The 55,370-nt window shown below is 61.9% G+C and carries 57 protein-coding genes and 1 pseudogene (1 of these 58 running past the window's edge); 38 read left to right on the top strand and 20 right to left on the bottom strand.

All coding sequences use genetic code 11. The features are described from left to right. The 7 genes from PHF15_RS06325 to PHF15_RS06295 all read left to right on the top strand — a co-directional run. Window positions 1-802, top strand: partial view of a peptidase U32 family protein gene (locus PHF15_RS06325; protein WP_300119846.1) — the 3' portion only. It extends 257 nt beyond the left edge of the window; only the last 802 of its 1,059 coding nucleotides appear in the window; its start codon lies beyond the left edge, outside the window; the stop codon is at window positions 800-802. A 2-nt stretch (window positions 803-804) separates the two neighbouring features. Then, entirely contained in the window at window positions 805-1,713 is a 909-nt protein-coding gene (locus PHF15_RS06320) for a U32 family peptidase (RefSeq protein ID WP_300119845.1), read from the top strand. Further along, window positions 1,710-2,207, top strand: a complete 498-nt coding sequence (locus tag PHF15_RS06315; protein ID WP_300119844.1) for an SCP2 sterol-binding domain-containing protein — start codon at window positions 1,710-1,712, stop codon at window positions 2,205-2,207. The genes PHF15_RS06320 and PHF15_RS06315 overlap by 4 nt, the downstream gene beginning before the upstream one ends. Next, entirely contained in the window at window positions 2,207-2,785 is a 579-nt protein-coding gene (locus PHF15_RS06310) for a UbiX family flavin prenyltransferase (protein WP_300119843.1), read from the top strand. Before PHF15_RS06315 ends, PHF15_RS06310 begins: the two co-directional genes overlap by 1 nt. A gap of 109 nt (window positions 2,786-2,894) precedes the next feature. Next, window positions 2,895-4,379 carry a 4-hydroxy-3-polyprenylbenzoate decarboxylase gene (gene ubiD / locus PHF15_RS06305; protein WP_300119841.1) on the top strand — a complete coding sequence of 495 codons (1,485 nt, stop codon included), beginning with the start codon at window positions 2,895-2,897 and terminating at the stop codon, window positions 4,377-4,379. Window positions 4,380-4,503: 124 nt separating this feature from the next. Further along, window positions 4,504-6,537, top strand: a complete 2,034-nt coding sequence (locus tag PHF15_RS06300) for a sensor domain-containing diguanylate cyclase (protein WP_300119840.1) — start codon at window positions 4,504-4,506, stop codon at window positions 6,535-6,537. Between the two features lie 58 nt (window positions 6,538-6,595). Then, window positions 6,596-7,390, top strand: a complete 795-nt coding sequence (locus tag PHF15_RS06295) for a hypothetical protein (protein ID WP_300119839.1) — start codon at window positions 6,596-6,598, stop codon at window positions 7,388-7,390. Window positions 7,391-7,423: 33 nt separating this feature from the next. On the opposite strand, the gene PHF15_RS06290 is transcribed toward PHF15_RS06295, so the two are convergent. After that, a complete protein-coding gene (locus PHF15_RS06290) occupies window positions 7,424-7,723 on the bottom strand; it encodes a hypothetical protein (protein WP_300119838.1) in 300 nt (99 codons plus the stop codon). Between the two features lie 115 nt (window positions 7,724-7,838). Beyond that, the gene (locus PHF15_RS06285) at window positions 7,839-8,471 is read right to left on the bottom strand and encodes a Maf family protein (RefSeq protein ID WP_300119837.1); all 633 of its coding nucleotides are present in this window, start codon (window positions 8,469-8,471) and stop codon (window positions 7,839-7,841) included. 210 nt (window positions 8,472-8,681) lie between these two features. Here PHF15_RS06285 and PHF15_RS06280 point away from each other — a divergent pair, with 210 nt between their 5' ends. After that, window positions 8,682-9,077 (top strand): hypothetical protein, encoded by a 396-nt coding sequence (locus tag PHF15_RS06280; RefSeq protein WP_300119836.1) that lies wholly within the window; start codon window positions 8,682-8,684, stop codon window positions 9,075-9,077. A gap of 70 nt (window positions 9,078-9,147) precedes the next feature. Next, on the top strand, window positions 9,148-9,804 hold the full coding sequence (locus PHF15_RS06275) for a DsbA family oxidoreductase (protein WP_300119834.1): 657 nt from the start codon (window positions 9,148-9,150) through the stop codon (window positions 9,802-9,804). Here PHF15_RS06275 and PHF15_RS06270 read toward each other — a convergent pair. After that, the gene (locus tag PHF15_RS06270; protein WP_300119833.1) at window positions 9,734-11,134 is read right to left on the bottom strand and encodes an AarF/ABC1/UbiB kinase family protein; all 1,401 of its coding nucleotides are present in this window, start codon (window positions 11,132-11,134) and stop codon (window positions 9,734-9,736) included. The genes PHF15_RS06275 and PHF15_RS06270 overlap by 71 nt on opposite strands. Before the next feature lie 260 nt (window positions 11,135-11,394). Between PHF15_RS06270 and PHF15_RS06265 the strand changes: the two genes are divergently transcribed. Beyond that, complete coding sequence (locus PHF15_RS06265; protein ID WP_300119832.1) at window positions 11,395-11,565, top strand: hypothetical protein; 171 nt, start codon at window positions 11,395-11,397, stop codon at window positions 11,563-11,565. 111 nt (window positions 11,566-11,676) lie between these two features. On the opposite strand, the gene PHF15_RS06260 is transcribed toward PHF15_RS06265, so the two are convergent. After that, on the bottom strand, window positions 11,677-13,071 hold the full coding sequence (locus tag PHF15_RS06260) for a heavy metal sensor histidine kinase (protein ID WP_300119831.1): 1,395 nt from the start codon (window positions 13,069-13,071) through the stop codon (window positions 11,677-11,679). Next, entirely contained in the window at window positions 13,068-13,754 is a 687-nt protein-coding gene (locus PHF15_RS06255; protein WP_300119830.1) for a heavy metal response regulator transcription factor, read from the bottom strand. The genes PHF15_RS06260 and PHF15_RS06255 overlap by 4 nt, the downstream gene beginning before the upstream one ends. A 135-nt stretch (window positions 13,755-13,889) precedes the next feature. Here PHF15_RS06255 and PHF15_RS06250 point away from each other — a divergent pair, with 135 nt between their 5' ends. Genes PHF15_RS06250 through PHF15_RS06225 form a run of 6 tightly spaced genes read left to right on the top strand, consistent with a single transcriptional unit; the run spans window position 13,890 to window position 21,271 of the window. Continuing rightward, on the top strand, window positions 13,890-14,237 hold the full coding sequence (locus tag PHF15_RS06250; protein ID WP_300119829.1) for a copper-binding protein: 348 nt from the start codon (window positions 13,890-13,892) through the stop codon (window positions 14,235-14,237). After that, window positions 14,221-14,652: a disulfide bond formation protein B gene (locus PHF15_RS06245; protein WP_300119828.1), complete on the top strand. Its 432-nt coding sequence runs from the start codon at window positions 14,221-14,223 to the stop codon at window positions 14,650-14,652. The genes PHF15_RS06250 and PHF15_RS06245 overlap by 17 nt, the downstream gene beginning before the upstream one ends. Next, entirely contained in the window at window positions 14,649-15,299 is a 651-nt protein-coding gene (locus PHF15_RS06240) for a thioredoxin domain-containing protein (RefSeq protein ID WP_300119827.1), read from the top strand. Before PHF15_RS06245 ends, PHF15_RS06240 begins: the two co-directional genes overlap by 4 nt. Window positions 15,300-15,306: 7 nt before the next feature. Beyond that, window positions 15,307-16,578: a TolC family protein gene (locus PHF15_RS06235; RefSeq protein ID WP_300119825.1), complete on the top strand. Its 1,272-nt coding sequence runs from the start codon at window positions 15,307-15,309 to the stop codon at window positions 16,576-16,578. Continuing rightward, entirely contained in the window at window positions 16,575-18,134 is a 1,560-nt protein-coding gene (locus PHF15_RS06230; protein ID WP_300119824.1) for an efflux RND transporter periplasmic adaptor subunit, read from the top strand. Before PHF15_RS06235 ends, PHF15_RS06230 begins: the two co-directional genes overlap by 4 nt. Before the next feature lie 2 nt (window positions 18,135-18,136). Next, on the top strand, window positions 18,137-21,271 hold the full coding sequence (locus PHF15_RS06225) for an efflux RND transporter permease subunit (RefSeq protein WP_300119823.1): 3,135 nt from the start codon (window positions 18,137-18,139) through the stop codon (window positions 21,269-21,271). A gap of 4 nt (window positions 21,272-21,275) precedes the next feature. Here PHF15_RS06225 and PHF15_RS06220 read toward each other — a convergent pair whose 3' ends face one another. Next, window positions 21,276-21,728 (bottom strand): DNA-deoxyinosine glycosylase, encoded by a 453-nt coding sequence (locus tag PHF15_RS06220; protein WP_300119963.1) that lies wholly within the window; start codon window positions 21,726-21,728, stop codon window positions 21,276-21,278. A gap of 304 nt (window positions 21,729-22,032) precedes the next feature. Between PHF15_RS06220 and PHF15_RS06215 the strand changes: the two genes are divergently transcribed. From PHF15_RS06215 to PHF15_RS06145, 15 genes and pseudogenes are all read left to right on the top strand, one after another. Continuing rightward, on the top strand, window positions 22,033-22,224 hold the full coding sequence (locus tag PHF15_RS06215; RefSeq protein WP_300119821.1) for a Flp family type IVb pilin: 192 nt from the start codon (window positions 22,033-22,035) through the stop codon (window positions 22,222-22,224). Between the two features lie 125 nt (window positions 22,225-22,349). Next, complete coding sequence (locus PHF15_RS06210; protein WP_300119819.1) at window positions 22,350-22,508, top strand: Flp family type IVb pilin; 159 nt, start codon at window positions 22,350-22,352, stop codon at window positions 22,506-22,508. Between the two features lie 74 nt (window positions 22,509-22,582). Continuing rightward, entirely contained in the window at window positions 22,583-23,188 is a 606-nt protein-coding gene (locus PHF15_RS06205; protein WP_300119818.1) for a prepilin peptidase, read from the top strand. Window positions 23,189-23,199: 11 nt separating this feature from the next. Next, window positions 23,200-24,528, top strand: coding sequence for a helix-turn-helix domain-containing protein (locus tag PHF15_RS06200; RefSeq protein ID WP_300119817.1), 1,329 nt, complete (start codon window positions 23,200-23,202; stop codon window positions 24,526-24,528). 1 nt (window position 24,529) lies between these two features. Beyond that, a complete protein-coding gene (gene cpaB / locus PHF15_RS06195; protein WP_300119816.1) occupies window positions 24,530-25,375 on the top strand; it encodes a Flp pilus assembly protein CpaB in 846 nt (281 codons plus the stop codon). Between the two features lie 10 nt (window positions 25,376-25,385). After that, window positions 25,386-26,939 carry a type II and III secretion system protein family protein gene (locus PHF15_RS06190; RefSeq protein ID WP_300119814.1) on the top strand — a complete coding sequence of 518 codons (1,554 nt, stop codon included), beginning with the start codon at window positions 25,386-25,388 and terminating at the stop codon, window positions 26,937-26,939. A gap of 11 nt (window positions 26,940-26,950) precedes the next feature. Next, window positions 26,951-27,250: a hypothetical protein gene (locus PHF15_RS06185; RefSeq protein WP_300119812.1), complete on the top strand. Its 300-nt coding sequence runs from the start codon at window positions 26,951-26,953 to the stop codon at window positions 27,248-27,250. Between the two features lie 29 nt (window positions 27,251-27,279). After that, window positions 27,280-28,725 (top strand): Tad domain-containing protein, encoded by a 1,446-nt coding sequence (locus PHF15_RS06180; RefSeq protein WP_300119810.1) that lies wholly within the window; start codon window positions 27,280-27,282, stop codon window positions 28,723-28,725. 26 nt (window positions 28,726-28,751) lie between these two features. After that, entirely contained in the window at window positions 28,752-29,225 is a 474-nt protein-coding gene (locus tag PHF15_RS06175; RefSeq protein WP_300119962.1) for a TadE/TadG family type IV pilus assembly protein, read from the top strand. Between the two features lie 44 nt (window positions 29,226-29,269). Further along, window positions 29,270-29,428: pseudogene (locus PHF15_RS16965) on the top strand (TadE/TadG family type IV pilus assembly protein); the annotation flags it as partial. 430 nt (window positions 29,429-29,858) lie between these two features. Next, window positions 29,859-31,031: an AAA family ATPase gene (locus PHF15_RS06165; protein ID WP_300119808.1), complete on the top strand. Its 1,173-nt coding sequence runs from the start codon at window positions 29,859-29,861 to the stop codon at window positions 31,029-31,031. Between the two features lie 18 nt (window positions 31,032-31,049). Beyond that, window positions 31,050-32,411 carry a CpaF family protein gene (locus tag PHF15_RS06160; RefSeq protein ID WP_300119807.1) on the top strand — a complete coding sequence of 454 codons (1,362 nt, stop codon included), beginning with the start codon at window positions 31,050-31,052 and terminating at the stop codon, window positions 32,409-32,411. A 4-nt stretch (window positions 32,412-32,415) separates the two neighbouring features. Continuing rightward, complete coding sequence (locus PHF15_RS06155) at window positions 32,416-33,390, top strand: type II secretion system F family protein (protein WP_300119806.1); 975 nt, start codon at window positions 32,416-32,418, stop codon at window positions 33,388-33,390. Between the two features lie 9 nt (window positions 33,391-33,399). Then, window positions 33,400-34,347 carry a type II secretion system F family protein gene (locus PHF15_RS06150; RefSeq protein ID WP_300119804.1) on the top strand — a complete coding sequence of 316 codons (948 nt, stop codon included), beginning with the start codon at window positions 33,400-33,402 and terminating at the stop codon, window positions 34,345-34,347. A 28-nt stretch (window positions 34,348-34,375) separates the two neighbouring features. Then, complete coding sequence (locus tag PHF15_RS06145) at window positions 34,376-35,410, top strand: LytR C-terminal domain-containing protein (RefSeq protein WP_300119802.1); 1,035 nt, start codon at window positions 34,376-34,378, stop codon at window positions 35,408-35,410. Between the two features lie 4 nt (window positions 35,411-35,414). Here the strand turns inward: PHF15_RS06145 and gcvA are convergent, their stop codons facing one another. Then, window positions 35,415-36,368 (bottom strand): transcriptional regulator GcvA, encoded by a 954-nt coding sequence (gcvA, locus tag PHF15_RS06140; protein ID WP_300119801.1) that lies wholly within the window; start codon window positions 36,366-36,368, stop codon window positions 35,415-35,417. Window positions 36,369-36,485: 117 nt separating this feature from the next. Between gcvA and PHF15_RS06135 the strand changes: the two genes are divergently transcribed. The 3 genes from PHF15_RS06135 to PHF15_RS06125 all read left to right on the top strand — a co-directional run bounded on the left by PHF15_RS06135 (window position 36,486) and on the right by PHF15_RS06125 (window position 37,652). Continuing rightward, window positions 36,486-36,671: an RSP_7527 family protein gene (locus PHF15_RS06135; RefSeq protein WP_300119799.1), complete on the top strand. Its 186-nt coding sequence runs from the start codon at window positions 36,486-36,488 to the stop codon at window positions 36,669-36,671. 26 nt (window positions 36,672-36,697) lie between these two features. Beyond that, window positions 36,698-36,886, top strand: coding sequence for a hypothetical protein (locus tag PHF15_RS06130; protein WP_300119797.1), 189 nt, complete (start codon window positions 36,698-36,700; stop codon window positions 36,884-36,886). Between the two features lie 265 nt (window positions 36,887-37,151). Further along, window positions 37,152-37,652: a hypothetical protein gene (locus PHF15_RS06125; RefSeq protein WP_300119795.1), complete on the top strand. Its 501-nt coding sequence runs from the start codon at window positions 37,152-37,154 to the stop codon at window positions 37,650-37,652. Here PHF15_RS06125 and PHF15_RS06120 read toward each other — a convergent pair. Both PHF15_RS06120 and PHF15_RS06115 read right to left on the bottom strand, forming a co-directional pair. After that, window positions 37,645-39,015, bottom strand: coding sequence for an ATP-binding protein (locus PHF15_RS06120; RefSeq protein WP_300119793.1), 1,371 nt, complete (start codon window positions 39,013-39,015; stop codon window positions 37,645-37,647). The two genes, PHF15_RS06125 and PHF15_RS06120, sit on opposite strands and share 8 nt — an antisense overlap. Then, window positions 39,012-39,755 (bottom strand): response regulator, encoded by a 744-nt coding sequence (locus PHF15_RS06115; protein WP_300119791.1) that lies wholly within the window; start codon window positions 39,753-39,755, stop codon window positions 39,012-39,014. The genes PHF15_RS06120 and PHF15_RS06115 overlap by 4 nt, the downstream gene beginning before the upstream one ends. A gap of 121 nt (window positions 39,756-39,876) precedes the next feature. Between PHF15_RS06115 and PHF15_RS06110 the strand changes: the two genes are divergently transcribed. From PHF15_RS06110 to PHF15_RS06100, 3 genes are read left to right on the top strand one after another with little or no spacing between them, the layout of a single operon-like run. Continuing rightward, window positions 39,877-40,281 (top strand): hypothetical protein, encoded by a 405-nt coding sequence (locus tag PHF15_RS06110; protein ID WP_300119789.1) that lies wholly within the window; start codon window positions 39,877-39,879, stop codon window positions 40,279-40,281. 50 nt (window positions 40,282-40,331) lie between these two features. Further along, entirely contained in the window at window positions 40,332-40,703 is a 372-nt protein-coding gene (locus tag PHF15_RS06105) for a hypothetical protein (protein ID WP_300119787.1), read from the top strand. Window positions 40,704-40,762: 59 nt separating this feature from the next. Beyond that, window positions 40,763-41,440, top strand: coding sequence for a DUF2202 domain-containing protein (locus tag PHF15_RS06100; protein WP_300119785.1), 678 nt, complete (start codon window positions 40,763-40,765; stop codon window positions 41,438-41,440). A gap of 76 nt (window positions 41,441-41,516) precedes the next feature. Here the strand turns inward: PHF15_RS06100 and PHF15_RS06095 are convergent, their stop codons facing one another. Beyond that, complete coding sequence (locus PHF15_RS06095; RefSeq protein ID WP_300119783.1) at window positions 41,517-41,978, bottom strand: glycine zipper 2TM domain-containing protein; 462 nt, start codon at window positions 41,976-41,978, stop codon at window positions 41,517-41,519. A gap of 193 nt (window positions 41,979-42,171) precedes the next feature. On the opposite strand from PHF15_RS06095, the gene PHF15_RS06090 reads away from it, so the two are divergent. Next, window positions 42,172-44,325, top strand: coding sequence for a bifunctional TVP38/TMEM64 family protein/FAD-dependent oxidoreductase (locus PHF15_RS06090; protein ID WP_300119781.1), 2,154 nt, complete (start codon window positions 42,172-42,174; stop codon window positions 44,323-44,325). A 20-nt stretch (window positions 44,326-44,345) separates the two neighbouring features. Here the strand turns inward: PHF15_RS06090 and PHF15_RS06085 are convergent, their stop codons facing one another. The 10 genes from PHF15_RS06085 to atpG form a co-directional block, all read right to left on the bottom strand. After that, window positions 44,346-44,984: an ATP-binding cassette domain-containing protein gene (locus tag PHF15_RS06085; RefSeq protein WP_300119779.1), complete on the bottom strand. Its 639-nt coding sequence runs from the start codon at window positions 44,982-44,984 to the stop codon at window positions 44,346-44,348. A 1-nt stretch (window position 44,985) separates the two neighbouring features. Further along, window positions 44,986-46,608, bottom strand: coding sequence for an ABC transporter permease subunit (locus PHF15_RS06080; RefSeq protein WP_300119777.1), 1,623 nt, complete (start codon window positions 46,606-46,608; stop codon window positions 44,986-44,988). Continuing rightward, window positions 46,581-47,756 carry an ABC transporter substrate-binding protein gene (locus tag PHF15_RS06075; RefSeq protein WP_300119775.1) on the bottom strand — a complete coding sequence of 392 codons (1,176 nt, stop codon included), beginning with the start codon at window positions 47,754-47,756 and terminating at the stop codon, window positions 46,581-46,583. The genes PHF15_RS06080 and PHF15_RS06075 overlap by 28 nt, the downstream gene beginning before the upstream one ends. A gap of 126 nt (window positions 47,757-47,882) precedes the next feature. Further along, the gene (locus tag PHF15_RS06070; protein ID WP_300119773.1) at window positions 47,883-48,104 is read right to left on the bottom strand and encodes a hypothetical protein; all 222 of its coding nucleotides are present in this window, start codon (window positions 48,102-48,104) and stop codon (window positions 47,883-47,885) included. Next, window positions 48,101-48,808, bottom strand: coding sequence for a response regulator transcription factor (locus PHF15_RS06065; RefSeq protein ID WP_300119771.1), 708 nt, complete (start codon window positions 48,806-48,808; stop codon window positions 48,101-48,103). The genes PHF15_RS06070 and PHF15_RS06065 overlap by 4 nt, the downstream gene beginning before the upstream one ends. Beyond that, window positions 48,805-50,220, bottom strand: a complete 1,416-nt coding sequence (locus PHF15_RS06060) for an HlyD family type I secretion periplasmic adaptor subunit (RefSeq protein ID WP_300119768.1) — start codon at window positions 50,218-50,220, stop codon at window positions 48,805-48,807. The genes PHF15_RS06065 and PHF15_RS06060 overlap by 4 nt, the downstream gene beginning before the upstream one ends. Next, entirely contained in the window at window positions 50,220-52,379 is a 2,160-nt protein-coding gene (locus PHF15_RS06055) for a type I secretion system permease/ATPase (protein WP_300119767.1), read from the bottom strand. Before PHF15_RS06055 ends, PHF15_RS06060 begins: the two co-directional genes overlap by 1 nt. 153 nt (window positions 52,380-52,532) lie before the next feature. Beyond that, on the bottom strand, window positions 52,533-52,949 hold the full coding sequence (locus PHF15_RS06050) for a F0F1 ATP synthase subunit epsilon (protein WP_300119765.1): 417 nt from the start codon (window positions 52,947-52,949) through the stop codon (window positions 52,533-52,535). Between the two features lie 51 nt (window positions 52,950-53,000). After that, on the bottom strand, window positions 53,001-54,428 hold the full coding sequence (gene atpD, locus PHF15_RS06045; protein ID WP_300119763.1) for a F0F1 ATP synthase subunit beta: 1,428 nt from the start codon (window positions 54,426-54,428) through the stop codon (window positions 53,001-53,003). 44 nt (window positions 54,429-54,472) lie between these two features. Further along, window positions 54,473-55,369, bottom strand: a complete 897-nt coding sequence (atpG, locus tag PHF15_RS06040; protein WP_300119761.1) for a F0F1 ATP synthase subunit gamma — start codon at window positions 55,367-55,369, stop codon at window positions 54,473-54,475. Window position 55,370 lies beyond the last annotated feature (1 nt).

Genomic DNA, 55,370 nt, shown 5'->3' with positions numbered 1-55,370 from the left:
CACCTACCCGCAGGCGGCCAAGGCCGAACTCTGGCAGCGCGCCGTCGACCGCGCCGCCCACAGCGGCGTCGACGCCGTGATCCTGGCCGACCCCGGCATGATGGCTTATGCCGTCAAACATCAGCCCCAATTGCGCCTGCATCTGTCGGTGCAGGGCTCGGCCACCAACTACGAGGCGCTGGACTTTTATTACCAGCACTTCGGCATTGCGCGCGCCGTGCTGCCACGCGTGCTTTCCATGACCCAGGTCGCCCAGGTGATCGACAAGACCCCGGTCGAGATCGAGGTGTTCGGCTTTGGCAGCCTGTGTGTGATGGTCGAAGGGCGGTGTGCGCTGTCAAGCTACGCCACCGGCGAGGCGCCCAACACCAACGGCGTCTGCTCACCACCCAAAGCGGTGCGCTGGGTCGAAACGCCGCAGGGCCGCGAGTCGCGCCTGAACGGCGTGCTGATCGACCGCTACGCGCCGGGCGAAAACGCCGGCTACCCGACGCTGTGCAAGGGCCGCTTTGACGTGGGTGATGAAAAAAACTACTACGCCATTGAGGAGCCGACCAGTCTGAACACGCTCTCGCTGCTACCCGACCTCATGAAAATCGGCGTGCGTGCCATCAAGATCGAAGGTCGCCAGCGCAGCCCGGCCTATGTGGCACAAGTGACCAAAGTCTGGCGCGCTGCCATCGACAGTTGCCGCGCCAACCCGCAGCACTACAACGCCAAACCTGCCTGGTTCAGCGACCTCGACAAGGTGGCGGAGGGCCAGCAACACACATTGGGCGCTTACCATCGCCCGTGGAAATGACCATGAAACTGTCTTTGGGGCCCATCCAATACTACTGGCCGCGCGACGAGGTGCTGGCTTTTTACGAAGCCGTGGCGCAGTCGCCGGTGGACATTGTTTATTTGGGCGAAGCCGTCTGTTCGCGCCGCCACGAGGTGCGCCTGGCCGACTGGTTCGACATTGCGGCGGTGCTGCGCGAGGCCGGCAAGGAGGTGGTGCTGTCGACCCAGGTGCTGATCGAATCGGGCGCCGATGTCACGGTGCTGCACAAAATTTGCGCCAACGGCACTTATCTGGTCGAAGCCAACGACATGGGCGCGGTGCATTGCCTGGAGGGCAAAGTGCCGTTTGTGGCCGGGCCGCATCTGAACATTTACAACCTGCCGACGCTGCAATGGATGGCGGCTCTGGGGCTGCACCGCTGGGTGATGCCGCTGGAAATGGGCAGGGACGACCTGACCTTGCTGCTGGCGGGTTGCCCGCCGGGTCTGCAAACCGAAGTCTTTGCCTACGGCCGCATGCCGCTGGCGTTTTCAGCGCGCTGCTTCACCGCGCGGCACTGCAATCTGCCCAAGGACGACTGCCAGTTCAAGTGCCTGGATCACCCCGACGGCCTGATGATGCGCACCCGCGAGAGCGAGGAATTTCTGGTGCTCAACGGCATCCAGACCCAATCGGCGCGCGTGCACAATCTGCTGCCCGAGCTGGCCGCCATGCGCAACATGGGCGTGGCGGTGGCGCGCGTCAGCCCGCAGTCGCAGCACACCCTGCGTATCATTGCGCTGTTCCAGGAAGTGATCCAGGGACGCATCGAGGCGGGTACGGCCAATGCAGAATTGCTGGACCTGATGCCTGAAAAACCGTGCAACGGCTACTGGTACGGCAAGCCCGGGCTGGAGCAAGTGGCACCCCCTGAAAGGACAACCGCATGACAAGCAAACCTCTGGTGATTCCCGCCCCGCTGGGTGTGATGCTGGGGCGTTTGCCGGCTTACCCCGGATCGCTGCTGTTTGTCACGGCCCTGAACCTGGCGCTGGCCAAACAGCTCAACGCCGACGTCACGCTAATGCTGGTCGGCAAGAAACTGCGCCTGCGCGTGACGGATGCACAGTGGGCCTTCGACTTTGAATGGTGCAACAACCGCTTTGCAGCCTGTCAGAACGCCGGGACCGCCGACCTCATCATCAGTGCCAGCGCGCATGATTTCGTCAGACTGGCGCGCCGCCAGGAAGACCCCGACACGCTGTTCTTCAACCGCCGCCTGGCCATGGAGGGTGATACCGAGCTCGGCCTGCTGGTGAAAAACACCATTGATGCCATCGAGCTGCCGGTGCTCAACATGGCGCAACTCCACCCGCGCCATGTGCTGGCGCAAGCGCGTGAACACCTCAAGGCGCGCCTGGGCAGCTTTCGGCCACGGACCTGATGACCAAACGCATCATCGTCGCCATTTCGGGTGCCAGCGGCGCGGTCTATGGCGTGCGGCTGTTGCAAATGCTGCGCGAACTGGACACGGTGCAAACGCATTTGACAGTGTCCGAAGCCGGCTGGCTCAACATCCAGCAGGAGCTGGAGTTCTCGCGCGCCGAGGTTGAAGCCCTGGCCGACGTGATCTACCCCGTGCAGGATGTCGGCGCAGCCATCGCCAGCGGCTCTTTCCGCTGCGACGGCATGGTCATCGCACCCTGTTCCATGCGCACGCTGGCAGTGGTGGCGCTGGGCCTGTCAGACAACCTGATCACGCGCGCCGCCGATGTCATGCTCAAGGAACGGCGCCGGCTGATTTTGATGGTGCGCGAAACGCCGCTGAACCTGGCTCACCTTCGCAACATGACGAGCGTGACCGAGATGGGTGGCGTCATCTTTCCGCCGGTGCCGGGCTTCTACCACCGTCCGCAGACGATTGAAGAGATGATCGGCCACACCCTGAGCCGGGTCGTTGACTTGTTGGGCCTGCCACAACCCGATGCACCGCGCTGGAACGGCCTCGACACAATGGTATGAAATCACCCTAAACACGCCACGGGAGCGAAAAAATGGCCTTCGTCGCGAGGGCGCGACGAAGGTCTTTGAATCCTCCCCAGAAATTTTGATTATTGAGAACTCAATCCCCATGGCCTACCGTGACCTGCGCGAATTCATCACCCAACTCGAAGACTTGGGCGAGCTCAAGCGTGTCAGCGCCGAAGTGTCACCGCACTTGGAGATGACCGCGCTATGCGACCGCACGCTGCGCGCTGGCGGCCCGGCCCTGCTGTTCGAGCACCCAACCGGCCACAGCATCCCGGTGCTGGGCAACCTGTTCGGCAGCACGCGCCGCGTCGCGCTAGGCATGGGCGTGAATGACGTGAGCGAGCTGCGCCAGTTCGGTCATGTGCTGGCCACACTCAAGGAGCCCGAAGCGCCCAAGGGGTTCAAGGAACTCATCGGCATGCGCGGCCTGGTCAAGACGCTGTGGAGCATGTCGCCCAAGGAACTCGGCAGCGCGCCTTGCCAGGAGGTGGTGCGCGAAGGTGCAGATGTGGATTTGGCCCGCCTGCCGATCCAGCACTGCTGGCCCGGCGACGTGGCGCCGCTCATCACCTGGGGCCTGGTGATCACGCAGGGGCCGCACAAGGCGCGGCAAAACCTGGGCATCTACCGCCAGCAGGTGATCGCACGCAACAAGGTCATCATGCGCTGGCTGCCGCACCGCGGCGGCGCGCTCGACTTTCGTGACCACGCCCAGAAGAACCCCGGACAGCCGTATCCGGTGTGTGTGGCGCTGGGCGCCGACCCGGCCACCATTCTGGGCGCGGTCACCCCGGTTCCAGACAGTTTGAGTGAATACCAGTTTGCTGGTTTGCTGCGCGGCAGCCGCACCGAACTGGTCAAGGCCCTGGGCAACGAGTTGCGCGTGCCGGCCTTTGCCGAAATTGTGCTGGAAGGCCACATCAACCCGGACGCGACCCACGCAAGCGGCTTCGAGCACGCGCTGGAAGGCCCGTTTGGCGACCACACCGGTTACTACAACGAGCAGGCCGAGTTTCCGGTCTTCACCATTGACCGCATCACCCAGCGCCGCGAGCCCATCTACCACTCGACCTACACCGGCAAACCACCTGATGAGCCCGCCATGCTGGCGCTGGCGCTGAACGAATTATTTGTGCCGCTGCTGCAGCGCCAGTACCCCGAGATCACCGACTTTTACCTGCCAGCCGAAGGCTGCAGCTACCGCATGGCGGTGGTGCAAATCAAGAAAGCCTACCCCGGCCACGCCCGCCGCGTCATGTTCGGTATCTGGAGTTTTTTGCGCCAGTTCATGTACACCAAGTTCATCGTGGTCGTGGACGACGACGTCAACCCGCGCGACTGGAAAGAGGTGATCTGGGCCATCACCACCCGCGTTGATCCCACGCGCGACACACTACTGGCTGACAACACCCCCATCGACTACCTTGACTTTGCCTCACCGGTCAGCGGCCTGGGCAGCAAAATGGGCATCGATGCCACCAACAAGTGGCCCGGCGAGACCAGCCGCGAATGGGGCAGACCTTTGAGCATGAGTGCAGAGGTCACGGCACGGATGGAGCAGGTTTGGCAGAAGCTGGGCTTGTAAGCAAACAGCCGTGCCAGAACTGGCCTCTGCATCGCGGATGGATTTGCCAGATCGTTGACCGACATGTTTGATTGCCTCGAACTAGGCTATATTCGCCCATGATGAATCATCACTCGTCATCGACTTGATAAAAACAACTTCAGACAACGCGACGGACCATGCTGCTGTCGCGGCCGAAAACGACTTCAGGCTGTTGCGCCACTTCGCCACGGTCAGCCTTGTCGCCTTTGTGGTGGTTGCGGTGTTGCTTGGCTATGTTTTTCGCATGCTGTCGGTGGATGCCCTGATCAACGGCTACCAAAGCGAACACATCAACCACGCCAGGATCCTTTCCAACGAGTTGTGGGATGCGCACTTTGGGCCCCTGGTGCAGTCGGTGGCCGACCTACCCGCAGAGCAACTGGCGCGAGCGACGCAGATTCCGGCGCTGCACCAGAAAGTCATCAAGCTGCTGGAAGGCACCCGGATTTACAAGATCAAGGTCTATGACTTACAGGGCCGGACGATGTATTCCACCGATCTTGAACAGATTGGCGAGGACAAGAGTGATAACGCGGGTGTGCTTGGCGGCTTGCGCGGCTTGAACAGTTCCGAACTGGTGCATCAGAATCAGCTCAGCTCCTTCGAGGGCGAGTTGCAGGATCGCGACGTCATCGAGAGCTATATCCCGCGCTACGACCCGCTGACTGGCAAGGTGAGCGGCGTATTTGAAATCTACCGCGACGCCACCACGGTGCTGGCGCAGGTCGGCCAACGGCAGTGGCTGCTGGTGGCGGCCGTGGTCGCGCTGCTGGCGATGCTCTATCTGGCGGTCTTCATCATTGTCAAAAGGGCGCAGGACAAGATCATTGCGCAGCATCAGGAGCGCCAAATAGACCAGCAGGCGCTGGCCTTGAGCGAGGAGCGCTGGAAGTTTGCCCTTGAAGGCGCCGGAGATGGCGTGTGGGATCGAAACCTGCAGACCGGCGAAGTGGTGTTTTCCAGGCGTTTCATGGAGATCCATGGCTTTGCGGCCCATGAGCCGGAGCACCAGGCCGAGGCGTGGCAGGCGCGCATCCATCCTGACGACCTGGCGCGCATCGAAGCCGACCGGCTTGCCTATTTAGCCGGAGACAAGGCGACCTATGCCAACGAACGGCGCATGCAATCCAGGGATGGCCGCTGGAAATGGATCCTCTCGCGCGGCATGGTGGTGAGCCGTGATGCACAAGGCAATCCATTGCGCATGATCGGCACGCACACCGACATTACCGAGCGTCACGAGCGCGAAGAAGCTCTGCGCCTGGCCTCCACCGTCATCCTGACCATGGACGAAGCCACGCTCGTGACCAACCAGCACAACGTAATCCTGTCTGTCAATCCGGCCTTTACCGTGATTACCGGCTACTCACCCAGTGAAGCCATTGGCCGCGACCCCAAGCTGCTGGCGTCCGGCACCCATTCCGCAATGTTCTACCAGGCCATGTGGGAACAGCTTGCCAGCAGCGGCCACTGGCACGGCGAAATCTGCAACCGGCGCAAGAACGGCGAGCTCTACATCGAATGGCTCTCCATCAAGCAAGTCCGAGACGCGCAGGGCGCGCCCAGCCATTATGTCGCGGTGTTTTCCGATATTTCCGAACGCAAGGCGAGTGAAGCACGCATGCAGCAACTGGCGCACTTCGATGTGCTCACCGGCTTGCCCAATCGCGCCCTGTTTGGCGACCGCCTGCGACAAGCCATCGCCAAGGCCCGGCGCGACAAGACACGCCTGGCCCTGATGTTCATTGACATTGACAAATTCAAGCCGGTCAATGACGGGCTGGGTCATCATGTGGGCGACCTGCTGCTCAAGGAGGTGGCGCAGCGCTTGGCGGACTGCGTGCGGCGTGAGTCGGACACGGTGGCGCGCATCGGCGGCGATGAGTTCGTGGTGATGCTGCCGGAAATGGCGACGGTGCAATCGGCCACGCTGGTGGCTCAAAAGATCCTGGCCGCATTGAGCCGTCCCTTTGACATCGTCGCGCAGCAGATCCATATTTCAGCGAGCATCGGCATTGCCTTTTCCCCCGAGCATGGCGCCGACGAACATGCACTGCTCCAGAATGCCGATGCGGCCATGTACCAGGCCAAAAACAATGGCCGGAATCAGCTGTATGTGGCGCCAATGCCGTCCTGACCCACTTCCGGTGTTTCGAACAATGCGCCGTTTTTCCCAACCAACCAAGGTTCCATGAATGTCCCTATTTAACAAACTCTGGCTGACGCTGGCCAGTCTCGGCTGCCTGAGCCTGCCAGCGACGGCGCTTGAGCAAGACGCTGCCTCGCTGGCACTGGTGGACAAGGTGGTGCAGGCTTACGGCGGCGCATCGCAAATCGAGCGGCTGGTTTCCCTGAACGCCGACGGCCTCATCAACGCGATCGTCCGCAATGCCTCCGGCACCTACAAGCGCTGGTTCCAGCGGCCCCGCATGTTGCGGGTCGAGACCGTTTACCCCGCAGCGACCGAAACCCGCGTGCTCAATGGCGAACTGGCCTGGCGGATTACCGGCGGCAATCTGATGGCGGGCGTCGAGGGGCCGGGCCGCCTGGCAATGATTTACCAATACAAGCAACTTGATCTGCCGTACGGCTTGCTCAAGGGGCGTTACAACCTGCGCCACGCGGGCAGCGAAACCATTGGCAACCAGGCGACCGAAGTAATGGATCTCCGGGACGATGAGGGACCGAACATCCGGGTCAACGTCGACACTGCAACCCACTTGATCGTGAAAGTGACCGGTCAAATCGAATTTGCCGGGCAGACCATGGTACTGGCGGCCGAGTTTTCTGATTTCAGACCGGTTGACGGAATGCCGCTGCCATTTCACATCAACAACTATGCGGGCGGCATGGCCATCAGTGAAACGCTGATCACGCGCTACGCGATCAACCCGCCTGTGGATGCAACGCTGTTCGTTCCTCGGGTCAAAGGCCGTGAGGCGGCCATGTCAGAAAGTGCCAACGCGCCGGTAGCCGTGGCGCGCAACTGAGCAACGCAAGCCGCTACTGCCCGGCCGGCGGGGTCATGACACCCATTTGGTCGTGTCATCCATCCCGAATCGTTTGACATCACCCAGCATGACTTCGCGCAGGTCCTGGAGATTCATCAGGACGACGAACGGAAAACCATGCCGTCCGCCGCGAGTGTCTTCGATGAGCGAATCAAAGTACGCGCGCAGCTTGAGTTTGTTGTTCTTGAATTCAAAGAGTGTGTTGGCAATGCGAGGGAAGGCAGTCACCAATGCCTGCGGGTACTTCAAACCCGCCAGCGAGCGGAAGTACGCGTCCGCATCGGCTTTCAATTGAGCTTGTTCGTCGGCCAAGGCAATCTCCTGGTGTTAATCCCGTCGCAGCCAACGCAGTGCTTAAAGCGGCAATGGGCTTCGTCGGGCCGCTCCAGTATAAGTGTCACTGCACCCCGATTTGCATGGGCGGGCCTCACGGCGTGGGGTAATCAAAGCGTTGCAACAGTTCGACCGTCTCAGCCAGCGGCAGCCCCATCACGCCGGAGTAACTACCGGCCAGATATTCAATGAATGCGCCGGCCTGCCCCTGAATCCCATAGGCACCCGCCTTGTCGGCATATTCGCGGCTAAGCAGATAACGCTGGATACGGTCTTCGCTGAGCTTGACAAACCGCACCGTCGAAACCGACAGCGCCATTTCAGTGCGGTTACCCAGAGCCACGGCCACGGCGCTAAATACCTGATGGTCGCGGCCGGACAACTGGCGCAGCATGTCGGCCGCCTGCTCGGTGCTGTCCGGTTTGCCAAAAATCTTGCCGTCCAGCGCCACGGTGGTGTCGGCGGCCAGCACCGGAAAAGGCGGCAGGTTGCGCAGGCGCAACGACTCCGAACCGACGCGGGCTTTCTCCAGGCAGATGCGCCGCACATAAGGCTCTGCCGCTTCACCGTCCAGCGGCGTCTCGTCCACATCCACACTGCGGCGCGGATCACAGCGCAACAGCAGCATCTCGAAATTGATGCCGATCTGCTTGAGCAATTCACGACGACGCGGACTTTGCGAACACAAATAAATTCGGTGCTGGAGGATGCCCATGTAAAGACCCATTCATGTCCTCTGACGAGCGCGATGAGCCCGATTGGGCAGAGGATTTTTGTCGAAAATAAGCGGCGATTGTGCACCAAGCTCCGTGCGCAAGCGCACATACATGGTTGCGTTCCGGTCTTAGTCTATGGCTTTGCGAGTGACACAACAAGCCCGCCGACATGGCATCGCCGATGCTGTCAAACGCGGGCTCAACACCAGGAAAGCTTGATCATGACCATCTCCATCGCTCCATTGCGTTCTCTCAGTTTGCTGACGCTGGCCATTCTGGCCTGTACATTCAGCGCGTCGGCAGCCCCGGCCAACGCGTCCACCGAGGCGCAGACACGCTACCGTCAGGATATGGCCGTGTGCAACAGCGGCCAGTCCAATCAGGACCGCGCCACCTGCCGCCGCGAGGCAGGCAGCGCCCTGGCCGAAGCCCGACGCGGCGCCTTGAACGATGCGCCTGGTCAATACCAGTTGAACGCGCTACAGCGCTGCAGCGTGCATAAGGGCGCTGAGCGCAGCGCTTGCGAAGCGCGCATGAGCGCCACCGGCAGTGTCGAAGGCAGTGTTGAAGCTGGCGGCATCCTGCGCCAAAGCGTGACGATCACACCGGCCCAATAAGCCAGGCTGGCACGGTTTTAGGGCTTGCCGGACAATGTGGCTTGTTTCGTCACTACCCCAAAACCACGCCATGACCCCGATGCTCAAAATCGATTTTGTCTCCGACATCTCCTGTCCCTGGTGCGCCATCGGCCTGGCCGCACTGGAGCAGGCGCTGGCCAATTTGCAGGACGAGGTAGCGGTGCACATCCATGTGCAGCCATTCGAGCTGAATCCGCAGATGCCCGCTGGCGGCCAGGACATTGCGGAGCACCTGACGCAAAAATATGGCTCGACACCAGCGCAGCAGGAGCAGATTCGCGACACCATCCGCCAGCGTGGCGCCGAGGTCGGTTTTGCCTTCAACCCGGGCGGGCGCGGCCGCATTTACAACACCTTTGCCGCGCACCGCCTGCTGCACTGGGCGGGTCTTGAATCGTCAGACCAGCAACTGGCCCTGAAAAAGGCCTTGCTGCTGGCCTGCCACCGCGACGGTCAGGTGATGGAAGCGTCAGAGGTGTTGCTGGCGGCGGTGGCCCAGGCCGGACTCAATGTGGCGCGCGCCAGCGAGATTCTGGCCGGCGACGAATTTACCGCCGAGGTGCGCGAGGCGCAGGTGTTCTACACCAGCCAGGGCATTCACTCGGTACCGGCGGTCATCATCAACGACCGCCATCTCATCTCGGGTGGCCAGCCCGCGGCGGTCTTTGAGCAGGCGCTGCGCCAGATTGCTGCGCAGCCGTCCTGAGGTCGCCCGCAGACAGCGCCTCGAGCGCCAGCTGCTGCACGTTCACACGGGCCTTGAGGCGCGCTGCCAGCAAATACAGGCCGCCCAGCTTGCGATGCAAAAACAGCGTGTCGACGGGCGGAATGTGCCAGAAATCCCGGTCCAGCCCCAGCGCCATGCCGGCATCACGCAAACGCTGCGCCATGTCGGTCGTGCCAAAGTCGAAATCGCCCGGCTCGCGCAGCGGTTGCAGCGCCATCTCGAACATGTCGAGCACGGCGGCTTGATGGTGGGGCTGGGTGCGGGCATCGAAATAACCAATGGCCAGCCCGGCCTGCGTCATGGCGTCGCGGTCGCCGGCCATGGCGGCGACCATCATGGCGCGGTAGCCCTCGCCAAAGCCGGTCGCAAAAGCCCGCGTGGCGCCAAAGTCGAGCAGAACCAGTTGCCGGGTTGCCGGGTCGTAGCCGTAATTGGCAAAGTTGGGGTCGGTCTGCATGAGGTCAAACTCGAACAACTCCCGAAACAGCAAGCTGACCAACAGGCGCACGATGCGGTCGCGCTCGGCTTGCGGCGCAGCCACCATCGACTCCACCGGCACGCCGCCGACAAAGGACATGGCCAGCACGTTGCGGGTGCTCAGGTCGGCGTGATGGGCGGGCACGACAAACTCGGGCGCATCGGCCAGCAGCGCGGCAAAGCGCTGCAGATGCTCGCCCTCGGCCAGGTAGTCGGCTTCCTCGCGCAACTGGCGTTTGGCCTCGGTCAGCAGCGGCGCGATGTCGAGCGCTTTCGGAATCAGCCCCGACAAGCGCAGCAGTGACGCCACGTTGTTGACGTCGCTGCTGATGCTTCGGCGCACGCCGGGGTACTGGATCTTGATGGCCAGATCACGCCCGTCTTTGGTTTGGGCGCGGTGCACCTGGCCAATCGATGCGGCAGCGATCGGGGTAAAGGGAAATGTCTCGAAGCGCTGTTGCCAGCCGGCGCCCCAATTGGCGCCGAGCACCGCCTGCACCTGGCGCTGCGGCATGGGCTGGGCGTCGGAGCGCAAGCGCCCCAGAATGGCGGCCAGTTCGGGCGGCAGCAAGTCGCCGGCGTCCATCGAGACCAACTGCCCCAGTTTCATCGCCGCGCCGCGCATGTGCGCGAGTTGCTGGGTGATTTTGCGGAGGTTGGTGGGTGTCAGCAGCAACTCGTTCAAACTTGGGCGCTTGCCCTGGGCGAACTGGCGTACGCCTTCCATCAGCATGTTGCCCGCCACACCCGTGGCCATTTGCCCCAGGCGTGCCAGTCGCCCCAGGCGGCTGCTGGGCACGGGTGAACTGCGTGGGTCAGGGGATGTTTTCAAGGCGAGTGGGTCAAAGGGCAAGGGCAAGCATTAAGGCACAACAGGGGAAGCCTTGTAGTTCAACAGGCATTGCCCCGAGGCTGTTACTGCGCAAACTCCGTCATTGCGTACAAAGTGAAGCCATCCCTGACTTCTGAAGACATGGATCGCCACGCTTCGCTCGCGATGACGAAGTTCTAATACCTTGACACCGTGCCGGCAAGGTTTTCGGTGAAGAACAACAATGCACCATCTTTTCACGCCAACAAGGGTCTTCAGCCATGCGCCAGCAGCAACGTTTTGTCCAGTCCACGCAATGGCTGCGCCCGGTAACCCGCTGGGCCACCCGCTTTTCCCTGAACGCGCCCCGATGGCTGCCGTCGCCGCTGCGCCATGCCCCGCTGCGCCTGACCTCGCTGGTGCTCAAAGCCTATCACCAGGCGCTACGCTGATGGGCACTTTGCGGGTCATGCCACTCGCGAAGCGACGTGCTCTGACCCCAACTCTTTGCGCACTTTGCGGGTCAGACCACTCGCGAAGCGACGTGCTCTGACCCCAACTGACTAAGTACGCGGCAAGAACATCGTGAAGGTGGTCACGCCGGCCGCTGAAGTCGCCCGGATCGTGCCGCCATGCGCCTGCACGATCGACTGGGTGATGGCCAACCCCAGGCCAGTGCCCTCCGAGCTTCGCTGACGCGCCGGATCGACCCGGAAAAAGCGGTCGAAGACGCGCTCCAGATGCTCGGGTGCTATTCGCTCGCCATGGTCGGACACGCTGACCTGCACGTTCTCATCGAAAGTTTGCAGACTGACCGACACCACGCTGCCCGGGTCGGCATGGCGCAGCGCATTCGACAGCAGATTGGCCAGTGCACGGCGCAGCATCAGCCGGTCGGCGCTAAGTTCGCAATCGCCTGTCAGGCTCAGCGCCACATTTTTTTCCTCCGCGACCGCATCAAAATAGTCGAACAGGGCGCGCACTTCATCGGCCATGCGCAGCCGTTCACGCTGCGGCTCCTCCAGGCCGTTATCCGATTTCGCCAGCAGCAACATGTCGGAGATCATGCGGGCCATGCGCTCGAATTCTTCGGCGTTGGATTCAAGAATTCGGCGGTAATCGTCGGCGCTGCGCGCGCGCGTCAGCGTGACCTGCGTTTGCGTCAGCAGGTTGCTCACCGGGGTGCGCAGCTCATGCGCGATGTCGGATGAAAAGTCAGTGAGCCGTTGAAACGCGTCCTGCAGGCGCGCCAGCATGTCGTTGAGCGACTGCGCCAGCTCGGCCAGTTCGCGCGGGATGGTCTGCACCGGCAGGCGCTGGTCCAGCTGCTGTGCCGTCACAGCCTGGGCCTGCGCCCGCATGGCGCGCAGCGGCGCCAGCCCGCGGCGCACGGCCACCCAGCCCAGCACACCGGTGAGCAGTGCCGCGCCGGCCACGAACAGCCACAGGGTTTGCAAAAATGACTGCATGAAGGCCTGATGGTGGACGATATCGGTGGCCACCGCCACGAAGACGCGCAGCGGCTGACCCGTTGCATCCAGCACCGCCGTGGGCAGGCGCGCGGCCAGGCCGCGGTAGGTTTGCCCGTCCAGCTGCCACAGCGCCGGCCGCTCGGGCGCGTTGGCGGCTTGCTGCATGACCAGCGCGGGATCGAAGCCGGCATGGCCGGTGGCAAAGATGACTGCTTCGTCAGCGTCGATCACCATCACCTCCATGCCGTGGTGCCCGACCAGGGAATAGGCCAGCTGGTGGGTGAATTCGGTCAGGCCGTCGTGCGAGCTCACCCGTTGCAGCGCTTGCCGGGTCAGCTCCATCTTGCCCGACAGCACTTCCAGGTCGAGGTCCTCGAAGTGCTGCTCCACCGCGCGGGCAATGACCCAACCCAGTATCAGCAGCACGGCAGATGCGGCCAGCACGAACATCAGCGTGAGACGCTGCGTGAGAGAAATCCGGTTCAAGGTGCGCAATTTGAGTCTTCCAACACGTAGCCCATGCCGCGCACGGTGCGAATCAGTTTAGGCTCGAAAGCGTCATCGACCTTGGCGCGCAAGCGGCGCATGGCGACCTCGATCACGTTGGTGTCACTGTCAAAGTTCATGTCCCACACCTGCGAGGCGATCAGCGAGCGCGGCAGCACCTCGCCCTGGCGCCGCAGCAGCAACTCCAGCAGGGCGAATTCCTTGGCCGTGAGGTCGATGCGCTGGCCGGCACGAATCACGCGGCGACGCATCAGGTCCAGCTCGAGGTCGGCCGCGCGCAGGAACTCGGCCGCGCTGGCCTTGGCGCCACGGCGCAACAGGGTGCGCACGCGCGCCAGCAGTTCGGAAAAGGCAAAGGGTTTGACCAGATAGTCGTCGGCGCCCAGCTCCAGCCCCTTGACGCGGTCCTCCACCTGATCGCGCGCGCTCAGGAACAGCACCGGCATGTCTTTGCCCGCGCGCCGGATGCCCGCCAGGATGCCCCAGCCGTCCAGTCCGGGCAGCATGACGTCCAGAATGGCCAGGTCGTAGGCCTCCGTCAGCGCCAGATGCAGGCCGTCGCTGCCGTTGCGCGCCAGGTCCGCCACAAAACCGGCCTCGGTCATGCCCTGCTTCAGGTAGTCGCCCGTTTTGGGTTCGTCTTCAACCACAAGAATTCTCATGGCCGCGATTCTGCACTGCCCGGCCGCCTTGCGCGCTCAGATAACAAAAATGTCATCTGGCGGTCAGCTTTTTGTCGAGTCCGCTCGGGCACACTCCGGGCCTCACTCTCCCCCATTCACTTAAGGATCAGCCCGATGAGAATGTTGTCGCCCCGCGCCTTGATCGCCTTCACCCTGGCACTGGCTGCCCCCGCCATGGCCCAGATCGACCACAGCATGCATGCCATGCCCATGGCCAAGCCCGCCACCGTTGCCGCCAATGCGGACATGGGCGACGGCCTGGTCAAGAAAGTGGACAAAACCAAAGGCACGGTCACGCTGGCGCACGGCGCACTGCCCAACGGCATGCCGCCCATGACCATGGCCTACAAGGTCAAGGACACCGCCTGGCTCGACCAACTCAAGGCGGGTCAAAAGATCCGCTTTGCCACCGACCCCAAGGACGGCGGCATGACCGTGCTGCGTTATGAGTCGGTCAAGTAAAACCTCGCCCTGGACGCTGGTCTTTGGCGCCTGGCTCGTCGCCGCCCTGGCCACGCTGGGCGCCCTGTTCATGAGCGAAGTCATGGGCTTTGCGCCTTGCGTGCTGTGCTGGTGGCAGCGCATCTTCATGTTTCCGCTGGTATTGATTCTGGCGCTCGGCCTGTTTCCGTTCGACCCCAAGATGCTGCGCTATGCGATGCCTTTGGCGGCCATCGGGTTGCTGGTGGCCGGTTTTCATGTGCTGCTCACCATGGGCATCATTCCTGAAGCTTTGGAGCCGTGCCGTCAGGGCATCCCCTGCAAAACGATTCAAGTCGAATGGTTCGGATTCCTGACGATTCCCCTGCTCTCCTTGCTGGCCTTTTTAATCCTCAACGGCTTGCTGCTGGCAGCCTATCGGAGTTCTTCCAAATGAAACAAAAAAATCTCTTTATCGCGGTGGCGGCCTTGCTGGTGCTGGCGTTTGCCGGTGGCGCCTATTTTTACAAGCAACAGCAAGCTGAAGCAGCGGCGCAATTGGCCAAACAGAACATGGCCGCCTTGGTGCGCGCCGACGCCCCCAGCTTTGGCAACCCCAATGCCCCGGTGCACATCGTCGAATTTTTTGACCCGGCCTGCGGCACCTGCCGCGAGTTTTATCCGCTGGTCAAGGCCATGATGACGGCGCACCCGGACAAGATTCGCCTGAGCCTGCGCTACGCACCGTTTCACCCAGGCTCGGAGTCGGTGGTGAAAGTGCTGGAAGCCGCGCGCAAGCAGGACAAGTTCGAACCCGCGTTGCAAGCGTTATTTGCCGCACAAGACGCCTGGGTGATCAACCACAGCTCGCACGTCGAACTGATCGGGCCGGTGCTGGAGCCACTGCAACTGGACATGGCGCGCCTGCAAAACGACGCCAATGCGCCCGAGGTGGCCGCCATGGTGGCGCGTGATCTGGCCGACGCCAAGATCATGAACGTGACCATGACGCCAGAATACTTCGTCAACGGCAAACCGCTGCCCAGCTTCGGCTTTGAGCAGTTGAGGGCGCTGGTGGACGAAGCGCTGGCCAACGCCAAATAGGCCAATCATGAACCACCACTTATCGACCACGGCGCTCGCAGCGCTGCTGGTCTTGGGAGCCGCTGCGCCCGCAGGGGCGCAAGAAGCCCTGCCCGGTGCCACGGTTGCGAGCCTGCTGGCGCTGGCCAAGACGCGTAATCCGGACTACGCCAGCATGCGCCACGAGGCCCAGGCCGCCCGTGAACGCGTGGTGATGGCGGGCGCCTTGATGGACCCCAGGTTCCGCATCGAGTGGATGGACATCACCCAAGGCGGCGCACAGTCTCCGACGCTGTGGCCCAGCGACACGGGCAGCACCAAATACACCTTCATGCAAGACCTGCCGTGGTGGGGCAAGCGCGATTTGAAACGCGACATTGCCGCGCAAGAGGCGCAGGCCGTTGAGGGCAAGGCGCAAGGCAGCTGGGCAGAACTGGCCGCCAGAGTCAGGACCACACACGCGCAGCGCTACTTTCTTCATCGCACCAGGAAACTCACGCAAGAGCTGCTGGACTTGACGAACCAGCTCGCCAACGTGGCGCAGGTTCGCTACGCGGGTGGTTTGTCCGTGCAGCAGGAAGCCATCCGGGCGCAACTGGAACAAACCGCCATGCAAACCGAGTTGGTGGCGCTCGATGGCGAGTTGCGCCAGGCCGACGCGCGGCTCAATGCCTTGCTGGCGCGGCCGTCCAACGCGCCCCTGGCCACGCCTGAAACCCTGCCGCTGGTGCCGGTCGCGGCCAGCTTGCAGACCGATGCGCTGATGACACGGGTGCACCAGCGCAACCCGCAGCTTTTCTCTGAAGCCGCACGCATCAAGTCGGCCGAGCTTGGGCGCGAGCTGAGCCTGAAAAACCGCTACCCCGACTTCACGCTGTCGATCACGCCGACACAAATGCAGAGCCGCATTACCGAGTGGAGCCTGATGCTGGAGGTCAACATTCCGCTGCAACAGGATTCACGGCGCGCCCAGGAGCGTGAGGCGCTGGCCATGCTGGAGGCGGCGCAAGCGCGCCACGAGGCGGTCGCCAATCAGGTGTTGGCCGATCTGTCGGAAAACCTCGCAGGCATCGAAGCGGCGCAGCGCACCGAACAGCTCGCCAAATCCAGTCTGCTGCCGCAAGCCGAGCTGAGCTTTCAGGCCGCGCTGGCCGCTTACGAAAACGGCAAGCTCGACTTTGCCACCCTGCTCGACGCCCAGCGCCAGGTGCGCCAGGCCAAACAGAGCCAACTCAAGGCCCAGTTGGACGCCCAGATGAGGCTGGCCGAGATTGAAAAACTCACAGGAGATTCGTTATGAAAACCGGCACAGGCTGGATGATTGGCGCGGTGCTGGTTGCACTGGCCGGCTCAGGCGGTTATTACGCCGGCACGCGTGGCCATGGCGTCAGTGCGCCGGGCTCGTCTGGCGTGCCTGCGGCAGCCCCGTCAGGCACAGGCGATGCAGCCGCCAAGCCCGGGAAGAAACTCCTCTACTACCGCAACCCGATGGGCTTGCCCGACACCTCGCCCACGCCCAAGAAAGATCCGATGGGCATGGACTACATCCCGGTCTATGCCGGCGGTGCCGATGAAGAAGACGCCCCGGCCAACCAGGTGAAGATCAGCACCGACAAGGTGCAAAAGCTCGGCGTGCGCACCGAGGCGGCACAACTGCGCAGTCTCGACAAACTGGTGCGCGCCTCGGGCCGCATCGAGCCTGACGAGCGCCGCGTGTATGCCATCTCGCCCAAGTTCGAAGGCTATGTGGAGCGGCTGCACGTCAACGTGACCGGCCAGGCCGTCGGCAAGGGCCAGGCCCTGTTCGAGGTTTACAGCCCCGAGCTGGTGTCGGCACAGCGCGAATACGCGATTGCCGTGCAGGGCGTGGGTAGTCTGAAAGACGCGGGTGGCCAGGCGCAGGCGGGCATGCAGCAGCTCGCCGCGGCCAGCTTGGCGCGGCTGCGCAACTGGGATATTTCCGAGGCACAGATCAAGGCACTGACCGAAACCGGTACCACCACCCGCACGCTCACCTTCCGCTCGCCCGTGAGCGGCATCGTGATGGACAAGAAGGCGCTGCAAGGCATGCGCTTCATGCCGGGCGAGGCGCTGTACCAGATTGCGGATTTGTCGGCGGTATGGGTACTTGCCGATGTCTTCGAGCAGGACATCGGACTCGTCAAGAACGGGGCCAAAGCCACGGTGAGCATCAACGCCTACCCCGACAAAGCCTTCAGCGGCCGGGTCACTTATGTCTATCCCACGCTCAACCCGGCCACCCGGACCGTGCCGGTGCGCGTGGAGCTGGCCAACCCCGGCGGACTGCTCAAGCCCGGCATGTTCGCCCAGGTGGAATTGCCGGTCGCGTCCAAGGGCCAGGTGGTTACCGTGCCGGTGTCGGCGGTGATCGACAGCGGCACGCGCCAGGTGGTGCTGGTCGAAAAAGCGGCAGGCCGCTTTGAGCCGCGCGAGGTCCGCTTGGGCGCGCGCAGCGACACTTATATTGAAGTGCTCGACGGCGTGGCTGACGGCGAACCCGTGGTGGTGGCCGCCAACTTCTTGATTGATGCCGAGAGCAACCTTAAAGCCGCGCTGGGCAGCTTTGCGCCAGCACCGCAAGCTGACGCGCCAGTGGTTGCGACCAACTCCGTGGGTCACCAGGCCAGCGGTACCGTGGACAGCGTTGACCTGAAAGAAGGCACCATCAGCATAAGCCACGGTCCGGTCGCCAGCCTCAAATGGCCGGCCATGACGATGGAGTTCAAGGCCGCCAATCCGGCCTTGCTGCAAGCGCTCAAGCCGGGCGCCAAGGTGGACTTCGAGTTTGTCGAGCGCCAGCCCGGCGAATGGGTCATCACCAGCGTCAAGAAGTAACCATGCTCGCCAACATCATCGACTGGTCGGGCCGCAACCGCTTTCTGGTGCTGCTGGCCACGCTGTTCATCGTCGTGGGCGGCATCTTTGCCGTGCTGCGCACGCCCATCGACGCGCTGCCCGATTTGTCTGACGTGCAGGTCATCGTCTATACCGACTACCCCGGCCAGGCGCCGCAGGTGGTGGAAGACCAGGTCACCTACCCGCTGACGACTGCCATGCTGTCGGTGCCCAAATCCAAGGTGGTGCGCGGCTTTTCGTTTTTTGGCGCCTCCTTCGTTTACATCATCTTTGAAGACGGCACCGACATCTACTGGGCGCGCTCACGCGTGCTGGAGTATTTGAACTTTGCCGCTGGGCGCATGCCCAAGGGCATCACGCCGCAGATCGGGCCGGACGCCACGGGCGTGGGCTGGGTCTATCAATACGCGCTGCTGGCCAAGGACAAAACCCTCGCCGAGCTGCGCAGCATTCAGGACTGGTATGTGCGCTACCAGTTGACCAAGGCGCACGGCGTGGCCGAGGTGGCTTCGGTGGGTGGCTTTGTGCAAACCTACCAGGTGACGGTGGACCCGGTCAAGCTGCGCGCCTACAACATCCCGCTGATGAAGGTGGCGCAGGTGATCCGCGACTCCAACCGCGACGTCGGCGGGCGCGCGGTGGAAATGGCCGAGACCGAGTACATGGTGCGCGGCAAAGGCTATTTGCGCGGCAAGTCCGACATCGAGCTGCTGGTGGTCAAGGCCGACAAGGGCACGCCGGTGCTGATCCGCGACATTGCCCGCGTGGAGCTGACGCCCGACGAGCGCCGCGGCATCACCGAACTCAATGGCGAAGGCGAAGTGGTCTCGGGCATCGTGATGTCGCGCTACGGCCAGAACGCGCTGGAGGTCATTGCCAATATCAAGGACAAGATCGCCGAAATCGGCCCCGGCTTGCCCGCAGGCGTGAGCGTGCAAACGGTGTATGACCGCTCCGAACTCATCAACCGCGCCATTGACACCCTGAAACGCACGCTGCTGGAAGAGTCGCTGATCGTGGCTGCCGTGTGCATCATCTTTCTGATGCATGTGCGCAGCGCCTTGGTGGCCATCCTGATGCTGCCGGTCGGGATTCTGATGGCTTTCATTGCCATGCGCCTGCTGGGCATGAGCTCCAACCTGATGAGCCTGGGCGGCATCGCCATTGCCATCGGTGCCATGATCGACGCGGCGATCGTGATGATCGAGAACGCCCACAAGCACCTGGAGCGCCTGCCTGAGGAGCACGGCACACAACAGCGTTTCGATGCCATGCTGGCAGCATGCAAAGAAGTCGGTCCGGCGCTGTTTTTCTCGCTGTTGATCATCACCGTGTCGTTCCTGCCGGTGTTCGCGCTGGAGGGGCAAGAGGGTCGGCTGTTCTCACCGCTGGCCTACACCAAGACCTTTTCCATGGCGAGCGCCGCCATCCTGTCGGTCACGCTGGTGCCGGTGCTGATGCTGCTGTTCATCCGCGGCAAGATCATGCCGGAGTCGAAGAACCCGGTGAACCGCTTTCTGATCTGGGTCTATCGGCCCATCATCGCGGCAGTGATGCGCTGGAAAAAGGTGACGATCCTGCTGGCACTGCTGGCACTGGGCGCGTCGTATTACCCAGCCTCCAGATTGGGCTCCGAATTCATGCCCACACTCAACGAAGGCTCACTGCTCTACATGCCCGCGTCGCTGCCCGGCATGTCGATCACCAAGGCCGCCGAGCTGTTGCAAACGCAAAACAAGATCATCAAGAGCTTTCCCGAAGTGTCGTCCGTCTGGGGCAAGGCCGGGCGCGCCAACACCGCCACCGACCCGGCCCCGACCGAGATGTTCGAGACCGTGATCAACCTCAAGCCCGAATCCGAGTGGCGCGCCGGCCTGACCATCGACGCGCTGATTGCCGAGATGGACAAGGCGCTGCAGTTTCCCGGCGTGGCCAATAGTTGGACCATGCCGATCAAGGCGCGCATCGACATGCTGTCCACCGGCATCCGCACGCCGATTGGCATCAAGGTGTTCGGCAATAACCTCGATGAGATGGAGAAGCTGGCCAAGCAGATCGAGGCCGTGGTCAAAGCCGTTCCCGGCACCAGCAGCGCCTTTGCCGAACGCATCACCGGCGGCTTTTACCTCAACATCGAACCCGACCGGGAGCAACTGGCGCGCTACGGGCTGGCGGTGGGCGACCTGCTCGACGTGGTGGGCAGCGCCCTGGGTGGCGAAATGGTCACCACCACCGTGGAGGGCCGTGAGCGCTTCGGCGTGACCGTGCGTTATCCGCGCGAGCTCCGGGGTGCCCCGCAGCAAATTGCCCGCGACGTGCTGGTGCCCACCATGGAGGGCGCGATGATCCCGCTGGGCCAAATCGCCAAGGTCGTGGTGGCCAAGGGCGCGCCCGGCATCCGCACCGAAAACGCGCTGCTGTCAGCCTACATTTATGTCGATATTCGCGACCGCGACATTGGCCGCTATGTGGCCGACGCGAAAAAAGCAGTCGCCACACAAGTGACTTTCCCGAGCGGCTATTACGTCACCTGGAGCGGCCAGTTCGAGTACATGGAGCGCGCCATCGAAAAGATGAAAGTCGTCATCCCGGTCACGCTGCTGAGCATCTTTTTGCTGCTGTACCTGAACTTCCGGCGCATCACCGAAACACTGATCGTCATGCTCTCAGTGCCGTTTGCCCTGGTGGGTGGCGTGTGGCTGATGTGGTGGCTTGGTTACAACTTGTCAGTGGCGGTGGCGGTTGGCTTCATTGCGCTGGCCGGTGTGGCGGCCGAGACCGGCGTGATCATGCTGATTTACCTGGACCATGCGTGGGAGGCCATCAAGCTGAAGTGCCGCTCAGACGGCCGCGAGCCAGGCGTGGCTGATCTGTACGCGGCGGTGATGGAGGGCGCGGTTGAACGTGTGCGCCCCAAGATGATGACCGTGGTGGCCATCATGGCCGGCCTGCTGCCCATCATGTGGGGCACCGGCACGGGCTCCGAAGTGATGAGCCGCATCGCGGCGCCGATGGTCGGCGGCATGATTTCATCCACCGTGCTGACACTGGCGGTGATTCCGGCGATTTATGCGCTGGTCAAGCAGTGGCGGCTGACGAGGGGAAAGGAGGGGTAGCCAGTCACAGTAGACCGGCCAGCCCCACCGCCTCGCGCCAAGCCACCAGTTTGCGCTCGAAAGACCAACTGGCATTGGCCGGACTGGTGGAGGGCAGGCGATGCACCGGCAGGCCCAGCGTGCGGGTCAAGCGCGCATGCCGAAAACTCTCGCCGCCGTTGTGCGCAATCAGCCGCAGTTCGGGACAGCGGCGCAGCAAACCAGCCAGGTCGTTGTCCTGCGGCTGGCGGATGGCACTGTCCAGGCTGCCTTGGCGCTCGCAAGACGCATACACATCCCACAGGCCCAATCCCTTGTCCAGCAGCCAGTCACATCGCTGGGCGTAACTGTCGGCACCGGGCAGCGGGCTGGCAGGCCAAAGCGCTTGCAGGAGCCGCCAGAAGGAATTTTGCGGATGGGCGTAATACTGCCGGCGCACCAGCGACGTGGCACTGGGAAAGCTGCCCAGCACCAACATCCGGGTATGGCCATTCACCAAAGCTGGCAAACCTTGCAGGCGTGTGGGCGCGTTCACAACGGGCGCTGATGCTTTTTTCCTGCAAAACAGGGCCTTTTGATCGTGAACAGTCGATTCCATGTAACGAATTGTAGAAACCCATGCGAATTATCAATTCTGATTTTCTCAGGATGCCAAAAATAGCCCTGCGAGTTCGAAGGAGTGCAATTCCTGATGGGAAATTTCTACAAGGGTGCAGCGGACTCTCAAAGTGTTTGACCGCTCATGGTGAGTGGCCAATGTTCAACTTAACAGGAGTGTCATCATGGAAAAATTTGTACTTGCCACCCGCCGCTTCATGCGTGACGAGGGGGGCGTGACGGCGATTGAATATGGGCTACTTGCTTCGCTGGTTGCTGTAGCCCTCATTGTTGGTGCGACCCAACTGGGCACGAACTTGAATTCACTATTTTGCGACATTGCAAAAAAAATATGGTCCGCAGCTGTATGCGCGTAATTCGACTCGCTACCCCGTTACGGTGATGAAGCCAAGTGCCAGCACCTGCCGTTACGGGGTGGCGGATCACTCTGTTGTTTTCATGACAGCTTGCAATCGACGCCATTTTCTACGAACTTCCTGCCATGAAATACCAACGCGGTGTCACCTCCATTGAATACGCCCTGCTCGCCACCTTGATCGCCGTCGCCATCATCGTGGGGGTCGGTGCTACCGGGGAAGCGAATGCACAGAGCTGGTCCAACTGGACTGCCAAGGTGATTGCTGCTGTGAAGGGGCACTGAGTCCTTGAATTGATTTTTGAATGATTCCGGTTCGTCCGGTTAGTACCAAACATAAGAAAGTAGAAGGGCACCAAATGCAGTTCAATATCGTTCCAGAAGCATGGCAGGCCATAGGCCTTACCGCTCTGGTGCTGCTGGTGCTCGCCGCCGTGGTGTTCGACCTGCGGCAGCGGCGCATTCCCAATGCGCTCGTTTTGCTGGCGCTGGGCGCTGGCCTTTTCATCAACCTCATCGGCCCGCAAATCTGGCTTCGTGGCACCGGGCTGCTGACATCCTACCCCAGTGCGCTGGGGGCCCAAGGCGCATTGCTGGGGGCGCTCACCGGGCTGGCCGTCTTCTTACCGTTTTATCTCCTGCGCGCCATGGGCGCCGGCGATGTCAAGCTGATGGCCGGCATTGGCAGCTTTGTCGGCCCGGCCACGGCCATCGATGTGGCGCTATTCATTTTGGTCACGGGCGGCGTGCTGGCCATGGTGCGCATGGTCTGGGTGCGCAAAACGCAACTGGTTCTGTTCAATGTGGTGACTGCGCTCAGTCAGTTGGTGCCCGGCACGGCGGCCAGCTTTGACCCTGCCACCCAGTCCGCTGACCGCATGCCTTACGCGCTTGCCATGGCTGGCGGCCTGCTGGCCTACGGCGCGTGGATTTTCAGCGGCCATGCCCCGCTGGTCAATTTCTGAAAGCAAGCATCATGGATGATCTGTTACACACCCCATTGCCCTCGCAGGCGGAGGCGGAGGCGGCCAGCTTGCCCGCTGCCTTTTTGACCGACCTGGCGCTGCGCCACTTTGCGCGGCTGGGTGAGCTCAAGCTGGTGCAGATTGCGCAACAGTTGGGCATGCCCGTGCCGGCTGTCGATGACTTGCTGACGAACATGCGCAAGCTCGGTCTGCTCGAAGTGCCGCGCCGCGGCGCGCTCGAAGGCGATGTCAGCTATGCCCTGACCGACGCCGGCCAGCGCCAGGCCCGGCTGGCCTATGAAAAATGCAATTACGTCGGCCCGGCGCCGGTCACCCTGCCCGATTACGTGGCCCGGGTGGGCGAACAAAGCCAGCATCTGGCGCCCGTGCGCGCCGCGCGCCTGCAGCAGGCGATGGGCGACCTGGTGATCGACCCGGCCATGCTGCCCACGCTGGGCAGTGCGCTCAATTCGGGCAAGACCATTTACCTTTACGGCGCCAGCGGCAGCGGCAAGACCTATCTGGCCGAGCACCTGGTCAAGACGCTGGAGGGCCACATTCTGGTGCCGCATGCCGTGTATGTGGACGGCGAGGTGATTCAGGTCTATGACCCGGTGGTGCATCAACTGGCACCCGTGGCCATCACGCCCGCGCACGGCTTGGCACGCGCGGCGCCACTCGACGGCCGCTGGGTGCTTGTCGAGCGGCCCGTGGTGATTGCCGGTGGCGAGCTCACCCTGGAAATGCTCGACCTGGCCTACGACCCGCACACCCGCCTGCACATTGCGCCACCACAAATGAAGGCCAACAACGGCATCTTCGTGGTGGACGATTTTGGCCGCCAGCGGGTTAGCCCGCATGAGTTGATGAACCGCTGGATCGTGCCGCTGGACCGCCGTGTGGATTACCTGGCGCTCAATACCGGCACCAAGTTCAGCGTACCGTTTGACGTGCGCGTGGTGTTTTCGTCCAACCTGGCACCCGAAGAGCTGGTGGATCCGGCCTTTGCCCGGCGCCTGGGTTACAAGATTCACTTGCTCCCCATGAACGCGCAAAGTTACCGCGCCGTGGTGGCGCAAGCCTGCGCGCGCAGCGGCGTGCCGCCCGATGCGGCCGGCATCGACTACCTGGTCAACACGCTGCACATGCGCAACCTCATGCCCTATCTGCCGAGCCTGCCGTTCGATGTGATCAGCAAGATTGCCGACCTCGCGCGTTACCTGGAAGAGCCCCCGCGCATGACACCCGAATTGCTGGACTGGGCGTGGGCCAATTATTTTGGTGGTAACGACCCGTTGGCACAGGTCAAAACCAGCCCGACCGTTAATCAAGGAGAATGAAATGAAGAGCAAACGTGCAATCATCATGCTGGCCCTGTCGGTGCTGTTGGGCATCGCGGCGGTGTTGCTGGCCGCCCGCTGGATGGGTCAGCAGGCCGCCACCGACAACACCACGGTGCTGGTCGCCTCACGCGACTTGGAACTTGGCCAGGCCATCTCGCCCACCATGTTGCAGTCGGTGCAGTGGCCCAAGGGTGCGGTGCCAGAGGGCGCCTTTGACGACCCCAAGAAAGTGGAGGGCCGCGTGGTGCGCAGCAGTATCTTCAAGGGCGAACCGGTGCTGGCGCCCAAGCTGGCCCCCGAGGGCACCAAGGCCGGGCTCGACTCGGTGATCAAGGCAGGGCACCGCGCCATCACTGTCAAGGTCAACGAGGTGGTGGGCGTGGCCGGTTTCCTGGCGCCTGGCAGCTTTGTCGATCTGCTGGTCAACTTCAGGGATGAACGCGAAAAACCGATGTCACGGGTGGTGCTGGAGCGCATCATGGTGCTCGCCATTGCGCAAGAGGCGCAGCGGCCCGACGAAACCAAACCCAAAGTGGTCAATGCCGTGACGCTGGAGGTCACGCCAGAGCAGGCCGAAAAAATCGACCTGGCACGCAACATCGGCACGCTGTCGCTGATTCTGCGCAACCAGGTTGACACCCAGGATGCCGCCACTGACGGCGTGCGCCAGCAAAACCTGTTTTCCGCCGAGCCACCGGCTCCGGTGGCTGCCGCCGCGTCGGCTCCGGTCAAAAAGGTGGTACGGCGGTCCCCGCCCAAGCCCGTGGCCACAAAACCGGCCGAAGAACCCAAAGACCGCGTGGAAGTGATCCGTGGCCTGCAAAAAGCAACCGCAGAATTTTAAGGAAAAGACCATGAAAAACCTTTTGCACACCCCCCTGTCGGCTTCCCTCTGTGTGGCCATGGCTGCCGCGCTGGCCGCAACCACTGCGCTGGCGCAAGCGCCCGCCGTGATCAAGGGCACCACCGCGACCAAAGCCACCCCGGTGGCAGCTGAGGTCAACACCGATCTGTCCACGGTCGGGCCGGCGCTGAACCTGACCATCGGCAAGTCCACCATGATGCGGCTGCCCTCGGCCATCACGCGCATTTCGGTCGGCAACCCGACCGTGGCCGACGTCACCCTGATCAGTTCGACCGAACTCTACCTGCTGGGCAAGACCTACGGTTCGACCAACCTGATCATCTGGCGCAAGGGCGCCGGCCCCACGGCGATCGATGTCAACGTGAACATCGACGTGGCGCGCATGGAGGCCAAGATTCATGAGCTGCTGCCTGGCGAAAAGGGCATCAGGGTGCGCCCTGCGGCGGATTCGGTCATTCTGACCGGCACGGTCTCCAGCGCCGTCAAGGCCAAGGCGGCCGAAGACATTGCCAACGCCTTCGTGCGAGACGTGAACAAGAGTATTGATCTTCCCATCGTCGCCGGCGACGCCAAGGTGGCACCCGGCACCAAGCTCCAGGTGAGCAGCACCAGCGGTGGCGCAGGCGCGGCCAGTGCCAAGGTGGTGAACCTGTTGCAGATTGCCGAAGCCCAGCAGGTCATGCTGGAGGTGAAGGTGGCCGAGGTGTCCAAGACGTTGATGGACAAGATGGGCGCCCAATTCAACGCCACACAAACCAACGGCAGCTGGGTGTATGGCATTGGCTCCAATCTGTTGAGTGGCGGTGCCGGTCTGTTCAGTGCCATCAAGAACGGCACGAACGGTCTCTCAGTTGATCTTGAGAAGAACGATGGCCTGATCAAAATCCTGGCCGAGCCCAACCTGGTCGCCATCAGCGGGCAAGAGGCCAGCTTCCTGGCGGGAGGCAAGATATTCATCCCGGTGGGGCGCACCAACGATGCAGGTGGCACCACCATCACGCTGGAAGAAAAAGAATATGGCGTGGGCGTCAAGTTCACGCCCACCGTGCTGGAGGGCGGGCGCATTCACCTGAAGGTGGCGCCCGAGGTGTCGGAGCTGTCGCAGACCGGTTCCCCCTTCACCACCATCGGGGGTGTCACGGCGATTTTGCCGAGCTTCACCACCCGGCGTGCGCAAACCTCGGTGCAGTTGATGGATGGGCAAAGCTTGGCCATTGCCGGCCTGATCAAAAACAACGTAAAGCAGGCGGTGGACCGGGTGCCCGGCCTGGGTGAAGTGCCGGTGCTGGGCGCGCTGTTTCGCAGCAGCGAATTCCAGGGCGACCGCAGCGAGTTGATGTTTGTCATCACGCCGCGCCTGATCAAGCCGCTGGACCCCAACTACAGCCTGCCGACCGACAGCTTTACGCCGCCCAACCGTAGCGAGTTCTTTTTAGGCAACAAGCTAGAAGGCTCGGGCCATGAAGACATTCCGGCCGACAAGCGCAGCGCCCCGGCCAATGCGGCCCCGATCAATGCCACCGGTGGCATGGAAGTCAAGTAAGGAGTTTCATCATGACACACACACTTTTCCCCACCCGCTTTGGCGGTGCATTGACTGCCGCCGCGTGTGCGGCGCTGCTGACGGCCTGCGCCAGCACCACCCCGGTGCTCGATGCCAACTTTGGCAACGCGGTGCGCCAGGCACGCGCCGCCCAGACGCTCAACCCGAATGCGTCAGCCAACCGCGACCCGGTGCTCGGCATCGACGGCCAGGCCGGCGCCGCCGCGCAGGACCGCTACCACGAATCCTTCAAGTCGCCACCCAAGACATTTGAGATCATCAACATTGGCGGCGCGCTGACAGGCGACTGAGCGCCAGGCACAGCAGCAGGAGCAAAACCATGAATGCAGTCACACGCTTGAAAGCGACGCTTACCCAGCGCCAGCGGGGCGCAATGGCCATCGCATTTGCGCTTTCGCTGCTGGTGCTATTTGGCTTCATGGCCCTGGTGTTCGACCTGGGGCGCACCTACGTGGTGCGCACCGAGCTGCAAAACGCGGCCGATGCGGCCGCTTTGGCGGGCGCCAAGGACCTCAATCAAAAGCTAAGTGGTGTCACACAGGCCATTGCCACGGTTAAGGCGATTGGGTTGCAGAATGACACAAAGTTCTCGTTCAAGGGAAGTAGTGGCATTGTGATCACGGATGCCATGATCTTCGTCAACAATTGCCCCGAGGATAGGCCAGGATGTGAATGGCGACAGGCAAGCACCATTGCGTCTGATACGCAGGCCGCAGACAAGACTTTTCTCAAAGTCGATACAAAGCGAGATAAAAGCAGCGATCTCGGAACCCTCACCACTTTTTTCGCACGCTTATTTGGCAACACTTGGACCGGCGCCTACGGGTTTGCAGTGGCGGGGTTTTACCGGGTGGCTGTCACACCGCTGGCCATGTGCGCGATCGATTACAGGAAGTGCCCTGACGTAACCCCCGGTGGTATGTGCGGCTATGAGCTCGGAAAGGCGTACAAGGCGTCGGAGACGAATCCAATTGGTCCTGGGACGCTGTATTGGATCGACCCGCTTGCCACCACGCCCCCCTGCAGCGTCACCAGTGCCAACGAGTTCCGCCCCTATGTATGCCGGGGCGAGACGTTATTGTCAGTGGCCACTGCGAACACGGTCTATACCAATACCGGGATCAGCACCGGTCCTCTGCTGGGCGCGCTTGATTCGCGTTTTGGTGATTATCCCTCGGCATCCCAGTGCGAGCCGACCACAGCTCCGCCGGATGTGAACGTCAGGGGTTTCAGGTGGAAACCAGAGCCTAAGGATACGACAGCAGTCGTAGCGGACTGGATGAGTCCGCCACCCCTGAAGCAGACAGCCACCACCGTGCACACCACGACTAATCCCGACATCCTGACTGTCGATAATCATGGCGTGGCATGGGCGTTCAACAGGCCTGAGGGCGCGCCTATCCCCGCGCGAGCCCCCGTCCTCCCTGAACCCACCCCCCCAAACCCCTTGCCTCCCAGCGAGCTCCGCGAGCGAACAGCCGTGACACCCCCCTACCCCGCGACAGGAACACCTTATACCCAAAACGTCACACCGCCCACCGGCCAAGGCGCGCCTTACAAGACGGCGGAGCGGCGGGTATTGAATGTTCTGATTGTGCAATGTTCTGCAGCCGGTGGAAATTGCCGTCCAGCGGCCAAAAAAGCGGTCGGGCGCTTTCTCATGCAAACGCGAGCCAATGTCTCCGGCGACAAAGAGCTATATCTCGAATTCGGCGGAATCACAACTCTATCCTCGCTGACCACCGAAATCAGGTTGTACAAGTGAACACCCGTCCTCAACACATAGATGAAATGCGGCCGATCAAGCGACCAGCACAGATAGGTGCTGCCACAGTCGAATTCGCCTTCGTGCTAGTGATCATGCTGCTCATCATGGCCGGCATGGTCGAATTCGGCCGCACCTTCTGGTATGCCGATGCACTGACCAAGGCCACGCGGGATGGGGCGCGTGTGATCTCCTCCTGGCCCGCCGCAACCCTCAGCAGCCAGGGGCTTGGTGCGGCGCGCACCATCACCAAAGACAGCGCCAACGCGGCCAACGTTAGCCCGCCGCTTGCCAATGGCAATGTGCTGGTGCAATGTCTGAATGAAGCGTTCAACTCAGTCGCTTGCGCTGATGGCACCGCGCCAGCCAACGTCAGGGTCAGCATCGATGGCTTCACCGTGAACCTGGGTGAATGGTTTCCATTTATCGGGTCCGACGGCTTGATCAGTTTCGGCGGCATCCAGCTGGGGCCGCACACCACCATGCGCTACATGAACTGAGGCGTGCCATGAAAAACTCACCGCTTGCCAATGTCACATCAAAAATGCTGCAGCGTGGCGTTGCTGCGGTTGAATTCGCCTTGGTCGCCATTCCGTTCTTGTTGTTGCTGCTCGGCGCGATGGAGTTCGGCCGCCTGCTGTACCTCTGGAACACGGCGCAGGAAATGACCCGCAATGCCGCGCGGCAGGCGGTGGTGACAGATTTCAACGACAGCACTGCCATTGCAGCCATCAAGCGCTCTGCGGCTTTTGCCGAGACTGATGGTGGCTTTATGCCTGGCTCGTCTGAAATCTCCACCGCGAATGTCGTCATCCAGTACCTGTATGTCAAAACTAATGGCGATGTGGCGCCTGTCAAGAAAATGCCTGTCAGCCCCGCCGACAACATTGCCGCCTGCCTTGATGCCACTCGGCTTGATGAGTGCATCCGCTTTGTCGAAGTCTGCTTGAGCACGGGAACCACTTGCGACGACAAGAGCAAATCGATTCCGTTCAAACCCATGATTGGCCTGTTTTCAAGCAGCGGGACCAATTCCACCGACTTGACTGGTCTGCGCATTCCCCTATCCACCGTCCGGATGCCAGCCGAAAGCCTTGGCTTTGATCCAACTCTTCCTGAATGAAGACACCCTCATGAACCTCAAAGCCTCCCTGATCTGCTCCAGCGCCCAAGAACGCGAGGCGCTGCTTGCCACACTGGTCACACCAGCGGGGGTGGAGATCAATGTGCATGTGGGTGACGCCAAGCGCCTGTTGTCAGTCATGCAAAAGGACCAGCCCAATGTGGTGCTACTGGATTTGCCGGTGGCTGACAGCGGTGCCTTCGAGCAGATCGAGGCGGCCACCTTGCGGGTGCCCGGCGTGATGGTGCTGCTGGTCAGCCCCGACCCGTCCATTGACCTGCTCAAGCGCGCCATGCAGGCGGGTGTGCGTCATGTCTTGCCTGCTCCCCTGAACAAGAACAGCGTGCTGAGCGCCGTGGACTACCTGCGTGAATCGGCGTCGCTGAGTTCGCGATTGGTGGCAAACACGGGCGAGCTGCTCGCTTTTCTGAACGCCAAGGGGGGCTCGGGGAGCACGTTTTTGGCCAGCAACCTGGGCTATGCCCTGGCTGCCACCGGCAAGAAAGTGCTGCTGGTGGACCTGAACCTGTTTTTTGGCGACTTGGTGGCCAACGTGACCGACCACCAGCCGGGCTCCAGCGTGCTGGACATTGCCCGGCAAGGTGACTTGCTTGATGCCGCATTATTGGCGTCCAGCGTGTTGGCCGCCCGTGAGAATTTGTATGTGCTGGCCGCACCGCTGTTGCCTTACCGTATCGACGCGCTCACGCCAGCCGTGCTGCAAAAAATTCTGGAACTGGCGCTCAGTCAGTATGACATTGTCATTCTGGACGTGGGCCGCACGCTGGACCCGACCAGTATCAAGGCGCTCGACATGGCTGCCCGCATTTACCTGATTCTGCAACTGTCCCTGCCGGCGATTCAGAACGTCAAGCGCATCGAAACCGTCTTTGAGGGTTTGGGCTATGGGCAGGGCAAATTGAATGTGGTGGTGAACCGCTATGAAAAAAACGGTGCCATCGGGCTCGATGAGCTGGAGCGTGCCACCCAGACCAAGGTGGCGCGCACGGTGCCGGCCAGTTATGAGGCGGTGATGGCGTCGATCAACGAGGGGGTTCCCCTGCCCATGCTGGCTCCCAAAGACGCCGTGACGCAAGCCTTGCAAGCATGGGCCAATGATTTGTCGCCAGTGACGCTGAAACCTAAAAAAAGCTGGTTGGCGACGCTGACGGGCAGTCTTTAATACCAAGAGAGAACCATCATGGACCTTCAATCACAAGCAGAAGAACTCCGGCTGAAGTCATCCCCGACCGAGCCGGCCGGCGGGCACCCCGCTGCCGCCTACACGCATACCGAATACCACAGCCTCAAGGACAGCTTGCACAACCAGTTGCTGAGCCGGATCGACCTGACTGTGATGGGCGCGATGAAGCCCGAGCGTCTGCGCGAAGAACTAGGATTGCTGGTGGAGCGGCTGCTGCACGAGACCGGTGTGGCACTGAACGCGCCGGGGCGCAAGCAACTGGTGCAGGACATCCTCGACGAGATCATGGGCCTGGGGCCGCTGGAGGCGCTGCTGGCTGACCCTTCGATTTCCGACATTCTGGTCAATGGCCCGCACCAGGTGTACGTCGAGCGTAGCGGCAAGCTGCAAAAGACCGAGGTCAACTTTTCTGATGATGATCACCTGATGAAGATCATCGACAAGATCGTGTCGCGCGTGGGCCGGCGCATTGATGAATCGAGCCCGATGGTGGACGCGCGGCTGCCGGACGGCTCGCGGGTGAATGCGATCATTCCGCCGCTGGCACTCGATGGCCCGCTGCTTTCCATTCGCCGCTTTGCCGTAGTGCCGCTGACCATGAGTGACCTGCTCGATAAGCGCACGTTGACGCCGGTGCTGAGCCAATTGCTGTCGGCCATGGTGCGCGCCAAGATGAACATCCTGATTTCGGGTGGTACCGGCACCGGCAAGACCACACTGCTGAACGTGCTGTCGGCCTCGATACCGCACAGCGAACGCATCGTGACGATCGAAGACGCCGCCGAGCTGCAACTGCAGCAGCCGCATGTGGTGCGGCTGGAAACCCGCCCGCCCAACATCGAGGGCAAGGGCGAAGTGAGCCAGCGGGCGCTGGTGCGCAACAGCCTGCGCATGCGCCCGGACCGCATCATTGTGGGAGAGGTGCGGGGCGCCGAAGTGCTGGACATGATGCAGGCCATGAACACCGGCCACGAGGGTTCCATGGCCACGGTGCACGCCAACTCGCCGCGCGACGCGCTCACACGGCTGGAAAACATGGCCGGCTACGGCGGTGTGGCCATGCCGCAGGAGGCGATGCGCCAGCAGATCAGCTCGGCCATCATGGCCGTGATCCAGATAGCCCGGCTCAACGACGGGCGCCGCAAGATCATCAGCCTGCAGGAAATCAACGGCATGGAAGGCGACATCATCACCATGCAGGAGATCTACCACTTCAACCAGACCGGCATTGCGCCCGACGGCTCAGTCAAGGGCCACTTCAGGGCGACCGGCGTGCGGCCGAAGTTCATGGACCGGCTGAAGTCCTACGGCCTTGAGGTGTCTGACGAAACCTTTGACCCCACCCTTATTTACGAGTGACATCATGGACTACAGCTTTTCACTGTTATTGATCCTCGGCTTTGTGGCGGTGGTGCTGCTGTTCGAGGGCATCTACGCTTACTGGAACGACACCCGCAGCCCGGAGGTGCGCCGGGTGGCTGATCGGTTGCGGGCCATTTCTGCCGGTGGCCACGTCGAGGGCGAGGCCAAACTATTCAAGGAAAGGGTACTCAGCCACACCCCATCCGTGCAGCGCCTGCTGATGCTGCTGCCGCGCGTGCACCATTTGGACCGGTTGCTGCTGCAGGCCGGCAGCACCGGGACGGTGTCACACTTGCTGGCGGCATGTGCCTTTTTGGCGCTGGGCGGCTTGGTGGCGGGCCTGTTGCTGCAATGGCCGGTCTTTGTCATTTTGCTGGTCATATTGGCGCTGGCGCTATTGCCCTTGTTTCGGCTGGTGTTGCTGCGCAACAAACGGCTGCACAAGATCGAAGCGCAGTTGCCTGACGCCATGGACCTGATCGGCCGGGCGTTGCGCGCTGGTCATGCGTTTCCGTCAGCGCTGGCCATGGTGGGTGCGGAGGCGCAGGAACCGATTGCGAGCGAGTTCAAGATTACCTCTGACGAAATCAGTTTTGGCATCTCGGTGGACAGCGCGCTCAACAACCTGGCCAGCCGCGTTCCGAGTCCGGACATGCGTTACTTTGTGATGGCCGTGATCATTCAGCGCGAAACGGGCGGCAATCTGGCCGAGTTGCTGGGCAAACTGGCCGAGTTGGTGCGCGAACGCTTCAAACTGTTTGCCAAGGTGCGGGTGCTGGCGGCCGAAGGCAAGCTGTCGGCCTGGATTCTGGTGGCACTGCCGTTTTGTGTGGCTGGCGTGGTGCAGCTACTGAACCCAAAATACATGGCGGTGCTGTTCACCGATACGATGGGCATCAAGCTGGTAATCGGCGCGATGGTGCTGATGGTCGTCGGCATTTTTGCCATGTGGCGGATTATCGACATCCGGGTCTGAGGGGCCATCATGAACATGCAAATTTTTATTCTGATATTGATCTTTTTGGCAGTCACGGGGCTAATTTGGGGGGCAACGCTCTGGCTCGATCGCGACTCCGCCCTGCGGCAGCGACTGAACCGATTGGTCAGTCCTGAGGTTGGTGGCGAAAAGAGCCTGATTGCGGGCAGCGAATGGCAGGCCAAGGTGATCAAGGCGGTTGGCCCCATGGCCAAGCTGTCCACGCCCAAGGCGGGGTGGGACGAGTCCAGCCTGCGCGTGCGTTTCATGCAGGCCGGGCTGCGCGAGGCAGCCTGGCCGGCTATTTACTTTGCCACCAAGACCGTGCTGGCACTGGGGCTGCCTGGCCTGTTTGTGCTGTACCAGGGTGTGAGTTCGATGCAAATGTCGGTCAACGCCACCGTGATAGTGCTGCTGCTGACCGCTGCCATCGGTTACTACCTGCCCAACGGACTGCTCGCCAACCTGATCGAACGGCGCAAGCGCGAGCTGGAGGACGCCCTGCCCGATGCGCTCGACATGATGCTGGTCTGCGTGGAAGCAGGCCTGGGGCTGGATGCTGCCATGAACCGCGCCGCCAGCGAGATCGGGTTGCGCAGCGCGGCGCTGTCCGACGAACTCAACCTGGTGGCGCTGGAACTGCGCATGGGCGTCAACCGCGAACAGGCCTTGCGCAACCTGGCCTTGCGCACGGGGGTGGACGACATCGCCTCTTTCGTGGCCATGCTGGTGCAGTCGGACCGCTTTGGCACCAACGTGGCCGATGCGCTGCGCATCGAGGCCGAAACCATGCGCACGCACCGCCGTCTGCGGGCCGAAGAGCGGGCAGCCAAGATCCCGCTCAAGCTGCTGTTCCCGTTGATTTTCTTTATTTTCCCGGCGCTGATGCTGGTGCTCTTGGGGCCGGCAGTCATCAGTATTTACCGCGTGTTGCTTCCCACCATTGCTGGCAGCTGATCAATGTCAATCTGTCAAGGAGACTGTCATGAAATTCAAACTCAACGCTGTGGCCTCGATCTGCCTGCTGAGCGCGCTGCTGGGCTGTGCCCCGCTCATGTCGGGCACCCCGCTGGCAGGCTCAGCCATGGCACCGACGCGTGCCCAGGCCAGCGCGGTGCCGGTCAAGGTGGCGCAGGCGAGCGTCATCAGCGCATCGATAACGTCAAGCGCAGCCCAATTCACCATGGGCCTGGCAGCGCATGGCGCTGGCCAGCTAGCTTTGGCCAGCCAGCGCTATGAGCAAGTTCTGAAGATCACGCCTGAACATGTGGGCGCGCTCAATGGGCTGGCAGTCATTTATGCCCAGACAGATCGCACCGACGAAGCCCTCAGGCTCTTTGTCCGCGCCAGCGTGCTGGCACCTGGAGCCGCCCATGTGCGCAACAACACGGGCTACACCCTGCTGCGCGCTGGCCGACTTGACGAGGCTGAAATCGCCTTGAACCAGGCGCGTGCGCTGGACCCGTCCAATGCGCAGACGCAGCAGAACCTTGCGTTGCTGGCCAATGCGAAGGCAAAACGCCAGTCTGCTGAACTGGCCGGGCAGCCAGAGGCTGGGGACAAGGACGCACCGCGCCTGGTGGTGGTGGCGCCCAGTGTGTTTGAGTTGCAGGTGCCGGCAAGCGCCAGCGCCAAAGTGGCCGCGCCCGCCAGTGCCGATCTGCGCGACACACGCCTGGAAGTGTCGAATGGCGTCGGCATCAGCAGACTTGCGCGACGCACGGCTGATCGGCTGGCGACCGAAGGGATCAAGACTGCGCGGCTGACCAATGCACTGCCTTATAAGCAGGCAAAAACCGAGATCCAGTATGTGTCGGGCCAGGCAGAGGCGGCGCAGGCGCTGCAGGCGCGCCTGCCGGTAGCCACCGACACCGTGGCAGCCACTCGTTTGCATAGGGGTGTCCAGGTGCGCCTGGTGCTCGGTCATGACTTGGCCGGCAAGTCCATTACCGCATGGCTTGCATCGGAAGAAAAGCAGCAGTTGGCCATCAGCGCACAGGGCGGCTGGCGCTGGAGCTGAGGCGTCAGTTCTCCTCTGACTTGGCTTCTTCGAGCAACCACTTGCGAAAGGCCTGCACTGCTGGCCGCGCGGCAATCGCCGCCGGAACAACCAGGTAGTAGGCGAATTTTTGGCCAACAGCAATATCGAAAGGCGCCACCAGCCGGCCTTGTGCGATGGCCGTGGCCACCAGGGGTTTGGAGGCCAGCGCAACCCCCAGGCCATCCAGCGCGGCCACATAAGCCAGGCCGGAGTCGCTGAAGTGAGGGCCGGCATTGCTGTCCACCCCGGTCACCCCTGCCAGCCGGAACCATTCGTCCCACCCCGGTCCCGAGCGGTCGCTGGCGGTGGCCTGGTCGTGCAGCAACACCTGATGGCGCATGTCGGCGAGCACCCGCAGCGGTGGATCGACTTCCAGCAATTTGGGGCTGCAAACGGCAATGTAGTCGGAGCCGAACATGCGGTCCACCTGAAACCCCGGGTACACCCCGGCGCCAAAGCGTATCACCACCACCGAGTCTTCCTGGCGCAGGTCCGCAAGGTCGAACGACGCAGCGCCCGAGGCCTGGTCGCCGTCGATGGTGCGGAGCGAGCGAATCACGTGCAGGCTCAGCGACGGCTCGGACAGGGCGAACCGGCGCAGCCGGGGCACCAGCCAGCGGGTGGCAAAAGACGGCGGCAGCACCACGATCAGACGACCACTGGAGACACGTTCATGGGCACTGGCCACCGCGGCGACAAAGCACTCCAGCCCCTCGCGCACCTTGGGCAGCATGGCTTCGCCCTGTGGCGTGAGCTCCAGCGCGCGCGTCAGCCGGTGGAACAACTGCAGACCGAGGTGCTCCTCCAGCAGTTTGATCTGGTGGCTGATGGCGGTCGGCGTGACCGACAGCTCCTGGGCCGCGTTCTTGAAGCTCAGATGACGTGCCGCCGCCTCAAAGGCACGCAAGGCGTTCAGGGGCGGCAAACGGTAGGGCATGGATGACTTTTTTTGATCTGTCGGCTGAAAATTGATCGTTTGTTGCAATGCAACATTGACGATATCGTAGCACCGTGTCCTCAAGAGGGGCATTTAACCAGCAAAGGATCCAACATCATGGAATATCAATATTCAGACATCGAAGCCCACATTCGCCAAGCTCAAAAACTACGCTCCGAGGCACTGGGTGAGTTTCTTTCGGCTGGCTGGAATACCTGCATGACTTGGTTCAAGCATCATGCCCAGCGCCTGCTGCACAAGCACATCGTGGCAGCCAGGTCAACGGCTGCCGCCATTTATTGATGTCACGCCACCACTTTGGAGTCATCATGAAAACATTTTTTAGTCTGGTCAGTTTTGTAGTCGGTATCCTGGTGCTGCTGATCGGGTTTGGCAACCTGCTGTTTTTGACCCACAATCCTGCCAACGCCGCAGCCGGCGGCGTGGTCACCGTGGTCGGATTGACATTTCTGTGGCTCGCCACAGAGGCCATGTTCAGCAGAGCCAACCAAGGCTGATCAAATTCCGGGGTTAATCGCACCACGACAGAAGTCCGCTACGGCGGACTTCTTCATTTCAGGCCTCGGCTTCGGTTCAAAACGCACCTTCTCCTTGATGCTGTATCGCTATCCACTTGACAAATGATTATTCTCAATCAGTGGCTACTTATGGATGCCTAGACTTCTTTTGCCATGCTTGTTTCAGTCAGCTTGGAAAAATGCTGAGCAGGCGTTGGTGGAAGTTTTTATTCTTATTTTTCCAATTTTGAAGATGGAGGACAGTATGAAAAAATCACTTATTCCAGCCGCTCTGGCAATCGCAGTCGGCCTCACATTTGGCACCGTGACCATGGCTGCAGGCCAGGGCAGTGGTTCGGGTAGCGCGGGCAACGCGGGCAGCGCTGGCGGTGTCGGCGGTGGCGCCATGGCTCAGAACACAGAGATGGCGCAAACGCAGGCACAGGTCCGGGCACTGGTCAAGAGCCAGGACCGGCTGCTCACCCGTACCCGTGACCAGCTCAAAACCCAGGACCAGCTGCTCACCCGTACCCGTGACCAGCTCAAGACCCAGGACCAGTTGCTGACCCAGATCCGCGACCAACTCAAGACTCAGGATCAACTGCGCACGCAAACGCGCGACCAGCTGAAGGATCAGGAGCAGCTTCATCTGAAAACCCTTGATCAGTTGAAGGATCAGGAAAAAATTCTGCTGAAGACACAGGATCAGCTGAAGGATCAGGAGAAGATTCAGCTCAAGATCAAAGATCAGCTGAACGTCAAATAAGACGGCTTGTCGCCGAGGGAAGCTCCAGCCAGGCGGCAAGGCCGCCGCCCTCGCGCCCCTCGAGCCTGAACACCCATCCGTTCGCATGGGCAAGTTGCTGCACAATGGCCAGGCCCAAGCCAAAGCCACCCGTGGCTTGGCTGCGCGACTCCTCCAGGCGGTGAAACGGCCGCAAAACCGCATCCAACTGGTCTGGTGGAATGCCCGGACCACGGTCCAGCACACCGATGCGCACCCCAGCAGGCTCAGCCAGCAACGGGGACGGCAAAGCCTGCCCCACCAGTTCGATCGGCCCTGGCGCATAACGTAGCGCGTTGCCCAGCAAGTTGTCGATGACGCGGGCCAGCATGCCCGGTGGCGCGAGCACTTGCAGCGCACCCGGGCATTGCACCACCAGCTTGGCGTGGGCGGCGTCGGCCGCTGCCTGCTGCACCTCGGCGCGCGCCCTGAGCCAGCCGCCCAAGTCAAGTACTTGCGCCGCCTCGATCTTCAGGCCGCGGGCAATGTCAAGGAGTTGCCCAATCAGCTGGTTCATCTCGTCGATGTCGTGCTCGAGACGCTGCAACAGCCTGGCATCGGGCTTGAGCGACAGCAACTCCAGCGCCAGCCGCATGCGCGTCAAGGGAGTGCGCAGGTCGTGTGAAATACCGGCAAACAAGGTGGTACGGGCATCGCTGAGTTCACGCACTTGAAGCGCCATGTGGTTGAAATGGCGCGCCAGGTCAGCCAGTTCGCGTGGCCCGGTTTCGGGCAACAGTGCCGGGCTCGCACCCCGGGCCAGATGCGCCGCCGCCAGCTCCAGGCGGGCAACAGGCTTGGCGATCCGGCTTGCCAGCCACCAGGCAAGCAAAGGCACCAGTAGCGTGCCCACCAGCAAGGCCACGGTGAGCGCGCCGAAAGGGTTGGCCTGCATCCGGCTTCTGGCAAAGCCGACGCCCATTGACCGGCCGCCGGTTGGCACCGCCAGCCAAAGCCATTCACTGCCATCCTGCGTCAGCTCCGTCTGAAAAAACACCTCCTTGCCAAGTCGCCGCTCAAAGGCGCGCTCCAGAAAATACAGATACCAGCCATGGCGCAAGCTGGTGTCTGGCGCGCTCGCCATGTCCGGACGCAGGGCCATCTGGTAGCTGTGCAGGAGTTCATCCTCGAACACCGGGCGCGTCTCAGGCGGCAACTCGACCCAAGTCTGCGCCGACAGCACCATCAACCCGGCCAGATCGTCGGCGGCACGCTGGGAGATCGGCAAAAAGACAAACACCAGCGCCGACACCACCGTGACCAGTTCAATCGCAATGAACAACGCGGCCAGCCAGAGTGTGTACAGGCGCGTCAGGCCATGACGTCTGGCCAACGCCCGCTTCATGCGGAATCGCCCTGCGGGTTGAACAAATAACCCTCGCCACGCACCGTGCGGATATAGGCCGGGTGCGCGGGGTCGGGCTCGATCTTGCGGCGCAGGCGTGTGACCCGCACGTCGATGCTGCGGTCGAAGGCGTCGCGCTCGTAGCCCTTGAGCCAATCCACAATGCTGTCGCGCGAGAGCACGTGGTTGGGGTGTTCAACAAAAATGCGCAACAAGGCAATTTCACCGCTGGAAACCGGCACTTCAATCCCGTCGCGCAGTAACCGCCAGGCGTTGGTGTCGAGCATGAACGGACCAAAACCATGCAGGTGCGTGGGCGCCTCAGCGCCGGCTGCGGACACGCTTGCGGCAGGCGGCTCCGCAGCGCGTGCGCGCCGCAGCAAAGCGCGCAGGCGGGCCAGCAGTTCGCGCGGGCTGAACGGTTTGGCCAGATAGTCATCAGCACCCACCTCGAGCCCGACAACGCGGTCAATTTCCTCGCCACGCGCCGACAGCATAAGGATCGGAATGTCAGAGGTTCTGCGCAGGCCGCGCGCCAAGCTCAGTCCGTCCTCTCCGGGCATCATCAGGTCAAGCACGATCGCATCGGGCGTCGCTGCCGCCAACTGCTGGTGCATCTCCACGCCGTCTCCGGCGGTGTCCACCACAAAGCCGCTCGCTGCCAGATAGTCGGTCAGCAGCGTGCGCAACGCGGGGTCGTCATCGACCACCAATATACGGGCAGATGCAGCATGGCTCATGGTGGATAGTCTAGCGACGACAGCAGCCAACAGATACCCGGAAACACAATGAAACCTGACGAAACGCAACGTTACGCACCAGACATTTGCAGGCAACGAACAGCCCGCAAGATACACCCCCATGAACATGCGAACTTTCACCTTCAAGAAACCCGCCGGGTTGCCGTGCAGCAGGGGCTGGTTAACGGCATTCGGTGCCTTGCTGCTTTGCGTAAATGCCGTGCAGGCCGCCGAGTCAGCCCCGGCTGCGGCCGAACGCCCGCTTGAGTTGTCGGCGCCGCAGGATGTCGACGCAATGCAGGCATGGCGCCACAGGCAGGCGCTTGAACGCCGAAACCGCAAGCCTTACGGCAGCGGCTACGAGGCCCGCGGCTTGGCAGAGCGCTACAACAGCGCCGCTGACGTGACGCTGGTTCCGTCCAACCCGACGGTTGGTGACAACCGGAACGGTGGCGGTCGCGCTGGTGGCGACGGTGCAGGCTCAGGCCGGGGGTCAGGTGCAGGTTCAGGTGGTCGCGGTCGTTGACCGTTTGTTGAGAACAGTTTTTTTTAACCCGTACTTCAAAGGAGTTCATCATGAAAAAGCCCAAAGTAAATTCGGACGTGCTGACGCTGGTGTTGGCAGCATCCGTTTCAATGGCGGCGGCCATTGCGACCTTTCCGGCGCAGGCCCAGGATCAAATCAGGGATCAGACACAACTGCGCACGCAGGACCAGATATACGGCAGCCAGTTGATGACGCAAACCGAGCGCGAAGCGTACTGGACCAGGATGAGGAGCCTGAAGACCGAAGAGGAACGTAATGTTTTTCGTCTGCAGCATCATGAGCAGATGCAGGAGCGTGCCCGTCTCAAAGGCCTCCAGCTGCCTGATCAGCCCCCCACGCAGCAGCGCACGGGACCCGGTACCGGCCCTGGCGCAGGCGCTGGCCCCATGCGAAAAATGTAGGCGGTCTCACTGAGATTTTTTAACACGCGGTGCCACGGCACCGCCTACCAGGAAAAGGCATGCAAAGAAAGCTATTTTTGCGTTACGTGGGGGCCACGTTCGGCACAATCGCCCTGACACCGGTATTGACAGCATGCGGCGGTGGTGACGCTCTGGCTGTATTGCCAGCCGAAGCAGCCCCGTCAACGGCTGCCGCAGTGACGGCAACGGCCACCAGCCTCTTGCCTGAAGAAATCGCCGCCCTGAAGTTCATGCGCGAAGAAGAAAAGTTGGCGCATGACGTCTATGCCGCCCTGTACAGCCTGTGGGGTGCCAACGTCTTCTACCAAATTGCTCTGAGTGAAACCACCCATACCGAGGCCATTTTGGCGCTGCTGATCAAGTACTGCATCGACGACCCGGCCGCCGACAACGCGCCGGGAGAGTTTGCAGACCCTGCGCTGCAGACTCTCTACAACACGCTGATCACCATGGGCCAGGTGAACCTGATCGAAGGGCTCAAGGTGGGTGCGCTGATCGAGGAAACCGACATCCGCGACATCCATGAAAAAATGGCGATCACCGACGAAAACGATATTCTGAAGGTGTACACCAGCCTGCTGTGCGGCTCGGGCAACCACTTGCGCGCCTTCAACAAAAAACTGCTGGAACAGGGCGTCACTTACGTGCCGCAAGTCATCACCCAGGAAGAATGGGAAGCCATTGCCAGCGCACCGGCAGAGACCTGTGGCGGCTAACTGAATCTGTAGTTATAAGCAAGCCCGGCGTAGATCACGGTTTGATTCATATTCAGATTGCCTGGATGATCGGCCTTCAGTTCACGGTGCGCCAACTCCCGTCGGCCTGGCGGCAAGCCGTGCCCACCAGTTTTTCAAGCCGGCCGCCAATCACGGCATCGATGGTGTACTCACGGCAGGGGGCGCCGCTGGCGGCGTCATAGGTTCGCGTTGGCACCACCGTGTACTGGTTGTGCGTGTCGGGATTGACCCAGCGCGAGGGCACACCGGTGCGCACACTTTCGAGCGCGGCTGATGTCTTGAGGCGGTCGCTGTCGTCCATCGAGCGGCCCACGTTGCCGCCAATATTGGAGCCAATGACCGTGCCCAGGATGATGGCGGCGGTGCGGCCATCCCCATGCCCGACCTGTGCGCCAAGCAGGCCGCCCAACAGGCCGCCGATCACCATGCCGCTTTGTTCCTGCGTGGCAGGGGCGGTGCAGCCCAGCAGGGCCAGGCTCAAAACCGAACTGAGGTAGAGACGGATAGGTAAATACATGCTCAAGTCCTTATGAAAAGCAACTTCAGTCTAGGAATTTCACGTCCTGGGGAATTGATAATTCGCAATTCCGAAAGCGGCTTTGTGTAAGGCCTTCAGGTAATTCCTGTAAGGAAACTTTGATTTGAACGACTATGCTGGCGTCAGTGGGGTTGTTTCACCTCTCTGAAGTTCCTCTTCACGCAGGGTTTTCATGAAAAAAATAGCGGTTCTTGGCCTCGTTGCCGCGCTGGTGCTGGCGTTTTTTGCCTTCGATCTCAACCAGGTGCTGACGCTGGAAGGGCTCAAGAACAGCATGGGGCGGTTCGAGGCTTTGCGCGCGCAGTCGCCGGTGATGGTGGCGCTGCTGTTTTTTGCCGGTTATGTGGCCGTTACCACGCTCTCACTGCCCGGCGCGGCCATTCTGACGCTGGCCGCCGGCGCCGTGTTCGGCCTGGTTGGCGGCACGCTGTTGGTGTCGTTTGCATCGAGCATCGGCGCCACGCTGGCGTTTCTGGCTTCGCGCTATCTGTTACGCGACCTGGTGCAGGCACGCTTTGGCAATCGCCTGAAGGCCATCAACGCCGGCATGGCCAAAGACGGCACGATGTACCTGTTCACGCTGCGCCTGGTGCCGCTGTTCCCGTTTTTTCTGGTGAATTTACTGATGGGGCTGACGCCCATTCGCACGCTCAGCTACTACTGGGTGAGCCAGCTGGGCATGCTGGCGGGCACGCTGGTGTATGTGAATGCCGGCACCCAACTGGCGCAAATCACCAGCTTGTCGGGCATCTTGTCGCCGGGCTTGCTGCTGTCATTCGTGCTGCTGGGCATTTTTCCAATGCTGGCCAATGGCTTGATACGCTTTGTGCAGCGCCGCCGCGTGTATGCCAAGTGGCAGCGGCCAGCCAGGTTCGACCGCAACCTGGTGGTGATTGGCGCTGGCGCGGCGGGCTTGGTCACCAGCTATATTGCCGCTGCCGTCAAGGCCAAGGTCACGTTGGTCGAAGCGCACAAGATGGGTGGCGACTGCCTGAACTACGGCTGCGTGCCGAGCAAGGCGTTGATCAAGTCATCCCGCGTGGCCCACCAGATGCGCCATGCAGAGCACTATGGCTTGAGCGCGGTTGAGCCAAAGTTCAGTTTCAGCCAGGTGATGGCGCGTGTGCATGCCGTGATTGCCGCCGTGGCGCCGCATGACAGTGTCGCGCGCTACACCGAGCTGGGCGTGGAGGTGCTGCAGGGCTATGCGCGCATCGTGGATCCGTGGACGGTGGAGATCGAGCTCAGCAACGGTGGCACGCAGCGCCTGACCACCCGCAGCATCGTGATTGCCGCGGGCGCCCGGCCCTTTGTGCCACCCTTACCCGGCCTCGATGAGGTGGGTTACGTGACCAGCGACACGCTATGGGACGAGTTTGCCAAGCTCGACGCGCCACCGGCCCGGCTGGTGGTGCTGGGCGGCGGGCCGATTGGCTGCGAGCTGGCGCAGAGTTTTGCGCGTTTGGGCTCCAGCGTGACACAAATCGAGATGGCACCGCGTCTCATGATGCGTGAAGACATCGAGGTCTCGGACCTTGCCCAAGATGCCTTGACGCGTGACGGCATCAACGTGCTGACCGGCCACAAGGCCTTGCGCTGCGAAAAGGACGGCGAGCGCAAGTTCATCGTGGTGGCGCATCAGGGCCAGGAGCTGCGCATCGAGTTCGATGCCTTGCTGTGCGCGGTCGGACGCATCGCCAGATTGCAGGGTTACGGGCTGGAAGAACTGGGCATTCCCACCCAGCGCACGGTGGCCGTCAATGACTATCTGGAAACTTTGTACCCCAACATTTATGCGGCCGGTGATGTGGCCGGGCCTTACCAATTTACCCACACCGCCGGCCACATGGCCTGGTACGCGGCGGTGAACGCGCTGTTTGGCGACTTCAAGCGCTTCAAGGTGGATTATTCGGTCGTGCCGTGGGCCACCTTTATCGAGCCCGAGGTGGCGCGCGTGGGGCTCAACGAGCAAGAGGCCAAGGAGAAGAACATCGCCTATGAGGTCACCCGATACGGCATTGATGACCTCGACCGCGCCATCGCCGACGGCACCGCGCATGGTTTTGTCAAGGTGCTGACGGTGCCGGGCAAGGACCGCATTCTGGGCGTGACCATCGTCGGCGAACACGCTGGCGACCTGCTGGCCGAGTTTGTGCTGGCCATGAAGCACGGACTGGGCTTGAACAAAATATTGGGAACGATCCACACCTACCCGACACTGGCCGAGGCCAACAAATACGTGGCCGGCGAGTGGAAGCGCGCCCATGCGCCGCAAAAAGTGCTGGCCTGGCTGGCACGCTTTCATGCGTGGAAGCGGGGGGGATGATGTACAGAAAACCCACAAGCTCAACTTCGCCAGTCAGCAATCTCGATGACCCGCCCGCGCTGTGGCACGTCGGCGGGGTCGTGGGTGACCAGCAGCGTGGGAATGCGCTGATGCGTGATCTGATCGAACACCTGGGCGCGAAACTGGCTGCGCAGCGTGGCATCGAGTTTGGAAAACGGCTCATCGAGCAGCAGCGCCTGCGGCTCGGCGAGCAGCGTGCGCATCAGGCTGACCCGTGCCCGCTGGCCGCCAGACAGCGTGGCCGGGTCGCGCTCATAAAAACCTTCCAGTCCCATATCGGCGAGCGTTTGCGCCACCCGTTTGCGGCGCTCCCCGCTGCCGACCAAACTGGCGGGCAGCGCAAAGGCCAGGTTTTGCCCCACGCTCAAGTGCGGAAACAACAGGTCGTCCTGAAACAGCAGGCCGATGCGGCGTTGCTCAATGGGCAGGCCATCCAGGCGACGCCCGCTCAGCCACAGCTCGCCGGTGGCATAGAAGGCCGGGTTGAGGTCGCCGATCATCCAGTTCAACAAGGTCGATTTACCCGAGCCGGACACGCCGGACACCGTCACGATCTCGCCGGGGTTGACCGTCAGGTTGAAGTTGACCAGCAGCGTGTTCACGCCGCGCGCGAGGGTCAGGTTTTTGACGTTCAGCATGTCAGCGCAAGCCCTTGCGGTGTCGGGCCAGCCAGTAGGGCATCCAGGCGGCCATGGCGAAGGCCGCCACCGGCAGCGCAATCTGCAGCAGCGCCTGCACCGCCAGCACGCGCCGGTTGCCACCAGCACTCAAGGCCACAGCCTCGGTGGTCACGGTGACAAAACGGCCACCGCCGGCAAACTGGGTCGGCAGATATTGCGCCACACTCACGGCAAAACCGACGGCAAAAGTGGCCAGGATCGGACGCGCCAACAACGGCCACTTCACGCGCAGGCAGGCTTGCAGCCGGGTGCACCCGAGCGCGCGGGCGCTCACCAGCAGGCGCGCGTCGAAGGCGCGGTAGGCGCCCACCAGCGTGAGCACCATGTAGGGCAGCACCCACAGCAAATGGCTCCACACCAGACCCGCCGCGGTGCCGTCCAGGCGCAGGTTCAACAGCGCGGCATACTGCGCGGCCACCAGCGGCATGGCGGGCACGATCAAGGGCAGGTAGAGCGCGGCATTCAGGCGCTGCGGCCCCCATTCCAGCCAGACCAGTGCGGCCGGAAGGCACAGCAGGCTGGCCGCTGCCGCCAGCCAGAGTGTGGTCCAAAACGGCGCCCAGTCCGCCGTGAGCCAACTCTGCCATGACAAGCTGTCGGGCCACAGCGCCGGAAAAAACCAGGTCTCGGCAAACGACCAAATCAGTAACACCGCCAGCACCGCGTAACCGGTCAAAAACAGCGGGATATGCAGCTTCAGCCCGGGCCGCGCCGCGGGTGCCTTGCGCAAGCCGTCGGGATCAGGCCGGCGCCGCTCGCGCCAGTGCCAAAACCCGCGCGCCAAAACTGCAGCCAGCAGCAAAAGAGCGAGCAGCACCAGCGACGCGGCGCTGCCCCGGGCCTGCATCGCCGCATCGGGGTCGGTGAGCCAGCGCCAGACCAGCACGGCCAGCGTTGGTGGTGTGTTCGGTCCGAGAATGATGGCCATATCGACCACCGAAAGGCCATAAGCCAGCACCGCAGCCAGCGGCCAGCCCAGACGCGGCAACAACTGCGGCCACAAGATCAGGCGCCAGGCTTGCGCCCGGCTGTAGCCCAGCGAGCGCGCCAAGACCATTTGCCGGCGCACGGGCTGTTCACCCAGCAGCGCCGCCAGTACCCAGAGCAGAAACCAGCTTTCCTTGATGGCCAGCGCCAGCGCCAAGCTCAGACCATAGGGGTCTTGCACCGTGACCCAGTCGGGCGGGCTGGTCCAATGGACCAACTGCGCAACCAGCCGCGCCAGCCAGCCCGACGGCGCCAGCAAGAAAAACAGCCCCACCGCAAACGCCGCATGGGGCAGCGCCAACAGCAGGGGCAGGCGACGCTGCAGCGTGAGCCAAAGCGTGCCGGGGTAATGCCAACTGGCCAGCAGCATGGCCATGATCAACGCCAGGGCGCTGCCCAAAAGCGAAGACACCAGGGTGGCGCGCAAGGCTTGCGGCCATTGGGCGTCCGCCCACAAGTCAAGCCAGACTGGGGCACCCAGGGCCGGTGCCAGCGCCCAGAACAGTCCGGGCAGCAGCGGGCCGAAGATCAGGGCCACCGGCGCAAACGCCAGCCACCGTCCCCGATTCAACGTGAGCCGTAGCGCTTCAGCCACTCGGTCTCCAGCGCCTCGACCCAGCTGGCGTGCGGCTCGGCCAGCGTCGGCACCGCTTCTACCAGTGCGCCGGACGGTCGCGCGCGCATGGCGGCTTGCAGCGGTGCCGGGATTTTGGCCAGGTCGAGCACAGAGCCGTCACCCCAGACGCTGCTATCGGCCTTGCGCGCCTGCGCCTCGGCAGACAGGAGGAAATTGGCCAGCACCTGCGCGCCCGCCCGGGCCTTGGCGTTGACCGGGATCGCGACAAAATGCACATTGCCGATAGTGCCGCCACGCCAGCCAAAACTGTAGGCGCTGGGCGGCAACTGCTTGCTGGCAATCAGGTTGGCCGCCTCGTTGGGGTTGAAGGTAAGGGAGAGCTTGAGTTCGCCGTCGGCCAGCATGCGGTGCATCTCGGCGGCGCTGGCCGGAAAGGTCTTGCCGTTGCGCCACAGGTGGGCGTGCAACTGGTCCAGGTAGGCCCACAGCGGCTGCGTGGCGCTGGCAAAGGCTTCGCGGTTCACCGGCTGCTGCAACGCCGCGCGCTGGGGCGTGAGCTCCAGCAGCAGCTGCTTGACGAAGGTCGTGCCATGGAAATCGGGTGGTTTCGGGTAGCTGACCCGGCCCGCGTTGGATTGGGCAAAGGTCAGCAGTTCGGTTGCCGAACGCGGTGGCACCGGCGTTTTGGCACGGTCGGCAATAAAGGTCAACTGGGCCGTTCCCCAAGGCGCCTCAAAGCCCTGGGTGGGCACAGAAAAGTCGCTGCGCACCGGTTTGTTCAGGTCCACCAGACCCCAGTTGGGCAGTCTCTCGGCCCAGGGGCCGAACAACAGATTGGCTTGCTTGAGGTTGCGAAAATTTTCGCCATTCACCCACATCAGATCCACAGAACCATCGGTTTTGCGACCCGCTGCCAGCTCGGTCTGCACGCGCTTGACGACCTCAGCGGTGTCGGTGACCTTGACGTGTTTGACCTCGACCCCGTAGCGCGCCTTGACCTCCCTGGCGGCCCAGGCAATATAGGCGTTGATGGCCTCACCACCACCCCAGGCATTGAAATACACGGTCTGACCACTGGCCTCGTTTTCTGTTTTGGCCCAGTCGGCCTGCGCCAGGGTGGGTAGCGCCAGGCTGAATATGAGCGCGGCGAGGGATGACAGCTTCATGCAAAAAGACTCCGTTGGGGTTGACTGCAAATATAGCAGTCGCGCGGAGGTCTGAAATTCTTACAGCCTGACAGACACTTTGCCGTTGAGCCCACCCTGTCCCTTGGAATATTCCAGCTAACGGCTTCACATCAGGTCGTCATTGGGGTCCGTGGGCAGCAGTTGCAGTCGGTTGGCCAGGCTGGTGCGGGTTTCGCGCCGTTCGAGCAGCTTGGCCTGGGCGGCTTCAGGCAGATCGGTAAACTGGATCACGCCGCGGTTGATCAACACGTCGATCAGGTCTTCGAGCACACGCACCAGGCTGGTGTCGGACTGGCTCAGTGCGTTGACCTTGTCAGGCAGGCTCATGGCTTGGAATCCTCCGTGGGCTTGGGCGCGGGCTCGGGGAAGGCCGACAGGCGCAGCACCAGTTGCAGCCGGTCACGCACCCCGAGTTTTTCAAAAATGGCGCCCAGATGCGCCTTGACGGTGCGCTCAGAAATAAACATCTTGTCTGCCACTTCCTTGTTGGAGCGGCCGACTGACACCTCGCGCGCTACCTGGGCCTCGCGCGCAGACAGGCTGGTCCAGGCGTTGGGGGCTGGTGCGAGGACCGGTGCGGCATTTTCAGCGGCCTGCGTGTTGACGGTTGCCGAACGGGCGGCAAGAGCGGCATTGGTCGAGCCCACCAGGCGCTGCAGCAGGTCGGGACCGACCCACAAGCCGCCGTGTTCAATGACCAGCGCCACCTCTTGCAGCAGCGCGGGCACACCATAGGCATGGGTGTAGCCGCGCGCACCGTCATTGAGGGCGCGCAGACCCTCAATGGGGTCGGGCGCACCCGAGAGCAGCACCACGCGGGCATCGGGTTTGGCCTGCAAAATCTGGCGCAAGTGCAGCGGCCACTGGGCGTCTGCGCTGCTCATCCAGAGCAGGTTCTGCGCGGCAGGCAAGGCGGGCAAACGCGCCAGCAAGGCGTCGGCATTGATCTGGGCGATGTCTGCAAACGCCTCGCGCAGGCGCACGGGCAAGACAGAAGCCGGACTGGCAAGAAAGAAGTGTTGTGTACTCATCGTTCGGTCATCGCATTGGATTTGGCGCGCAGCACGGGTTTAAGCAAATAGGAGAGCACCGTCTTTTTACCGGTCTTGATATCCACCTGTGCCACCATGCCGGGGATGATAGGCAGGTTGGGGCCCAGGCTGGGCTTGAGGGTGCGCACGCGGACATGGTAGAACGCGTTGCCTTTTTGATCCAGCACCGAGTCGGCGCCAATCAGGAATACTTCGGCCTCCAGACCGCCATAGGTGGCGAAGTCGTAGGCGCTGAACTTGACCATGGCCGACTGGCCGGGTCGCAAAAAGCCGATGTCCTTGGGGGTAATTTGCACCTCAAGAATCAGCGTGTCGTCGAGCGGCACCACCTCCACCACTTCCTTGCCGGGCTGCACCACCGCGCCAATGGTGTTGACCAGCAGGCGCTTGACCGTGCCGCGCACCGGCGACTTGATGTCCGCCTGCTTGACCTTGTCCTGCAACGCCACGCCGCCCTGCGACAGGCTGGCGAGCCGGCTCATGGTCTCGGAGAGCTCGGCACTCATCTGGTTGCGACTGGTGAGCTGCACCTCGTTGATCTTGCTGTTGGCTTCCTGGATGGAGGATTGCACCCGTGCAATTTGCGCTGTGGCCTGTTCACGGTCGCCGCGCAGGCGGGCAAGTTGCTGGTCGAGCCGCATCATCTCGACCTCGGACACGGCGCCAGTGGCCACCATGGGGCGCGTGGCATTGATTTCCCGGGTCATCAGCGCAAGGCTGCGCTCAGCCTGGTCGCGCCGCGCCCGCACTTCGTTCAACTCCTGCTGACGCTGCGCCAGCTGGCTTTGGTAAATGGCGGTCTGGGCGCTGATTTCGGCGCGGCGTGACTCGTACAGGCGCTGCTCCTGCGCCACCACATCGGGCGCATCGCGCACCAGCTCTGGCGGCGGGTTGAACGGGGTGCCGCGCGTGAGCGCCTCCAGCCGCAGCGCCTTGGCCTGCAAGGCGGTCTGGCTGGCCTGGCTCTCCATCAGGTTGGAAACAAATCGGGTCGGGTCCACCCGCAGCAGCAGTTGTCCCGCCTCCACAATTTGCCCCTCTTTCACCAGCAAGGCCTCGACCACGCCGCCGTCCACGCTCTGGATGATCTGCACCTGGCTGGTGGGCACCACCCGGGCCTCGCCACGGGTAACTTCCTCGATCTCGGCAAAAGCCGCCCACACCAGCAGCAGCAGCAGGGCCGCAGCGGCCAGGCGCAGCAGGCTGCGGGCGCGCAACGGCTCCTGCTGTAGCCGTGCCCAATCGGCATCACCGGCCCAGTCGAGGTGCTCTGGTTCTTCAATTGGCGTGAGCCGTTTGACCAAGGGGCCGAAAATGACCTCGCTTGCCTTGACAACGTGCTTGACCAAGGCACCGGCACCTTCAAAGGCATTTTTTTTGGACAAAGCCATCAGGCAGCCTTTCCGATACGACCCTGGCTCAGCGCCGTGACCACTTGTTCTTTGGGACCGTCGGCCACGATGCGACCACCGTCCATGACGATGACGCGGTTGGCAAGATCAAGCAATGACTTGCGATGGCTGATCAAAATGACCGTTTTGTCTTTCGAAATCTCACTGAGACGGCGTTTGATGTCGTCTTCACTGGAAAAGTCCATCGATGAGGTGGGTTCATCCAGCAGCATGATGGGCGGGTCGTTGATGACAGCGCGGGCAATCGCCACGCCCTGGCGCTGCCCACCCGACAATGAATCGCCGCGTTCGCCTACCAACATGTCGAAGCCTTTCGGATGCTGATTGACCAGGCTCAGGATGCCGCCAATTTCAGCTGCTTTAACGATCGCAGCGTCGTCAGCCAGCGGCGCACCCAGGGTGATGTTTTCGCGCAAGCTGCCATAGAACAGCATGACGTCCTGCTGCACGTAACCAATCTGGCGCCGCAGTTCAGCGGGGTCGAGCTGGCGCAGGTCGATGCCATCGACCAGCACCGCGCCTTCGGTGGGCCGGTACAAGCCCAGGACAAGTTTTTCAAGTGTGGTCTTGCCTGAGCCGATGCGCCCCAGAATGGCCACCTTTTCGCCGGGCTTGATGCTGAAAGAGATGTTGCGGAGCGATGGCGCGCTTTGACCTGGGTAGGTGAAGCTGACATCGCGGAATTCGATCGCGCCCTTGAGGCGGCCTCGACTGATGAAAGTTGTGTCGGCCGGGCGCTCCACCTCACGCGCCATCATTTCGTCAAGAGACATTAGTGCGGTCGCGGCGGTGTGGTACTGCACCAATAAACCTGCCACCTGCCCGACCGGTGCCATGGCGCGCGAAGCCAGCATGGTGCAGGCGATCAGGCCACCCAAGGTCAGTGATCGCTCGGAGATCAGGTAAACACCAATGACAATGATGGACAGGTTAATGAACTGCTGCACAAAGGCAGAAGTGTTAGTGGCTGTGCAGGAAAGCAAGCGCAATTGTGCGCCCACGCGGGCCAGCAGGGCCGCGCTTTTTTCCCATTTGCGCTGGATCGGCGCCTCTGCCCCAAGCGCCTTGAGGGTCTCAAAACCAACCAGGCCTTCAATGAGCGTGGCGTTGCGCTGCGCGCTGGCACGGTAGATAGTCTCTGCCAGTTCATGCATTCTTCCCTGTACGGCCAACGCGTACAACACCATGACAACCGCCCCAATGCAAAGGGGAATGAGCATGAACCAGGATATCCAGCCAATCACCACCATAAAAATCAAGGCAAAAGGCAAGTCGATAAAAGCCACCACTGTGGCCGATCCTATAAAGTCACGCACTGACTCAAAAGCACGCATATTTGAAGCAAAGGACCCTGCCGAAACCGGGCGCTGCTCCATGCGCATGCCCAGGACGCGCTCCATGATGAAGGCAGATAGTTTGACATCGACCCGGCTGCTGGCCAGGTCGACAAATCTTCCGCGCATGGTGCGCAACACCAGGTCGCTGACCAACATGATCACCAAACCCAAAGCCAGCACCCACAAGGTTTCAACCGCGTGGTTCGGCACCACGCGGTTGTAAACGTTCATGACAAACAACGGCATACCCAAGGCAAACAGATTGGCGAGTAATGCCGCCAGCAGCACATCGCGGTACAGCGGCATGCTCTCGGCAACGACGCCCCAGAACCAGTGCTCGTGGCGGCCAGCGCGCACCTGGGGCGTGCGCGCGTCATAACGCTGGGTGGGGCGGGCATAGATCACGGTGCCGGTGTAGTCGGCCTCCAGCGAGGCCAGCGGCACGGAAACCGTGGATTCATTCAACTCGGGGTAGATCACCTGGACCTGGTCGCGCTGCGCAGTGAAGCCCAGCACCACGCAAGCCCGACCGTCCCGCAGCAGCGCCACGGCAGGCAACAGCGCGTCATTGAGCTTGGCCAGCGGCGCATTGACCAGCTGGCTGCTCAAATGCGCCCGCAGTGCAGCACGGGCAAACAGGCTGGGTGTGAGGCGGTCATGCTCGGCCGGAAGGCCAGCCATCAAGGCGTCGCGGGTAACTGCCTGGCCATGGGTGCGGGCGATGATTTGCAGACACGCCAGCAAATCATCAGCAACCGTTTGCGCGACCTCTGCCACGCCTGATACGACCGGATTCGGCATGAATAGCCCTATGTTTCGATGACTGTTTGAGGGCTCAGTGTATCAAAACATGCTGCATGAACGTACTTGCTTTGGACGCCATTCAACAAAAAACCCGACGGTTTGAAGGTCGGGTTTTGCAGGATTCCGCAAGGGTTTTCCGTTCGATCCCGCTTATTTCTTTTGGCGGTACTTGCGCAAGGCCGCAATCTGGGCAGCCATGACCGTCAGCTCAGACGTCGCGCGGGCCAGGTCAAGGTCGGTCTTGGCGTTCTTGACGGCTTCTTCTGCGGCCAGCTTGGCTTCGTTGGCTTTTTCATCGTCGAGGTCTTTGCCACGAATCGCGGTGTCGGACAGCACGGTGACGCAGTCGGGCTGCACTTCGAGGATGCCACCGGCCACAAACACAAACTCTTCGCCACCGTCAGCCAGCTGGATGCGCACCGAACCCGCCTTGATGCGGGTGATCAGCGGCGTGTGGCGCGGGTAAATGCCCAACTCGCCAGCTTCACCTGGCAGGGCAACAAAACGCGCCTCACCCGAGAAGATGGACTCTTCGGCACTCACCACATCAACGTGAATAGTGTTCATTTTTTTCCTAGTCAGTTGGGGACAGCGCTAAAGACCTGCCCCGCAAGGTGATCACATTTTCTTGGCTTTTTCAAACGCTTCATCAATGGTGCCGACCATGTAGAAGGCCTGCTCCGGCAGGTGATCACACTCGCCAGCCACAATCATCTTGAAGCCACGTATGGTTTCAGCCAAGCTGACGTATTTGCCGGGTGATCCGGTGAACACTTCAGCAACGTGGAAAGGTTGCGACAGGAAACGCTGGATCTTGCGAGCGCGCGCCACGGTGAGCTTGTCCTCAGGGGCCAACTCGTCCATGCCCAAAATGGCAATGATGTCGCGCAGCTCTTTGTAGCGCTGCAGCGTACCCTGCACGGCGCGAGCGGTCTCATAATGGTCCAAGCCAACCACGTTGGGGTCGAGCTGGCGGCTGGTGGAGTCCAGCGGGTCCACAGCGGGGTAAATACCGAGCGAGGCGATGTCGCGGCTCAACACCACGGTGGAATCCAGGTGGGCGAAGGTGGTGGCGGGCGACGGGTCGGTCAAGTCGTCGGCTGGCACGTAAACGGCCTGGATCGATGTAATCGAACCCACTTTGGTGGAGGTAATGCGCTCTTGCAGGCGGCCCATTTCTTCGGCCAGGGTGGGCTGGTAACCCACCGCAGAAGGCATACGACCCAGCAAAGCGGACACTTCAGTTCCGGCCAGCGTGAAGCGATAGATATTGTCCACGAAGAACAGCACGTCCTTGCCTTCGTCACGGAACGACTCGGCAATGGTCAGGCCGGTCAGGGCCACGCGCAGACGGTTGCCCGGGGGCTCGTTCATCTGGCCATAAACCATGGACACTTTGGATTCTTCGAGCTTCTCCAGATTCACCACGCCGGAATCGGCCATCTCGTGGTAGAAGTCATTGCCTTCACGGGTACGCTCACCCACGCCGGCAAACACCGACAAGCCGCTGTGCGCCTTGGCGATGTTGTTGATGAGTTCCATCATGTTCACGGTCTTGCCCACACCGGCGCCGCCGAACAGACCGACCTTGCCGCCCTTGGCGAACGGACACACCAGGTCAATCACCTTGATGCCGGTTTCCAGCAGTTCCTGCGAGGGGCTGAGTTCGTCGTAGGTGGGTGCCTTGCGGTGGATGGAAGCCATCTGGGTGGTGTTGACCGGACCGCGCTCGTCAATGGGCGCGCCGAGCACGTCCATGATACGGCCAAGGGTGGCGGTACCGACCGGCACCATGATGGAACTGCCGGTGTTGGACACCATCAGGCCACGGCGCAAGCCGTCGCTGGAGCCCAGCGCAATGGTACGGACAATGCCGTCGCCGAGCTGCTGCTGGACTTCCAGCGTGAGGGTGGAGCCTTCGAGCTTGAGCGCGTCGTAAATGTGCGGCATGTGCTCGCGCGGAAATTCCACGTCAACCACAGCGCCAATGCACTGAACAATCTTGCCTTGAACGCCGGCGTTCGTATTTGTGTTTTCCTGAGCCATTTGGTTCTGCTCCAATAAATTTGAATCTTGCTGCTAACTGAGGCTTAGCCGCTGATGGCGGCCGCACCGGAGACGATTTCTGACAACTCTTTGGTAATCGCAGCCTGGCGGGTCTTGTTATAGACCAGCTTGAGCTCGCCAATCACGTTGCCGGCGTTGTCGGTGGCCGCCTTCATGGCGACCATGCGCGCGGCGTGCTCGGAGGCCATGTTTTCGGCCACGGCCTGGAACACCAGCGCCTCGACATAACGCACCAGCAGGTCGTCGATCACGGTCTGCGCGTCGGGCTCGTAGATGTAATCCCATCCATGCTTTTCGCCAGTGACGGCCTCGCTGGCACGGGCTTCGGCCTGCATCTGCACCGCCGACAAGGGCAGCAACTGCTCCATCACCACTTCTTGCTTCATCGTGTTGATGAAACGCGTGTAAGACAGGTAAACCGCGTTGACTTCGCCCCTGGCGTAGGCATCAAGCAGGACCTTGACCGGGCCGATGAGACGGTCCAGGTGCGGCCGGTCGCCCAGTTGGGTAACGTGGGCCACCACCTTGGCGCCAATGCGGTTCAGAAAACCCAGCCCCTTGTTGCCGATGGCGACCGCTTGCGTGGTCATGCCGTTGCTTTGCGTGTCGCGCAATTGGTGCGTGACGCTGCGCAGCACATTGGTGTTGAGACCGCCGCACAAGCCCTTGTCGGTGGTGACCACAATCATGCCCACCACCTTGGCGTCGTTGCGCTTCATGAAGGCGTGCACGTACTCCGGGTTGGATTGACCCATGTGCGCCGCAATGTTGCGCACCTTTTCGGAATAAGGCCGGGCAGCGCGCATGCGCTCCTGGGCTTTACGCATTTTGGAGACGGAAATCATCTCCATGGCTTTGGTGATCTTCTTCGTGCTTTCGAAGTTCTTGATCTTGCCGCGTATTTCCTTGCCAGTTGCCATA

Origin of the sequence: Rhodoferax sp. (assembly GCF_028689295.1) — a bacterium.
Taxonomy (GTDB): Bacteria; Pseudomonadota; Gammaproteobacteria; order Burkholderiales; family Burkholderiaceae_C; genus Rhodoferax.
This window is presented reverse-complemented; position numbering and strand designations above follow the sequence as displayed.

Coding starts and splice junctions, on each gene's coding strand:
- PHF15_RS06320 (WP_300119845.1), top strand. CDS start 805: ATGAAACTGTCTTTGGGGCCCATCCAATACTACTGGCCGCGCGACGAG.
- PHF15_RS06315 (WP_300119844.1), top strand. CDS start 1,710: ATGACAAGCAAACCTCTGGTGATTCCCGCCCCGCTGGGTGTGATGCTG.
- PHF15_RS06310 (WP_300119843.1), top strand. CDS start 2,207: ATGACCAAACGCATCATCGTCGCCATTTCGGGTGCCAGCGGCGCGGTC.
- ubiD (WP_300119841.1), top strand. CDS start 2,895: ATGGCCTACCGTGACCTGCGCGAATTCATCACCCAACTCGAAGACTTG.
- PHF15_RS06295 (WP_300119839.1), top strand. CDS start 6,596: ATGTCCCTATTTAACAAACTCTGGCTGACGCTGGCCAGTCTCGGCTGC.
- PHF15_RS06285 (WP_300119837.1), bottom strand. CDS start 8,471: ATGGGTCTTTACATGGGCATCCTCCAGCACCGAATTTATTTGTGTTCG.
- PHF15_RS06280 (WP_300119836.1), top strand. CDS start 8,682: ATGACCATCTCCATCGCTCCATTGCGTTCTCTCAGTTTGCTGACGCTG.
- PHF15_RS06275 (WP_300119834.1), top strand. CDS start 9,148: ATGACCCCGATGCTCAAAATCGATTTTGTCTCCGACATCTCCTGTCCC.
- PHF15_RS06265 (WP_300119832.1), top strand. CDS start 11,395: ATGCGCCAGCAGCAACGTTTTGTCCAGTCCACGCAATGGCTGCGCCCG.
- PHF15_RS06255 (WP_300119830.1), bottom strand. CDS start 13,754: ATGAGAATTCTTGTGGTTGAAGACGAACCCAAAACGGGCGACTACCTG.
- PHF15_RS06250 (WP_300119829.1), top strand. CDS start 13,890: ATGAGAATGTTGTCGCCCCGCGCCTTGATCGCCTTCACCCTGGCACTG.
- PHF15_RS06245 (WP_300119828.1), top strand. CDS start 14,221: ATGAGTCGGTCAAGTAAAACCTCGCCCTGGACGCTGGTCTTTGGCGCC.
- PHF15_RS06240 (WP_300119827.1), top strand. CDS start 14,649: ATGAAACAAAAAAATCTCTTTATCGCGGTGGCGGCCTTGCTGGTGCTG.
- PHF15_RS06235 (WP_300119825.1), top strand. CDS start 15,307: ATGAACCACCACTTATCGACCACGGCGCTCGCAGCGCTGCTGGTCTTG.
- PHF15_RS06230 (WP_300119824.1), top strand. CDS start 16,575: ATGAAAACCGGCACAGGCTGGATGATTGGCGCGGTGCTGGTTGCACTG.
- PHF15_RS06225 (WP_300119823.1), top strand. CDS start 18,137: ATGCTCGCCAACATCATCGACTGGTCGGGCCGCAACCGCTTTCTGGTG.
- PHF15_RS06220 (WP_300119963.1), bottom strand. CDS start 21,728: ATGTTGGTGCTGGGCAGCTTTCCCAGTGCCACGTCGCTGGTGCGCCGG.
- PHF15_RS06215 (WP_300119821.1), top strand. CDS start 22,033: ATGGAAAAATTTGTACTTGCCACCCGCCGCTTCATGCGTGACGAGGGG.
- PHF15_RS06210 (WP_300119819.1), top strand. CDS start 22,350: ATGAAATACCAACGCGGTGTCACCTCCATTGAATACGCCCTGCTCGCC.
- PHF15_RS06205 (WP_300119818.1), top strand. CDS start 22,583: ATGCAGTTCAATATCGTTCCAGAAGCATGGCAGGCCATAGGCCTTACC.
- PHF15_RS06200 (WP_300119817.1), top strand. CDS start 23,200: ATGGATGATCTGTTACACACCCCATTGCCCTCGCAGGCGGAGGCGGAG.
- cpaB (WP_300119816.1), top strand. CDS start 24,530: ATGAAGAGCAAACGTGCAATCATCATGCTGGCCCTGTCGGTGCTGTTG.
- PHF15_RS06190 (WP_300119814.1), top strand. CDS start 25,386: ATGAAAAACCTTTTGCACACCCCCCTGTCGGCTTCCCTCTGTGTGGCC.
- PHF15_RS06185 (WP_300119812.1), top strand. CDS start 26,951: ATGACACACACACTTTTCCCCACCCGCTTTGGCGGTGCATTGACTGCC.
- PHF15_RS06180 (WP_300119810.1), top strand. CDS start 27,280: ATGAATGCAGTCACACGCTTGAAAGCGACGCTTACCCAGCGCCAGCGG.
- PHF15_RS06175 (WP_300119962.1), top strand. CDS start 28,752: ATGCGGCCGATCAAGCGACCAGCACAGATAGGTGCTGCCACAGTCGAA.
- PHF15_RS06165 (WP_300119808.1), top strand. CDS start 29,859: ATGAACCTCAAAGCCTCCCTGATCTGCTCCAGCGCCCAAGAACGCGAG.
- PHF15_RS06160 (WP_300119807.1), top strand. CDS start 31,050: ATGGACCTTCAATCACAAGCAGAAGAACTCCGGCTGAAGTCATCCCCG.
- PHF15_RS06155 (WP_300119806.1), top strand. CDS start 32,416: ATGGACTACAGCTTTTCACTGTTATTGATCCTCGGCTTTGTGGCGGTG.
- PHF15_RS06150 (WP_300119804.1), top strand. CDS start 33,400: ATGAACATGCAAATTTTTATTCTGATATTGATCTTTTTGGCAGTCACG.
- PHF15_RS06145 (WP_300119802.1), top strand. CDS start 34,376: ATGAAATTCAAACTCAACGCTGTGGCCTCGATCTGCCTGCTGAGCGCG.
- gcvA (WP_300119801.1), bottom strand. CDS start 36,368: ATGCCCTACCGTTTGCCGCCCCTGAACGCCTTGCGTGCCTTTGAGGCG.
- PHF15_RS06135 (WP_300119799.1), top strand. CDS start 36,486: ATGGAATATCAATATTCAGACATCGAAGCCCACATTCGCCAAGCTCAA.
- PHF15_RS06130 (WP_300119797.1), top strand. CDS start 36,698: ATGAAAACATTTTTTAGTCTGGTCAGTTTTGTAGTCGGTATCCTGGTG.
- PHF15_RS06125 (WP_300119795.1), top strand. CDS start 37,152: ATGAAAAAATCACTTATTCCAGCCGCTCTGGCAATCGCAGTCGGCCTC.
- PHF15_RS06120 (WP_300119793.1), bottom strand. CDS start 39,015: ATGAAGCGGGCGTTGGCCAGACGTCATGGCCTGACGCGCCTGTACACA.
- PHF15_RS06115 (WP_300119791.1), bottom strand. CDS start 39,755: ATGAGCCATGCTGCATCTGCCCGTATATTGGTGGTCGATGACGACCCC.
- PHF15_RS06110 (WP_300119789.1), top strand. CDS start 39,877: ATGAACATGCGAACTTTCACCTTCAAGAAACCCGCCGGGTTGCCGTGC.
- PHF15_RS06105 (WP_300119787.1), top strand. CDS start 40,332: ATGAAAAAGCCCAAAGTAAATTCGGACGTGCTGACGCTGGTGTTGGCA.
- PHF15_RS06100 (WP_300119785.1), top strand. CDS start 40,763: ATGCAAAGAAAGCTATTTTTGCGTTACGTGGGGGCCACGTTCGGCACA.
- PHF15_RS06095 (WP_300119783.1), bottom strand. CDS start 41,978: ATGTATTTACCTATCCGTCTCTACCTCAGTTCGGTTTTGAGCCTGGCC.
- PHF15_RS06090 (WP_300119781.1), top strand. CDS start 42,172: ATGAAAAAAATAGCGGTTCTTGGCCTCGTTGCCGCGCTGGTGCTGGCG.
- PHF15_RS06085 (WP_300119779.1), bottom strand. CDS start 44,984: ATGCTGAACGTCAAAAACCTGACCCTCGCGCGCGGCGTGAACACGCTG.
- PHF15_RS06075 (WP_300119775.1), bottom strand. CDS start 47,756: ATGAAGCTGTCATCCCTCGCCGCGCTCATATTCAGCCTGGCGCTACCC.
- PHF15_RS06070 (WP_300119773.1), bottom strand. CDS start 48,104: ATGAGCCTGCCTGACAAGGTCAACGCACTGAGCCAGTCCGACACCAGC.
- PHF15_RS06065 (WP_300119771.1), bottom strand. CDS start 48,808: ATGAGTACACAACACTTCTTTCTTGCCAGTCCGGCTTCTGTCTTGCCC.
- PHF15_RS06060 (WP_300119768.1), bottom strand. CDS start 50,220: ATGGCTTTGTCCAAAAAAAATGCCTTTGAAGGTGCCGGTGCCTTGGTC.
- PHF15_RS06055 (WP_300119767.1), bottom strand. CDS start 52,379: ATGCCGAATCCGGTCGTATCAGGCGTGGCAGAGGTCGCGCAAACGGTT.
- PHF15_RS06050 (WP_300119765.1), bottom strand. CDS start 52,949: ATGAACACTATTCACGTTGATGTGGTGAGTGCCGAAGAGTCCATCTTC.
- atpD (WP_300119763.1), bottom strand. CDS start 54,428: ATGGCTCAGGAAAACACAAATACGAACGCCGGCGTTCAAGGCAAGATT.
- atpG (WP_300119761.1), bottom strand. CDS start 55,369: ATGGCAACTGGCAAGGAAATACGCGGCAAGATCAAGAACTTCGAAAGC.